Origin of the sequence: Acinetobacter psychrotolerans (assembly GCF_048552595.1) — a bacterium.
In the GTDB taxonomy this organism is placed as follows: domain Bacteria; phylum Pseudomonadota; class Gammaproteobacteria; order Pseudomonadales; family Moraxellaceae; genus Acinetobacter.
Window position 1 is genome coordinate 56,952 of the sequence record NZ_JBIMDK010000009.1, and the last position, 57,671, is coordinate 114,622.

53 protein-coding genes and 1 pseudogene (2 of these 54 cut by a window edge) are annotated in these 57,671 nt (G+C 36.2%); 32 read left to right on the forward strand and 22 right to left on the reverse strand.

What is annotated here, in order from left to right; all coding sequences use genetic code 11:
- From ACG94X_RS09890 to ACG94X_RS09910, 5 genes are all read left to right on the forward strand, one after another.
- A protein-coding gene (locus ACG94X_RS09890; protein WP_419383560.1) for an AraC family transcriptional regulator crosses the window boundary here: on the forward strand, positions 1 to 384 show its 3' portion. It extends 627 nt beyond the left edge of the window; 384 of the gene's 1,011 nt are visible here — the last part of the coding sequence; its start codon lies off the left edge, out of view; the stop codon is at positions 382 to 384.
- A 213-nt stretch (positions 385 to 597) separates the two neighbouring features.
- Positions 598 to 1,746, forward strand: coding sequence for a cell division protein ZapE (gene zapE / locus ACG94X_RS09895; RefSeq protein WP_419383561.1), 1,149 nt, complete (start codon positions 598 to 600; stop codon positions 1,744 to 1,746).
- Between the two features lie 428 nt (positions 1,747 to 2,174).
- A complete protein-coding gene (locus ACG94X_RS09900; protein WP_419383562.1) occupies positions 2,175 to 4,337 on the forward strand; it encodes a malate synthase G in 2,163 nt (720 codons plus the stop codon).
- 302 nt (positions 4,338 to 4,639) lie between these two features.
- Entirely contained in the window at positions 4,640 to 5,260 is a 621-nt protein-coding gene (locus ACG94X_RS09905) for a 2OG-Fe(II) oxygenase (RefSeq protein ID WP_419383563.1), read from the forward strand.
- Between the two features lie 97 nt (positions 5,261 to 5,357).
- The gene (locus tag ACG94X_RS09910; protein ID WP_419383564.1) at positions 5,358 to 6,023 is read left to right on the forward strand and encodes an SOS response-associated peptidase family protein; all 666 of its coding nucleotides are present in this window, start codon (positions 5,358 to 5,360) and stop codon (positions 6,021 to 6,023) included.
- Between the two features lie 23 nt (positions 6,024 to 6,046).
- Here the strand turns inward: ACG94X_RS09910 and ACG94X_RS09915 are convergent, their stop codons facing one another.
- Both ACG94X_RS09915 and ACG94X_RS09920 read right to left on the reverse strand, forming a co-directional pair.
- Positions 6,047 to 6,511, reverse strand: coding sequence for a MarR family winged helix-turn-helix transcriptional regulator (locus tag ACG94X_RS09915; protein ID WP_419383565.1), 465 nt, complete (start codon positions 6,509 to 6,511; stop codon positions 6,047 to 6,049).
- A gap of 241 nt (positions 6,512 to 6,752) precedes the next feature.
- On the reverse strand, positions 6,753 to 6,950 hold the full coding sequence (locus ACG94X_RS09920) for a hypothetical protein (protein ID WP_419383566.1): 198 nt from the start codon (positions 6,948 to 6,950) through the stop codon (positions 6,753 to 6,755).
- Between the two features lie 633 nt (positions 6,951 to 7,583).
- Here ACG94X_RS09920 and ACG94X_RS09925 point away from each other — a divergent pair.
- Positions 7,584 to 9,116 (forward strand): TerC family protein, encoded by a 1,533-nt coding sequence (locus tag ACG94X_RS09925; RefSeq protein ID WP_419383567.1) that lies wholly within the window; start codon positions 7,584 to 7,586, stop codon positions 9,114 to 9,116.
- A gap of 108 nt (positions 9,117 to 9,224) precedes the next feature.
- Here ACG94X_RS09925 and ACG94X_RS09930 read toward each other — a convergent pair whose 3' ends face one another.
- Entirely contained in the window at positions 9,225 to 10,082 is an 858-nt protein-coding gene (locus tag ACG94X_RS09930; RefSeq protein WP_419383568.1) for an alpha/beta hydrolase family protein, read from the reverse strand.
- 124 nt (positions 10,083 to 10,206) lie between these two features.
- Here ACG94X_RS09930 and ACG94X_RS09935 point away from each other — a divergent pair, with 124 nt between their 5' ends.
- Positions 10,207 to 10,665 carry a hypothetical protein gene (locus ACG94X_RS09935; protein ID WP_419383569.1) on the forward strand — a complete coding sequence of 153 codons (459 nt, stop codon included), beginning with the start codon at positions 10,207 to 10,209 and terminating at the stop codon, positions 10,663 to 10,665.
- A gap of 119 nt (positions 10,666 to 10,784) precedes the next feature.
- On the opposite strand, the gene ACG94X_RS09940 is transcribed toward ACG94X_RS09935, so the two are convergent.
- The 3 genes from ACG94X_RS09940 to queG form a co-directional block, all read right to left on the reverse strand.
- The gene (locus ACG94X_RS09940) at positions 10,785 to 11,021 is read right to left on the reverse strand and encodes a hypothetical protein (protein ID WP_419383570.1); all 237 of its coding nucleotides are present in this window, start codon (positions 11,019 to 11,021) and stop codon (positions 10,785 to 10,787) included.
- A 555-nt stretch (positions 11,022 to 11,576) separates the two neighbouring features.
- Complete coding sequence (gene bioB / locus ACG94X_RS09945) at positions 11,577 to 12,566, reverse strand: biotin synthase BioB (RefSeq protein WP_419383571.1); 990 nt, start codon at positions 12,564 to 12,566, stop codon at positions 11,577 to 11,579.
- Positions 12,567 to 12,869: 303 nt separating this feature from the next.
- Entirely contained in the window at positions 12,870 to 13,964 is a 1,095-nt protein-coding gene (queG, locus tag ACG94X_RS09950) for a tRNA epoxyqueuosine(34) reductase QueG (RefSeq protein WP_419383572.1), read from the reverse strand.
- Between the two features lie 46 nt (positions 13,965 to 14,010).
- On the opposite strand from queG, the gene ACG94X_RS09955 reads away from it, so the two are divergent.
- Genes ACG94X_RS09955 through ACG94X_RS09970 form a run of 4 tightly spaced genes read left to right on the forward strand, consistent with a single transcriptional unit; the run spans position 14,011 to position 17,051 of the window.
- Positions 14,011 to 15,486 carry an NAD(P)H-hydrate dehydratase gene (locus ACG94X_RS09955; RefSeq protein WP_419383573.1) on the forward strand — a complete coding sequence of 492 codons (1,476 nt, stop codon included), beginning with the start codon at positions 14,011 to 14,013 and terminating at the stop codon, positions 15,484 to 15,486.
- A 9-nt stretch (positions 15,487 to 15,495) separates the two neighbouring features.
- Positions 15,496 to 15,774, forward strand: a complete 279-nt coding sequence (locus tag ACG94X_RS09960; RefSeq protein ID WP_419383574.1) for an acylphosphatase — start codon at positions 15,496 to 15,498, stop codon at positions 15,772 to 15,774.
- Between the two features lie 49 nt (positions 15,775 to 15,823).
- Positions 15,824 to 16,711, forward strand: coding sequence for a hypothetical protein (locus ACG94X_RS09965; RefSeq protein ID WP_419383575.1), 888 nt, complete (start codon positions 15,824 to 15,826; stop codon positions 16,709 to 16,711).
- A 1-nt stretch (position 16,712) separates the two neighbouring features.
- Complete coding sequence (locus ACG94X_RS09970) at positions 16,713 to 17,051, forward strand: hypothetical protein (protein ID WP_419383576.1); 339 nt, start codon at positions 16,713 to 16,715, stop codon at positions 17,049 to 17,051.
- A gap of 12 nt (positions 17,052 to 17,063) precedes the next feature.
- On the opposite strand, the gene ruvC is transcribed toward ACG94X_RS09970, so the two are convergent.
- Positions 17,064 to 17,609 carry a crossover junction endodeoxyribonuclease RuvC gene (gene ruvC / locus ACG94X_RS09975; RefSeq protein WP_419383577.1) on the reverse strand — a complete coding sequence of 182 codons (546 nt, stop codon included), beginning with the start codon at positions 17,607 to 17,609 and terminating at the stop codon, positions 17,064 to 17,066.
- A gap of 122 nt (positions 17,610 to 17,731) precedes the next feature.
- Between ruvC and ACG94X_RS09980 the strand changes: the two genes are divergently transcribed.
- Together ACG94X_RS09980 and ACG94X_RS09985 are read left to right on the forward strand one after the other, a co-directional pair.
- Positions 17,732 to 18,304, forward strand: coding sequence for an FxsA family protein (locus ACG94X_RS09980; RefSeq protein WP_419383578.1), 573 nt, complete (start codon positions 17,732 to 17,734; stop codon positions 18,302 to 18,304).
- 126 nt (positions 18,305 to 18,430) lie between these two features.
- Positions 18,431 to 19,059 (forward strand): annotated as a pseudogene (locus ACG94X_RS09985) (LysE family transporter).
- A 14-nt stretch (positions 19,060 to 19,073) separates the two neighbouring features.
- Here the strand turns inward: ACG94X_RS09985 and ACG94X_RS09990 are convergent.
- Entirely contained in the window at positions 19,074 to 19,268 is a 195-nt protein-coding gene (locus tag ACG94X_RS09990) for a hypothetical protein (protein WP_419383579.1), read from the reverse strand.
- Positions 19,269 to 19,578: 310 nt separating this feature from the next.
- Here ACG94X_RS09990 and ACG94X_RS09995 point away from each other — a divergent pair, with 310 nt between their 5' ends.
- Entirely contained in the window at positions 19,579 to 19,824 is a 246-nt protein-coding gene (locus tag ACG94X_RS09995; protein ID WP_419383580.1) for a hypothetical protein, read from the forward strand.
- A gap of 221 nt (positions 19,825 to 20,045) precedes the next feature.
- Here ACG94X_RS09995 and metK read toward each other — a convergent pair whose 3' ends face one another.
- Positions 20,046 to 21,212, reverse strand: a complete 1,167-nt coding sequence (metK, locus tag ACG94X_RS10000; protein ID WP_419383581.1) for a methionine adenosyltransferase — start codon at positions 21,210 to 21,212, stop codon at positions 20,046 to 20,048.
- Between the two features lie 580 nt (positions 21,213 to 21,792).
- Here metK and tkt point away from each other — a divergent pair.
- Positions 21,793 to 23,781, forward strand: a complete 1,989-nt coding sequence (gene tkt, locus ACG94X_RS10005) for a transketolase (protein WP_419383582.1) — start codon at positions 21,793 to 21,795, stop codon at positions 23,779 to 23,781.
- A 200-nt stretch (positions 23,782 to 23,981) separates the two neighbouring features.
- On the forward strand, positions 23,982 to 24,197 hold the full coding sequence (locus tag ACG94X_RS10010) for a hypothetical protein (RefSeq protein ID WP_419383583.1): 216 nt from the start codon (positions 23,982 to 23,984) through the stop codon (positions 24,195 to 24,197).
- A gap of 237 nt (positions 24,198 to 24,434) precedes the next feature.
- Here ACG94X_RS10010 and ACG94X_RS10015 read toward each other — a convergent pair whose 3' ends face one another.
- A complete protein-coding gene (locus tag ACG94X_RS10015; protein WP_419383584.1) occupies positions 24,435 to 24,845 on the reverse strand; it encodes an OsmC family protein in 411 nt (136 codons plus the stop codon).
- Between the two features lie 313 nt (positions 24,846 to 25,158).
- On the opposite strand from ACG94X_RS10015, the gene ACG94X_RS10020 reads away from it, so the two are divergent.
- Positions 25,159 to 25,743 carry a YceI family protein gene (locus ACG94X_RS10020; RefSeq protein WP_419383585.1) on the forward strand — a complete coding sequence of 195 codons (585 nt, stop codon included), beginning with the start codon at positions 25,159 to 25,161 and terminating at the stop codon, positions 25,741 to 25,743.
- Between the two features lie 161 nt (positions 25,744 to 25,904).
- Here the strand turns inward: ACG94X_RS10020 and ACG94X_RS10025 are convergent, their stop codons facing one another.
- Together ACG94X_RS10025 and ACG94X_RS10030 are read right to left on the reverse strand one after the other, a co-directional pair.
- The gene (locus ACG94X_RS10025; RefSeq protein WP_419383586.1) at positions 25,905 to 26,627 is read right to left on the reverse strand and encodes a glutamine amidotransferase; all 723 of its coding nucleotides are present in this window, start codon (positions 26,625 to 26,627) and stop codon (positions 25,905 to 25,907) included.
- A gap of 66 nt (positions 26,628 to 26,693) precedes the next feature.
- Positions 26,694 to 27,260, reverse strand: a complete 567-nt coding sequence (locus tag ACG94X_RS10030) for a TetR/AcrR family transcriptional regulator (protein ID WP_419383587.1) — start codon at positions 27,258 to 27,260, stop codon at positions 26,694 to 26,696.
- Positions 27,261 to 27,425: 165 nt separating this feature from the next.
- Between ACG94X_RS10030 and ACG94X_RS10035 the strand changes: the two genes are divergently transcribed.
- Entirely contained in the window at positions 27,426 to 28,169 is a 744-nt protein-coding gene (locus tag ACG94X_RS10035; protein WP_419383588.1) for an SDR family oxidoreductase, read from the forward strand.
- A 100-nt stretch (positions 28,170 to 28,269) separates the two neighbouring features.
- Positions 28,270 to 28,857: a 2-hydroxychromene-2-carboxylate isomerase gene (locus ACG94X_RS10040; RefSeq protein WP_419383589.1), complete on the forward strand. Its 588-nt coding sequence runs from the start codon at positions 28,270 to 28,272 to the stop codon at positions 28,855 to 28,857.
- Positions 28,858 to 28,996: 139 nt separating this feature from the next.
- Here the strand turns inward: ACG94X_RS10040 and ACG94X_RS10045 are convergent, their stop codons facing one another.
- Together ACG94X_RS10045 and exaC are read right to left on the reverse strand one after the other, a co-directional pair.
- Complete coding sequence (locus ACG94X_RS10045) at positions 28,997 to 29,914, reverse strand: AEC family transporter (protein ID WP_419383590.1); 918 nt, start codon at positions 29,912 to 29,914, stop codon at positions 28,997 to 28,999.
- 174 nt (positions 29,915 to 30,088) lie between these two features.
- Positions 30,089 to 31,600 (reverse strand): acetaldehyde dehydrogenase ExaC, encoded by a 1,512-nt coding sequence (gene exaC, locus ACG94X_RS10050; protein WP_419383591.1) that lies wholly within the window; start codon positions 31,598 to 31,600, stop codon positions 30,089 to 30,091.
- Positions 31,601 to 32,009: 409 nt separating this feature from the next.
- Between exaC and ACG94X_RS10055 the strand changes: the two genes are divergently transcribed.
- Positions 32,010 to 33,191, forward strand: coding sequence for a transcriptional regulator (locus tag ACG94X_RS10055; RefSeq protein ID WP_419383592.1), 1,182 nt, complete (start codon positions 32,010 to 32,012; stop codon positions 33,189 to 33,191).
- Positions 33,192 to 33,249: 58 nt separating this feature from the next.
- Here ACG94X_RS10055 and ACG94X_RS10060 read toward each other — a convergent pair whose 3' ends face one another.
- From ACG94X_RS10060 to mdh, 4 genes are all read right to left on the reverse strand, one after another.
- Positions 33,250 to 34,212 (reverse strand): alpha/beta hydrolase, encoded by a 963-nt coding sequence (locus tag ACG94X_RS10060; RefSeq protein ID WP_419383593.1) that lies wholly within the window; start codon positions 34,210 to 34,212, stop codon positions 33,250 to 33,252.
- Between the two features lie 262 nt (positions 34,213 to 34,474).
- On the reverse strand, positions 34,475 to 35,308 hold the full coding sequence (locus ACG94X_RS10065) for an SDR family NAD(P)-dependent oxidoreductase (protein WP_419383594.1): 834 nt from the start codon (positions 35,306 to 35,308) through the stop codon (positions 34,475 to 34,477).
- A gap of 94 nt (positions 35,309 to 35,402) precedes the next feature.
- Positions 35,403 to 36,245, reverse strand: coding sequence for an SDR family oxidoreductase (locus tag ACG94X_RS10070; protein WP_419383621.1), 843 nt, complete (start codon positions 36,243 to 36,245; stop codon positions 35,403 to 35,405).
- Between the two features lie 189 nt (positions 36,246 to 36,434).
- Complete coding sequence (gene mdh, locus ACG94X_RS10075; RefSeq protein ID WP_419383595.1) at positions 36,435 to 37,607, reverse strand: iron-dependent methanol dehydrogenase; 1,173 nt, start codon at positions 37,605 to 37,607, stop codon at positions 36,435 to 36,437.
- Between the two features lie 678 nt (positions 37,608 to 38,285).
- On the opposite strand from mdh, the gene ACG94X_RS10080 reads away from it, so the two are divergent.
- The 3 genes from ACG94X_RS10080 to ACG94X_RS10090 all read left to right on the forward strand — a co-directional run bounded on the left by ACG94X_RS10080 (position 38,286) and on the right by ACG94X_RS10090 (position 42,539).
- Positions 38,286 to 39,437: an OmpW/AlkL family protein gene (locus ACG94X_RS10080; RefSeq protein WP_419383596.1), complete on the forward strand. Its 1,152-nt coding sequence runs from the start codon at positions 38,286 to 38,288 to the stop codon at positions 39,435 to 39,437.
- 425 nt (positions 39,438 to 39,862) lie between these two features.
- Positions 39,863 to 40,981, forward strand: coding sequence for an OmpW/AlkL family protein (locus tag ACG94X_RS10085; RefSeq protein ID WP_419383597.1), 1,119 nt, complete (start codon positions 39,863 to 39,865; stop codon positions 40,979 to 40,981).
- Between the two features lie 424 nt (positions 40,982 to 41,405).
- Positions 41,406 to 42,539 carry an OmpW/AlkL family protein gene (locus tag ACG94X_RS10090; RefSeq protein ID WP_419383598.1) on the forward strand — a complete coding sequence of 378 codons (1,134 nt, stop codon included), beginning with the start codon at positions 41,406 to 41,408 and terminating at the stop codon, positions 42,537 to 42,539.
- An 82-nt stretch (positions 42,540 to 42,621) separates the two neighbouring features.
- On the opposite strand, the gene ACG94X_RS10095 is transcribed toward ACG94X_RS10090, so the two are convergent.
- Entirely contained in the window at positions 42,622 to 44,130 is a 1,509-nt protein-coding gene (locus tag ACG94X_RS10095) for an acetyl-CoA C-acetyltransferase (protein WP_419383599.1), read from the reverse strand.
- A 238-nt stretch (positions 44,131 to 44,368) separates the two neighbouring features.
- On the opposite strand from ACG94X_RS10095, the gene ACG94X_RS10100 reads away from it, so the two are divergent.
- The 3 genes from ACG94X_RS10100 to ACG94X_RS10110 all read left to right on the forward strand — a co-directional run bounded on the left by ACG94X_RS10100 (position 44,369) and on the right by ACG94X_RS10110 (position 48,107).
- Entirely contained in the window at positions 44,369 to 45,760 is a 1,392-nt protein-coding gene (locus tag ACG94X_RS10100) for a 3-oxoacyl-ACP reductase (protein WP_419383600.1), read from the forward strand.
- A 140-nt stretch (positions 45,761 to 45,900) separates the two neighbouring features.
- Complete coding sequence (locus tag ACG94X_RS10105) at positions 45,901 to 46,755, forward strand: MaoC family dehydratase (protein WP_419383601.1); 855 nt, start codon at positions 45,901 to 45,903, stop codon at positions 46,753 to 46,755.
- Between the two features lie 89 nt (positions 46,756 to 46,844).
- The gene (locus ACG94X_RS10110) at positions 46,845 to 48,107 is read left to right on the forward strand and encodes a serine hydrolase domain-containing protein (RefSeq protein ID WP_419383602.1); all 1,263 of its coding nucleotides are present in this window, start codon (positions 46,845 to 46,847) and stop codon (positions 48,105 to 48,107) included.
- A 111-nt stretch (positions 48,108 to 48,218) separates the two neighbouring features.
- On the opposite strand, the gene ACG94X_RS10115 is transcribed toward ACG94X_RS10110, so the two are convergent.
- Entirely contained in the window at positions 48,219 to 48,806 is a 588-nt protein-coding gene (locus tag ACG94X_RS10115) for a TetR family transcriptional regulator (protein ID WP_419383603.1), read from the reverse strand.
- Between the two features lie 129 nt (positions 48,807 to 48,935).
- Between ACG94X_RS10115 and ACG94X_RS10120 the strand changes: the two genes are divergently transcribed.
- The 6 genes from ACG94X_RS10120 (at position 48,936) to ACG94X_RS10145 (ending at position 56,963) form a co-directional block, all read left to right on the forward strand.
- The gene (locus ACG94X_RS10120) at positions 48,936 to 50,423 is read left to right on the forward strand and encodes a SmvA family efflux MFS transporter (protein WP_419383604.1); all 1,488 of its coding nucleotides are present in this window, start codon (positions 48,936 to 48,938) and stop codon (positions 50,421 to 50,423) included.
- Between the two features lie 427 nt (positions 50,424 to 50,850).
- Entirely contained in the window at positions 50,851 to 51,147 is a 297-nt protein-coding gene (locus ACG94X_RS10125; protein WP_419383605.1) for a hypothetical protein, read from the forward strand.
- 106 nt (positions 51,148 to 51,253) lie between these two features.
- On the forward strand, positions 51,254 to 52,018 hold the full coding sequence (locus tag ACG94X_RS10130; RefSeq protein ID WP_419383606.1) for an alpha/beta hydrolase: 765 nt from the start codon (positions 51,254 to 51,256) through the stop codon (positions 52,016 to 52,018).
- A 143-nt stretch (positions 52,019 to 52,161) separates the two neighbouring features.
- On the forward strand, positions 52,162 to 54,429 hold the full coding sequence (dnaX, locus tag ACG94X_RS10135; protein WP_419383607.1) for a DNA polymerase III subunit gamma/tau: 2,268 nt from the start codon (positions 52,162 to 52,164) through the stop codon (positions 54,427 to 54,429).
- A 137-nt stretch (positions 54,430 to 54,566) separates the two neighbouring features.
- Positions 54,567 to 54,713, forward strand: a complete 147-nt coding sequence (locus ACG94X_RS10140; RefSeq protein WP_419383608.1) for a hypothetical protein — start codon at positions 54,567 to 54,569, stop codon at positions 54,711 to 54,713.
- A 21-nt stretch (positions 54,714 to 54,734) separates the two neighbouring features.
- Positions 54,735 to 56,963, forward strand: coding sequence for a phosphocholine-specific phospholipase C (locus tag ACG94X_RS10145; RefSeq protein ID WP_419383609.1), 2,229 nt, complete (start codon positions 54,735 to 54,737; stop codon positions 56,961 to 56,963).
- A 103-nt stretch (positions 56,964 to 57,066) separates the two neighbouring features.
- Here ACG94X_RS10145 and ACG94X_RS10150 read toward each other — a convergent pair whose 3' ends face one another.
- Both ACG94X_RS10150 and ACG94X_RS10155 read right to left on the reverse strand, forming a co-directional pair.
- Complete coding sequence (locus ACG94X_RS10150; RefSeq protein ID WP_419383610.1) at positions 57,067 to 57,501, reverse strand: acyl-CoA thioesterase; 435 nt, start codon at positions 57,499 to 57,501, stop codon at positions 57,067 to 57,069.
- Positions 57,502 to 57,661: 160 nt separating this feature from the next.
- Positions 57,662 to 57,671, reverse strand: partial view of an OmpW/AlkL family protein gene (locus tag ACG94X_RS10155; protein ID WP_419383611.1) — the 3' end only. It continues 821 nt past the right edge of the window; 10 of the gene's 831 nt are visible here — the last part of the coding sequence; its start codon lies off the right edge, out of view; it ends in the stop codon at positions 57,662 to 57,664.

The following is a 57,671-nucleotide window of genomic DNA, read 5'->3' on the forward strand; positions in this document are numbered from 1 at the left end:
GACCCAATTACAAATCGTGTGTATGAAGCCAAATGTATTGCGGAAATTGAGCGTCTGAATGTTGAGGAAGTTAAAACACCGCCATTAATACAGCGTGTGAATGATTATCTTGAATTGCAACAGGGAATTATTCCGTCTATGGCTGAAGTTGCACAGGCTTTGAATGTGCCTGAGCGAACTTTACGTCACCAACTGCAACAACTTGATACCAGTTATAAACAAATTCGTGAACAGTTGATTAAACACAAAGCATTGCGACTTATTGAATATAAAGAATACTCGATAGAAGTGATTGCTGAGTTACTGGGCTATTCTGAACCTGCGGCATTTAATCATGCTTTTAAGCGTTGGTTTGGGCAAAGTCCAAGACAATATGGTAAGTAAAACAGTGGTATTAACATGATTATTCAGCTCATTTTGCCGAATAGCAACATCATAGAATGCATTCACATACAAAAAAGTATGTGAAATGAATGAGTAGCGAATAATGTGTAGTGAATTGATCTATAGATAATCATGAAGATTAGCCCAAAGTTTTATTTATCAAAAATGAATATTCGATATACTCCTATTAGCCATTAAAAGTAACTGAATGATATGTTAGATCAGAATTCAATTTCAAACACCGCCTTTAGTCCTGTATCACCTGCTGAACGTTATGCGAAAGCTGTGTCTTCTGGGCAGTTTTTACCAGATGATGCCCAAGCAGAGGCAGTACATGAGTTAGATCGCGTTTGGCATGAACTGACTAATCGCTATAAAGCTTCAAAAAAGGCATTCCGTCGTTTTCGTCGTCAAACTGCACCACGTGGCGTATATATGTGGGGTGGTGTAGGGCGTGGTAAGACATGGTTAATGGATCAGTTCTATGATTCGATTCCATTCCGTCGTAAAACACGTATGCATTTCCATCATTTTATGCAATTTGTGCATAAAGAATTGAATAAATTATCTGGACAGCGTAATCCATTGGATTTGGTTGCAGATCAAATTTATAAAGATGCCGTAGTGATTTGTTTTGATGAATTTTTTGTATCTAATGTGACAGATGCAATGATTCTGAGTGATTTATTTCAGAAATTATTTACACGTGGCGTCACTTTAATTGCAACATCCAATATTGCTCCAGATGGTCTATATAAAAATGGTATCCATCGTGATCGTTTTATCCCAACTATTGAAATGGTGAAGACCTATTGTGTGGTATTGAATGTCGATGCAGGTGTGGACTATCGCTTACGTGTGCTAAAACAAGCGCAACTCTTTAAATCACCATTAACTGATGATCATAAAGTGTGGATGGCAAAGCGTTTTACTGCTTTGACGACATCGCAAAAAATTTCGGAAGAGCCGATTATGATCAATAATCGTGTGGTTGAGACGATTGGTCATACAGAAGATGTATTGTGGTGTGAATTCCGAGAATTGTGTATGAAACCACGCAGTCCTTCTGATTTTATTGAAATTGCCAATATTTATAATACTGTTTTAGTGAGTAATGTTCCGCATTTGACCGATTTGCTTTCGGAAGGAACACGTCGCTTTATTTATTTGGTCGATGAGTTTTATGATCGTGGAGTGAAGCTGCTTTTAACTTCGCAGGATTCTATTATAGAGATCTATGAAGGAGAAAAACTTGTTTTTGAGATTGAGCGTACACGCTCACGCTTGCTTGAAATGCAGTCTGATGAATATATTCAAGCTGAACATCGTCAGATTAAAGACAAAGAGTTAAAAGTTGAGTAAGGCTTCAATTTAAAATAGTGAGAAATATATTTAAAAAATTAAGGCACTTTTGAAGTGCCTTTTTTATAATTGGAAAGAAGTGATTTGACAATAATTTTAAACACAATAATTACTTTGCTTTATCGACATTCTGTCAGATTCATGGCTTAATCTTTGCACACGGAAGAAAGTGTATTAGAAAAAATGAATAAATTAGCAAGCGTTCTGAACTTTGGTCTAATTTCGACATTTAAAAAATTTAATACACTATAAATATTACCCAAGTTGATGATATTGTCGTATTTTTGATCATTATTTGTTAGGTTGATGCTCGCATTTATTTCAATGGAAATGATCACTATTTAGCAATGTGATAGTACTATTCAGCATGGTTTAAATCGGTATACTAGAATCTCTTGTTATAAAAAGTAGCAATATCAGGAAAGACAATGACTGCACGTATTCAAAAAGGCAAGTTAGCGATTGCTAAAGAACTTTACGATTTCATCGAAAAAGAAGCTTTACCAGGCACTGGTTTAGATAACGAAACATATTGGAAGAACTTTGAGCAAGTCGTTGTCGATCTTAGCCCTAAGAATAAAGCGCTTTTAGCAAAGCGTGATGATATTCAGGCTAAAATTGATGAATGGCACCGCAATAATAAATTTGAACTCGAAGCTTATAAAGCTTTCCTTAAAGAAATTGGCTACTTATTACCAGAAGTAGAAGATTTTCAAATCAGCACACAAAATGTAGATGAAGAAATTGCATTGTTGGCTGGTTCGCAATTGGTTGTACCAGTGCGTAATGCACGTTACTGCTTAAATGCGGCAAATGCGCGTTGGGGTTCTTTATACGATGCACTTTACGGTTTTGACGTGATCCCAGAAGATGGTGGCGCAGAAAAAGGTAAGGGTTATAACCCAGTTCGTGGCGATAAAGTTATTGCATTTGCTAAAAATTTCTTAAATGAAACATTCCCATTGGTAAATGGTTCACATGCAGATGCAACAAAATATGCTGTAGAAAGCAAAAAACTTGTTGTGACATTAAAAGATGGTTCTACATCTACTTTGGCACACGAAGCTCAATTCGTTGGCTTTAATGGTGAAGAAGCTGCACCTGTTGAAATTGTATTGTTGAACAATGGTTTGCATGTTGTTATCGAAATTGATGCAACAAGCCCAATTGGTAAAACGGATGCGGCTGGCGTAAAAGACCTTGTACTTGAAGCTGCTGTGACCACGATTCAAGATTTAGAAGACTCAATCGCAGCAGTAGATGCTGAAGAGAAAGTTGAAGGCTACCGTAACTGGTTAGGTTTAATGCGTGGTACGTTATCAGAGTCTATCGAGAAAAATGGTAAAACCGTTACTCGTACACTTAACAAAGACCGTACGCACAAAAACTTGATTGGTGGTGAAACTAAACTTCACGGTCGTTCACTCATGTTACTTCGTAACGTGGGTCATTTAATGACAAATCCTGCGATCCTTGTAGATGGTGCTGAAATCTACGAAGGCATCATGGATGCATTAATTACACCATTGTTAACTTTTGCAGACATTAAAGGCGAAAACGAAAACAAGAACTCTCGTAAAGGTTCTATGTATATCGTTAAACCAAAAATGCACGGCCCAGAAGAAGTTGCTTTTGCAGTTGAATTATTTGGTCGTTCTGAACAAGCGCTTGGCTTACCAGAAAAAACCTTAAAAATCGGTATTATGGATGAAGAGCGTCGTACATCTGTAAACTTGAAAAACTGTATTTATGAAGCGAAAGATCGTACAATTTTCATTAATACAGGTTTCATGGACCGTACAGGTGATGAAATTCATACATTTATGGAAGCGGGTCCATTCGTTCGTAAAGGCGAAGTAAAAGCTCAAATTTGGTTCCCTGCTTACGAAAACCGTAATGTTATGGTCGGTCTGAAAGCTGGTTTACGTGGTAAAGCGCAAATTGGTAAAGGCATGTGGCCGAAACCAGATATGCTTTTAGATATGTATAATACAAAGATTGAGCATCCAGAAGCGGGCGCAAGCTGTGCATGGGTTCCATCACCATCTGGTGCGGTTATTCACGCAATTCATTATCATCAATGTAACGTTTCAAACCGTCAACAAGAACTATTGAAAACTGAAGCATTACCTTTAGATGATTTGTTAACGCCACCTTTAGCAGCAGATACAAACTGGACTGCGGAAGAAAAAACCAAAGAACTTGAAAATAATCTTCAAGGTATCTTGGGTTATGTGGTTCGTTGGGTAGATTTAGGTGTAGGTTGTTCTAAAGTACCAGACATCAATAATGTCGGTTTAATGGAAGATCGTGCAACTTTACGTATTTCATCACAACACGTTGCAAACTGGTTGCGTCACGCTATTGTGACGAAAGAGCAAGTTGAAGAAGTTATGCAACGCATGGCGAAAATTGTGGATGAGCAAAATGCCAATGATCCAGAATATACGGCGATGTCACCTGCATTCAACGGTTATGCTTACCAAGCAGCGTATGACTTAGTATTTAAAGGTGGTGAGCAACCATCGGGTTATACAGAGCCACTATTGCATGCAGCACGTTTAAAATTAAAAGGTTATACAGGTGATTAATTTCATTGTATAAATTGAAAGCCAGTTATTTCGATAACTGGCTTTTTTGTTTCTGCTTTAGGTTTTTATTAGACATAATCGGTATCGTAAATTATATATTGGCTTAAATGATTAATAAAATAATTGAACATAGATAAGAATATTCATTTTGATTAATATTTTTGCATTGATCACGAGCAGCTTCAATTCATCTACGTTTAGGTTATCATTCTTTTTGCTTTATTAAAATATGTTGTTAATATTCATATCGAGTGTTTTTTGCTACAATTAGGGTAATCGCATTACTATTTAGTTGAATTAAAATGACATCAATTTTGAAATTAGATGCACTGAAAAATGCCGAAGTGAGCCATACACCTTATCCATATTTTATAGTTGAAAATGCACTGGCAGACAGCGAAGTACAGGGTGTGATTCAGGATTTTCCTAAAATTGAACAGGGTGGAAGTTATAATATTGAAGATGTAGAAATTAAGCCTAATTTTGATCGCTTTTTAAAATCATTAGATACGCCTGAGTTTCGTCAAATCTTAACGGATAAGTTTGATGTAAATGTTATGGAACATCCGATGATGGTGACATTACGTGGTTATTCACGCCAAAAAGATGGACGTATTCATAGTGATTCGAAAAGTAAATTATTAACAATCTTGATTTATTTGAATGAATCTTGGGATGCCCCGAATGGTCGTTTGCGTATTTTGAATAATGATAATGATATCAATAACTATGTTACAGAAATTAATGCAGGGCCGGGTTCATTGGTTGCATTTAAAGTGACGGATAATGGTTGGCATGGCTATATTCCTTATGAAGGACAACGGCAATCGATTCAAATTAACTTTTTAACCAGCGAAAAAGCCAACGCAAAACATAAATTTTTTCATGGTTTGAGTGCAAAAATGAAAAAGATTTTTGGATAAAAAAAAGTCAAAAAATGAAGGTGGATTTTCTTCAAGATTATCTAACCTTCATTTCCAGTATGAATTCAGCCAACCATCAATATATTTTGTTATTCTTATGTGTGCCAATTTTAAGCCCATTACGCATTTACAAATTTTAGTATTAGATTTACCACCCATTCCGTTTGTGTATGAAGCGGAGGTTTTCCCGAGTTTTCTAACGCCATTACTGTTTAAATCTACATTGGGCTTAGAGTGGCGTATGGTTAATTTTGGTCTAATTCCCAAGTGGGCAGATGACAAAGACATTGCCAAGCATACTTACAATGCTCGTAATGAAACCATTATGCAAAAGCCAAGTTTTAGTGAGGCTTTTAATAAGTGCCAATTTGGTGTTGTTGCTGTTACAGAGTTTTATGAGTCTAAATATGTCAACGGGCGACCACAGCGTTGGGGTGTCAAGCGGAAGGATGGAAAAGCATTTTACCTCGCAGCTTTATATGAAATAACTCGATTAGCAAGTGGGGAAGTGATTCGTTCTGCAACACTTATAAGTATGGACGCGCATAAACATGAGATGATGCGTGAATTTCACGAGCCACGAACAGATAAACGATCAGTTGTAGTAATACCGCATAGCCGTTTAGAAAAGTGGTTGATGCTAAAACAACCCGATATTTCACCTTTTATCGAAGGTTTTCCTGTGGAGGAGTTTGAGTGCTTTTATTGTCCTAAACAACGAAATAACAAAAACTCACCACAGATTGAAATATTTGATGAATAGGATTACCCATTAATATTAAGTGATTAGTGTGCTAGATTTTTAAAAATTAATTTCAAACTTTCCATCATTTTTTCAATTTGTAGTGGTGTTAAGCCTTCAAAAGATTGTTCTAAGACAATAGCCATTAAGTCATTGATTTTGTGTGTCATTTGTTTACCTGATTCTGTGAGATAAACACGTGTAATTCGTGCATCATTTTCACAAGAAAAAGTTTCTACAAAGCCTTCTTCTTTCAAGCGATAAACAATTTTTGTTGTGGTCGACATTTTAGAGACAATCATTTCTGAAAGCTCAGAAACACTCGCATTGGGTTTTGACTCTAAAGAGACCAATAAGCGTCTTCTAGAGTTATCTACACCATATTTTTTGAGTACGTGGTCTACATTCAGCACATATTGTGAATGAACTTGCGTAATCCAGTAAAAAGGAAAGTTTTCAATATTGAAGTTTTCCGTAGCGGGTAAAAATTTTGAATATTTCTTAGTCATTAGGGAGTACCTGGTTTTTGTAATTATTGCTAAACTTAAAGTCTAATAATATTTTATTTTGATAAGTTGAATCAATACGTGATGTATCACTTAATGCAAAAAAACAAGGAAAATCTACTCAATATAGATTTTCCTTGGAGTAAACTTAGGCAGCTTGATCAAGTGAAGATATTTTATAATTATCCTTATCTTGATGAAACGCAACAATACTTTGAGTAAATCTAATTACTTTTTCTTGTGATTAAGAATTTATACTTTTCATAACCGATAGTTTTGCTATCGGATGTGTATTCTCAAGAATAACATTGTGTGTCAATTCTTGCTGACGATTCTTTTGCGTTACAACAACGCTGACATAATGCTCATTTAGAACTGAATCACTATTAATACAAGTACCTAAAGAGTGCGTATTTACACTCAATGTCGTGACGCTTGCCATTATTGTAGGTCTTGTTTATTTTCACTTATTTTGAAAATTTTTAATCAAAATTAAAAAACTTTATGCCAAAAAAGTATGATTATTAAACAAAAGTGCTGACTATTTATTTTAGTGGAAAATTAGACCACAAAAACTTGGCTTTATTCATAAAAGGTTCTGTCGTTTAGGTCATAAGCTGTGTAAACCAGAATGCTTTATAGATGTATCTTATTATTTATCTCATTGAATATAAAAAGGTAATATTTTTCCAGAGATGTTTCATTGTTGTAATATTTTATTTTTAATAGATCAGTGGATTTTAATTATTCGGCATTTGTTGATTTGATAAAAAATGTTTCTGTTAATATTTTATTGACTAAAAGTGATGTTAATTAATATTTTATTGTTTACTGCACGGTAGTTTTATTATTGATGATCCATTGCAATTTAGCTGAATTACGAATGGGTCATTATTCACAATTAAATACTAAATAAATGTAATTTTTTCATGAAAAGTAATTACAAAACTCTAATATTATGCATAATTATAGTAATTCTTGTTGAAAAGGTATCATTCATGGATCCGTCGCCGTGTAGGTTAAGCTTATTTATTGCTTCTTTATATATTTATAATAATAAGCAGGAGATTTAATAATGGAATTTTTATTAGATCCTGGCATTTGGATTGGTCTTTTAACTTTAATCGTTATAGAAATTGTACTGGGTATAGATAACCTTGTATTTATTGCCATTTTGGCAGATAAACTTCCCCCTGAACAACGCGATAAAGCACGAATCATTGGTTTGTCTTTAGCTTTGCTCATGCGTTTAGGATTGTTGTCTATTATTTCATGGCTGGTTACATTAACTAAGCCGCTTGTAGAAGTTGCTGGATTCTCTTTTTCTGGGCGAGATTTAATTCTCTTATTTGGTGGTCTATTCCTTGTCTATAAGGCAGTCACAGAGCTGCATGAAAAAATGGAAGGCAAGCCCGAAGTCAAAAGCACGGGTGCAGTTGTTTACGCAGGATTCTGGGCTGTTGTTGCACAGATCATTGTATTAGATGCGGTTTTCTCGCTCGACTCTGTGATCACTGCAATTGGAATGGTGGATAATATTTATGTGATGATGGCGGCAGTCACTATTGCTGTAATTGTCATGTTGATTGCTTCTAAACCATTAACCAACTTTGTGAATAAACATCCAACAGTGGTTATTCTGTGTTTAAGTTTCTTGCTGTTAATTGGTGTGAGCTTAATTGCAGAAGGTTTTGGCTTCCATATTCCAAAAGGGTATATCTACTCAGGTATTGGTGTTGCAATCATCATCGAAGCATTTAACCAATATACCAGTCGTAATGCTGAAAAGTATGAGTCCAAGATTCCATTGCGCCATCGCACAGCCGATTCTATTTTGAAATTGATGGGCAGTAAATTAGATGCTGACTTGTTACAAAATCCTGAAGCCTTAGCTGCGCAGAAAGCCTTTGGTGATGAAGAGCGTTATATGGTCGGTGGAGTATTAACCCTCGCTGAACGTACCGTTGCTTCAATTATGACACCGAGAAATCAGATTTCATGGATTAATCTTGATGATGATCCTGAAAGTATTCGTCAACAGATTTTAGCTGTGCCGCATAGCCTATTTCCAGTGTGTCGTGGGCATTTAGATAAGGTGGTTACCGTTGTCCGTGCGAAAGAGTTAATTGATGTTTTAGAAGAGCCTGAACAATTACAAGCTTTATTAAAGCGTAGTCGTCCGATTTTTATTTTTGAAAAAATGAAAGTGATTGATGCGATTAATACTTTGAGAACCTCTAAAGGCTCATTGGTATTAGTGAGTAATGAGTTTGGTAATATTCAAGGTTTAATTTCACCACTTGATGTATTTGAAGCTATTGCAGGTGAATTCCCAGATGCGGATGAACAGCTTGAATTGATTAGAATAGATGATACGACTTGGAAAGCATCTGGAATGTTAGATCTTTACCAGCTTGAATTAGAGCTGGGAACAATTGATTTGGTTCAAGAAGATTCTGGATATTTCAGTGTTGCTGGTTTGATTTTAGATAAAACTCAAGGTGAAGCTAAAGTCGGTACGCAAATTGAACAGGATGGTATTTGGTTTGAAGTCGTTGAAATGGATGAAAATCGAATTAAAACGGTGAAAATCACACGCCCTGAGTAATTTTATTATTGATTTTTCTGAGTAAAAAAATGCCTCAAATTTGAGGCATTTTTTGAATAAAAGGACGCTTTAACAGGATGATGTGTTTAAGCGGCTAAACTCGATAGATTAAGAATATATTTTTTCAGCCATAATAGGCCATAAATTTTGATGAGATTTTTTAAACATCATCATATGACCAATAGCTTTATGATTATGCTGTTGTGGTTCAAGTTCGATCATGTCTGTGTTCGCATTTGGATACAAGCGCAATAAATCTTTCACATTTGCTTCAGTCGCAATTTCATCATCCGAAGACCAGTAGACGGTAATAGGGCAATTCACTTTAGCGTGATAATCCTCAAAAATGGTTTTACCAATCGCATTCATTACATAGCCTGGCTTACTACAAAATTGTGCCCATTGCTTAGCCACATTTTTAGGCAGGTTCTCGCCCATGCCTAGCATTTTGGTTGCTCCATAGCCTTTGATTAAAGTTGAAACTGGGAAAACCAAATTAAACATAACAGGTGCCATGCGTTTTGTACGACCTTTCAGTCCTTTTACATGACCTGTGGATCCTGAAATAGCGATAACTTGAGCAACTTTATCATAATTAGACACAATTCCGAGCAATTGCCCACCTGCACTGTGCCCCAATAAAGTGACTTGCTCTTGTCCTGTCTTTTCCAATAATGTTTGAATCGCAGCAGGAATATCCAGTAATCCCCAATCTTGGATGCTCGCATTTGAATCGCGGAGTGAGCTATATAGCGAATCACCAATGCCACGAAAATCAAAGACCAGTACATCTGAGCCTTGTTCTGTAAGCCATTCGATAAAATTGTGATAAAAGCCTTGAGTAATCCCAGTCGCAGGGCATAGAAGGATGGGCAAATTTTTAGTTGATTGTTTTGACTGATAAAAACGTCCACTTAAGCTATAGCCATCTGTACAAGTTACGGTTACATTCTCAAAAGAGTTCATGGTTATTTAATCATTATTACTATGAGAATTACTTTACACGAGTTCCAAAAAGAAACTTAATGATTATATGACTTAAAAGTCAATTGGAAATCTTTTGCATCATGATTGAGAATAGGTAGTTAAAATGGAATTTATGGCTTTACCCGTTTCGGTGAAATTAGCGTTATCGTTCAGTGGGATGTACCTGTGGGTGGGAATGCTAACAGGTGTTTGGAAATATTACCAAATCAGTCGTTCAGAATCAGCGAGAGCACATTATTATGTGGATATTGCACATCGTAGTAGCTTGCTTTATGCACCTGCGACCTTGATTTTGGCTGTGATGGCTTATTGTTCGGTATGGTCAGAAACAGTTAATTTTTTATTTATTGTGATTAATATCTTTTTCTTCACTTTTTCTATAGCCAGTTATATTTTGCATGGTTGGTTAAAAGATACAAGTAATCAATTCAAAGAACCGCATCAATTGGGGCAATTTCAATTACCTAAAGTACTTATGCGAATGGCGATGGTTTTATTGGTGATTGGTGAGATTATTGCAACGGGTGGTTTATTGTTGGGAATGTTTAAAGCATTATTTTAATCGTATTCAATGTATTGGAAATACGGCTTTATTCTTTTTTCGATGTTTTGATATTTTTATTATTTATTTGAGAATTAGTGTTTGATTCTAGATTAAAGATGGATGCGAGGCATCCACCTTTAATCAGTGATTTTAGTGAGTTTTCTAGATTTGTGATCCACTACATCCCAAATATAAAAAGCAGCTGAAACAACTAAGGCATAAGCAAAAAATTCAGGTTTTAAGTTGCCTTGAATCAAGCCATGAATAAATAAAGTAATAAAAAGAGCAATCGTTGTACTTAAGTACGTGACTAGCTTTTTGTTAGCCCTCAAAGAATTAATGAAGACTTGCTTGTTGAAATGTATTGATAACATCTCCATACCTCCTGTCTGCTCGACAAAAACCTAATTGTTTTGGTCTAGATTGGTTTGTTCAGTTGTACCATATTTAATTATTATTTCAAGCCCAAATACTAGTATTTTGATAAATATATGTGACATATTTATGACAAAACATGAATAGTTCATTTATTTTTGAAATGTGTATGATAATTGATCGATTATAAGGGTTGCTGCATTATAAAAAGATAACTGATTATCATAATGAAATAAGGTATGAGAACTAGAATTTAAAGAGAGTATAGACGAAAGTTATGCCAAGAACGTAAATTTTGCATAAAAGATGGTGATTTAGCAGTATTTTGGCAGTAAAAATAATACTTTTTGGCATTCATATAGAGTAGTGAATACATATATTTGTGTGAACGATGATTGGATAGTTTTGTTTATTTATCCATCTCATGAGGCTGCTGGCTAAATTCATCTTTAAAGTTTCGTAAATAACAGCATTTACATTCAAGGTATCAACAAATCGAAATGTTGATACCTTGATTTTGGACATTGTGAATTGTTTTAAGCGATGAGCTTAAATCAACTCGCCATCGCATCTATTGTTAATTCAGCCACTGATGGTTTTGCTTTCTCTGCTTTTAATCCAAGTTTACTGAATAATTGCTTATCTCTACCTTCACCTGCGTTGGGTGTGGTTAATAGTTTTTCACCACTAAATAATGAGTTTGCACCTGCCATAAATGCTAGAGCTTGATCAGAATCGCTCATTGATTCACGACCAGCAGAAAGGCGAATATAACTTTTTGGCATAATGATTCGCGCAACTGCGATGGTACGAATCCATTCTGTTACATCGAGTTTTTCAACGTCTGCGAGGGGCGTACCTTCAATAGGTACGAGCATGTTGATTGGCACAGATTCAGGATGCATTGGCAATGTTGATAATTCTAATAATAAACCTACACGATCGTGGCTATTTTCACCTAAACCGACAATACCGCCACTACAGACTTTCATACCTGCATTGCGTACATGATCTAGCGTATCTAAACGATCATCGAAAGTGCGAGTGCTGATCACCTTTGGATAGTATTCACGAGAGGTGTCTAAGTTGTGATTGTAATAATCCAAACCTGCAACTTGTAAACGTTCAGCTTGAGATTGATTCAACATACCTAATGTCATACAGGTTTCTAAACCTAATGCTTTAACTTCACGAACCATTTCCAAGACATAAGGCATATCTCGTTCATGTGGGTTACGCCAAGCTGCACCCATACAAAAGCGTGAAGAGCCAGATTCTAAAGCTTCTTTGGCTTCTTGAATGACTTTATCGACAGCAATACGTTTTTCAGCTTCTAATTTTGAATCATAACGTGCAGATTGCGAACAATATTTACAATCTTCAGGGCATTTACCTGTTTTAATGGACAGTAATGTGCTCACTTGAATTGTATTGGCATTGAAATGTTCACGATGCGTTTGCTGTGCTTTAAATACCAAATCTAAAAAAGGTTGTTCATATAAAGCCTGAATTTCGTCACGAGTCCAGTCATTACGTACAGTCATTGGTAAAATCCATGATAATTATAGTCTATGGCTTTATCATACAGAATTTAAGCCAATTCAAAAGTGCAAAAACATCCAAATATGATGGTTAGTAACGATTGAAAATGTCGGAAGTCGTTAAATTTAAAATTGTAGATATAGTTGCGAAGTTGAGCATATTTACAGTTATTTCATCACAATATTGTATTTTATTGAAATGTTAATTTCGTCGTATTGGTCATTAAAAATTTAAAATATTGTAAACTTTGTAATGAACTTGAAATTAGAAAATAGCTTCTTTGATGCGAGTTGAAACGATTAAATTTACTGCTTTTTTTTCAAATGTTCCGCAATTGCCCAGTCGATATGGACTTGCACAATCTCATCATGTAGTGATCTATTCTGTTGTAATGCGATGAATATTTCATTTGAAAAAGGTGCATTCCCTAGCCCAATGGCAATATTACGCATAAAACTTTGATAGCCCGTGCGACGAATTGGACTGCCTTCTGTGCAGGTTAAAAATGTTGCTTCATCCCAATACCATAAATCCAATAAGCTCACCTGATCTAAACCATGTCTTGGATTGAAATCTTCAATCGTTGCTTTCTTGGCAAAACCATTCCATGGGCAAATCAGTTGGCAGTCATCGCAACCGAAAACACGATTACCTATTCCTCGGCGTAATTCTTCTGGAATGATGCCTTTATATTCAATGGTAAGGTAGGCAATGCATTTACGAGCATCGAGCATATAGGGCTCGACAATGGCTTGAGTCGGACAAATGTCGATACATGCTGTACATGAACCACAATGTTTGGTGGTCGGCCCATCAAAAGGTAAATCTAGGGAAGTAAATAATTCACCTAAAACAAAGAATGAACCCGATTTTTTATGAATCAGTAAGGTATGTTTTCCAGTCCATCCCATACCTGCATTTTCAGCCAGTGATTTTTCAAATATAGGTGCTGAATCTGCAAATGGGCGTGATTCAAATTCACCAACTTTTTCTTTAATCAAATTGGACAATGTTTTTAAACGCCCACGCATGACTTTATGGTAGTCACGCCCACGTGCATAGCGTGCAATAATGGCGGCATTTGGTTCATCTGGAATATATCGAGTTTTTGGTGTTTCAACCAAATAGTTCATGCGGACGCAGATAATACTTTTTGTTCCGGGCACTAATAATGTCGGATCTGCACGTTTTTCTAAATTTTCTTCTAAAAATTTCATATCGCCATGATAACCACGTTTCAAATATTCTTTAAATCGTGCTAATTCAGCTTGAGCATCGGGACGTGCAATGACACAATCAGCAAAGCCGAGATGCAACGCTTGTTGTTTGATCCAAGCTTTTAACGCTTGTAGATCAAGTTGTTGCAAAGGAATATGTTGTGTGGTTGAAGGTGCCGACATAGTGATTAGAAGTACTATAAAAATGTAAAAAGAAAAGGATAAAGCGATGCGACAACAAGTTTATCATAGCCACGAGATTCAAGCATGGGAACAACGTTGGTTTGCACAGCAAAATAGTTCATTTGGTTTAATGCAACAGGTCGCATGGTCAATTGCGCAACGCTTAGATTTATTATTTCAGTCATCACATTCACAAATTAAAAAAATCGCCATTTGGTGTGGTTCTGGGAATAATGCAGGAGATGGATATTGTCTAGCTGTTTATTTACAGCAATATGGGTATCAAGTCGAAATTTTTGCAGCAGAAGCGGGACAATCGCAAGATTTAAGATCTGCTATTTTGATTGCTCAACAACATCAACTTATGATTCATCAAAATTTTATGATGACTCAATCATTTGACTGTCATATTGATGCTTTGTTTGGCATTGGTCTAAATCGAAATTTAGATAATAATTGGCAAAATATTATCCAAAGTTTTAATGCTCAAACAGGTTTGAAAATAGCCGTCGATATTCCGAGTGGTTTGAATGCAAATACAGGGCAACCCTTAGCCATTGCTATAAAAGCAGATTATACATTTACAGTTTTAGGACTTAAAGCAGGATTATTTACAGGACAAGCCAAGGAATATTCAGGTCAGATTGAAGTAATTTCTGCAATTCCGATAGATTCTGAATTAAAACCAATTGCACAACTTTCTCCAACTCAAATTAAATTACCACAACGTCAAGCTTTTGGTCACAAAGGTAGTTATGGGCATGTGTTGGTGGTTGGTGGGCATGCAGATATGGGGGGAGCTGTAATGATGGCAGCAGAATCTGCTTTCAGCGCAGGTGCAGGTAAGGTGACAATCGTTTGTGATGTGAAACATCACACTGCAATTTTGACGCGTTCACCCAATATTATGCTTCGAGATATTAATAACTTAATTGATGATGAACTTCAAAATTTAATAGATCATGTCGATGCGGTCAGTTTTGGTATGGGTTTGGGGCGTGATGAGTGGGCGAAACAACAGTTTTCAAAATGGTTTGTCAAAATTCATCAAGCGGTGCATTTACAGGTGGTATTGGATGCCGATGCGCTATGGTTCTTAGCGGAGCAATCTATAAAATTAAATCAACGTACTTACCTAACCCCACATCCCGGTGAAGCCGCTAAGTTATTGAATTGCTCTGTAGCTGAAATTGAAGCGGATCGAATAGCAGCTATTCATAAGCTGCAAAAGAAATATGCAGGACAATGGGTACTAAAAGGAGCAGGAAGCTTGATTCTTGAAGATGATCTTTGGATTTGTACGGCAGGCAATGCAGGTATGGGTACTGGTGGAATGGGGGATGTACTAGCAGGCATGATTGCATCTTTGAAAGCGCAATTTCCTGAGCATATTCATTTACATGAGATTGTAATTTTACATGCTTTAGCAGGTGATTATCTGGCGATACAAGGGCAGCGTGGGCTACAGGCGCATCATATGAATGAAGCTGTATATTATGTGGTTAATCATTGTCATGGTTGAGGCTTTAGCATGAAAGCAGTCAAATTGATAATTCGTGGCAAGGTTCAATGCGTTGGATATCGCCGTTGGTTTGAAAAAGAAGCGCTGAAATTACACTTAAAAGGCTATGTAAAAAACTTAGATGATGGTGATGTTGAAGCAGTCATTATTGGAAATGAACAAGCTGTTCTAAGTATTATTTGGCACGCTTATGTAGGTCCTTTAAGTGCAAATGTTAGTCTGATTCAGCAACATGATATGAATGTTCAAGTTCTCGGTGAATTTTCAGACTTTAAAATGCTGAGATGATATGATTTAAACTCAGATATTCGTTAGATTTATAAAAATAAGTGCAATTATGATGTATAAACTTTTATTGTGTAGTTTACTTGTTGTAGGTGTGGTTACTGTAACGACAGCTCAGCCAATCATAGAACTTATGGAAAATAAAAAAAATAATGAAATAAAGAGTGTAGTGCTCAAAGATTTAAATTTTAAAACAGTGATGAAGACTTTTTATCAGAAAGATCTTCAGTATGTAAAAATCTCTGAACTTGATCAAAAAAATCTACAGTACGTTGGAATTAAAAATCTAGGTAATATTCATGAGGGTAAAGAGAGCGGCATATTAATTTTCAGCGCTGCAAAACCTTATCAAAATAAAGCCAATGAATCTCGTTACGTATTGACGGTTAGCCAGTTTGCAATCTCTGAGCATAATTCACAACATATTGAAATGGGGAAGTTTGCTTTCAGTGTAACGATTATTTATATTTTTAAGAAAAATGAGTATGGTCAATATCAACTTGTAAGTCACAATGAAAATAATTGTTTGCTGAATGATGATTTTTTATATGTACCTTATCCAACAGACCAAATTATTAAAAATATCCGTAATATTGGTTCTAAAATCAAAGGTTATGTCGATGAGCAGGAGTACAGCCAAAATGGTTATTCATCTACAAAGCTGAGAATCATTCCATTTGACGAACAGACAGATTTGATAAGTTTAGACGTTGCAGAAATTGGTAATGACAATGAAGCTACAGGGAATGAAGAAACCTACAATACGCATGGTGATTATCATTTTTTAACATCTGAACATGATGGCTTATATGATATTGAAATTCGTTATTCGGGAACGAAACAAATATATGTTGATGATATTGCTAAAATTGTTCCTGTGAATGAAACTTATATTTATCATTATAATGAAAAACAGCAAAAGTATATTCGAGTGAAGTAAAATGATTGATAAGTATCTGATTGTCGGTATTGTTTTTGCAGCGTGTATTTTATTGATTATTTATACTCAATTAGATACAAGTAAAAAACAAGATCCAACGATTTCTTTTAAAGATAAATTGCAAAAAGAATTTCCAGATTATAAGGTTGTTGAAAGAAATCAGAATATTATTATTTGTCGTGAAATCCCGAATCAACGAATTCCAGAAGAGCTGGTATTGATACGCATTGATCCTGAGCAAAAAAAGAATTTGAGAACATCTGGAAAAATGCTGATCGCAACCTATGCTAAACAGCCCAGTGTTCGAGAAGTTCGTCGGGATGCAAAGCCTTATTTATAAATAGCCTTCGCATTAACGTCTGCGACTACTATTACGGCTTCGACCACGTGCCATACCACCTAATGCATTGAGCACTGCAAGCTTACTCATGCTGCCAGAAGCATGCGCATGGCAAATTGCCGCAGCAAGGGCATCAGCCGCATCTTGTTGTGGCTGAATAGAGAGGCTTAATAATTTCATGACCATCATTTGGACTTGTTCTTTATCTGCTGCACCATAGCCTACGACAGCTTGTTTAATTTGCCGCGCCGTGTATTCTGCCACTTGTAAATCCAAATTCACTAATGCTGCAACTGCTGCGCCACGTGCTTGACCAAGTTTTAATGCCGAGTCAGGATTTTGTGCCATAAAGACTTGTTCAACGGCAGCTTCAGTAGGGCCGTGAAACTTAACAATTCGATCTACACCAGCAAAAATCCTTTTTAAACGTTCTGGCATTTCCGTAGTTTCGGTACGAATTGTTCCGGCATCAACAAATTTCAGTTTTTGCCCATCTTTTTCGATGATGCCATAACCTGTTAAGCGTGATCCGGGATCAATACCGATAATTAATGTCATGCCTGCACTTTAAAAAAAAAATAATGCCCATATTGTTACATAAAGGTCATGAAAAAGCTTGCGACTAATGGGGCTGTATTCATACTTAAATTAAATTTTTGCTTTGAGATAGTATTTTTTCGATGAAATTATTTCCTATTATTCTGATTGGTCTCATTCTAGAAATCCTTGTGTGGATTGGTGTTGCTCAATTCATAAGCGGATGGTATGTATTTTTTTGGTTTATCGTCTCCTTTGTGATCGGGCTTAACCTACTTCGCTCAAGTACAGCGACCATTATGCCGCAGTTGCAACAAATGCAAATGACGGGAATGATGGGGGATGATCCGACAATGACCAAGAAAATGGCGACTGCATTTGCAGGGATTCTATTGATGATTCCTGGTTTAATTACTGATGTTTTAGCATTATTGGTTATCCTTCCACCTGTTCAAAATGCGATTAAAAAAGCAGGTATGAAATACATGGTGAAAAAGCAACAAGCCATGATGAACAATATGATGGGCGATATGGGGAACATGGGTGGTGGTGCTCAAGGTCAAAATCCATTTGCAGATTTAATGCGCCAAATGCAAGATATGCAGAACCAACAATCTGGTGGTCATTCACGAGGCTCAAATATTATCGATGGTGTGGCACATGAAGTTGAACCAGCGCATAAACACATTGAATTGAAAGACGTGAATCAAAAATAATCGTTTTAAATGTAGAAGAACCGAATCAATTGATTCGGTTTTTTTGTACCTGAATTTACTGTGATAGTGAAATCAACTCATCAGTCGGTATAATACATAGTACTGAAAATGTGTAAGTTTTAAATTATGTCGATGTTATTGACCATTTGCGCACTGCATTTTATCGCACAATTAAGCCCAGGCCCAGACGTGCTGCTTGTTGCAAAAATTTCAGCATCTATACCATTGTTCTAATAAAACGCTAAAACCCAATAGTGTTAATGCAACCTAAATCACACCCCCAGCAAAAATGCCTAAAATAATTTTTAAAGTATTGATACGCGTTGTAGGATACAACAAGTTTTAATGTTAATTGGTGTTTTTTTTCTTGCCAAAATGGGATATGCAATGCTGAAAGGTGGTATTACGACTTTAAAACAAACTACTCCATTAGATGGAATAATCACACAAGTATCTAAAAACTACTTCCTTTTAGGCTTATATGCAAACTTGGCCAATCCTAAAATAGTGATTTATTTCAGTAGTGTATTTTCATTGGCATTAAGTTCAACAGCAGGAATGAACTTGAAGCCACAGTTAGCGGTCATCATTTTCATTCAAACGTTGTTAGTTTTCAGTTTATTGATGATGATTATGTCTATTCCTAAGGTTAATAAAATTTACTAAAAATCAAGTAGTTATATTAATATTCTTTCTGGGGCTTTTTCTTATTATTTGCCTTATTTCTCTGGATTGATGTCTTTAAAATGCTTTAGTTGTAGGTGAAATTTTAATCATTAATGCCGGTCTTATCTATTTCTTTTGTAGGGATATTCTTGTCTAATTCAGTTGTATTCACATCCAATGACGTAGGTGTTGCATAGCGATGCGGGTCTAAGGTTTTTACACTGTTCTCAGAGGTGACGTATTTACGACTACGATTAGCACGTTCTCTTAAACCACCTTTTTTAATAAGTTGAACCAAGGAGAACTCCAGTTATTTAAGTGTATTGTTAAATTATAACGTGATTTAGCATGGTTAAAGATAAATTTAGTATTTATATTCTGTATTGAGCTCTCTGATTTAATTTTATATATCAATGATTTGTTTTGTCATGCTTGATTTTCTCATTACAAGTTTTTGATTTTTAAGTGAAATATATTAATAAAATAAGCTTGTTAAAAAATATGATTTATGTACACTGAATAAAAGGATTTGAAAATGAAATTCCTGTTAACGTATAACGGTAATGTAATAAATAAAAACAATAATATGCATGAAAAGGAGATTAGTTATGATTTATCAGTATCGCTGTGCATGTTGTAGTGAAGCCGTGACATCCACTGAAAAAGTATGTCCTAAATGTGGCTCTCAACATATTAAAAGTCCTTATGGTTTATGGGTATTCTGTATTTTTGCCTGTTTATTTACAGTCATTTCATTCAAGGTAGGAAATATTTACATTCAAAATCATAATATTGAAACGCCATCGCAAGTTTCATTATTAGATGTGTTGCAACAAAGCTCTAAAACTGATTAAGCTGCTCTTCTAAGTTTAAGTTTCTAACAATAATGACGAAAAGCATTAAAATTATAAATGATAAATAAGTTTGATAGATGAACTTGTTTTAAGGATTTGGATATTTGGATGATAAAAAGGAGGGTGTTTTTTGAGTCAACACATTTACTTTAACTTATTAAAATTCAATAAAAAGCTCGCTAAATAGCGAGCTTTTTTAACTGTAATATCAGTTTTGGGAATTACAAACCAGCAGAAGCTTTAAGTGCTTCAACTTTATCTGTTTTTTCCCATGTGAATGCAGTATCTGAACCTTCACGACCGAAATGTCCATAAGCAGCAGTTTGCTTATACATTGGTTGGATCAAATCCAACATACGGGTAATACCATATGGGCGTAAGTCAAAGTGTTCACGAACCAATTGAATAATCAATTCATCAGATACTTTACCAGTATTAAATGTATTGATTGAAATAGATGTTGGTTCAGCAACGCCAATCGCATAAGACACTTGGATTTCACACTTTTCAGCAAGACCAGCAGCCACGATATTTTTCGCAACATAACGACCTGCATAAGCAGCTGAGCGATCTACTTTAGATGGATCTTTACCAGAGAATGCACCACCACCATGACGTGCCATTCCGCCGTAAGTATCAACAATGATTTTACGACCAGTTAAACCACAGTCACCTACAGGACCGCCGATCACAAACTTTCCAGTTGGATTGATGTGAAACTTAGTCCCTGCATGGAACATTTCAGCAGGAATAATTTTCTTCACGATTTCTTCAATGATAGCTTCTTTCAAATCTGCTTGAGAAATATCAGCATCGTGTTGAGTAGAAAGTACCACAGCATCTAAGCGTACAGGTTTGCCATTTTCATATGCAAAAGTCACTTGGCTTTTTGCATCTGGACGTAACCACGGTAGGCTACCATTACGACGCAATTCAGCTTGCTTTTCCATTAAGCGGTGAGCATATGAAATAGGCGCAGGCATTAAAACATCAGTTTCAAGACTTGCATAACCAAACATTAAACCTTGGTCACCAGCACCTTGATCTTCTGGTTTTTGGCGGTCTACACCTTGTGCGATTTCTGGAGATTGTTTGCCAATCATATTAATCACAGCACAAGTAGATCCATCAAAACCTAAGTCGGTATGATGATAACCAATTCCGTTGACTGTCTGACGAACAACAGTTTCGAAGTCAATATTTGCCGTTGTTGTGATTTCACCTGCAAGTATTACAGCACCAGTTTTTACTAATGTTTCACAAGCAACCCGTGCAAATGGGTCTTCTTTTAAGATTGCATCCAGAATAGCATCACTGATTTGGTCCGCCATTTTGTCAGGATGACCTTCGCTTACAGATTCCGAAGTAAAAACAGCATACTCGCGCATGAAAGTCCTATTACACTAATTTTTAAAGACGCATTATGTTACATCGACTTGACTCTAAGAACTAGCACATCTTATCCAAAATGCACTAAATAGCTTTAAATTAGTGATTTTAAAACTGATATGTATATAAATTAAATTGATAAATAGGTTTTGAAAGCACTTTAAAAGTATTTTTTAAGTAAATATTACTTTTTTCTGTAAATAATCCTCAAAAATAAAATGACTTTTTTACAGGTTTTGAGGGTATAGCATGTAAATAATTTGTGAAATATTCATTATGGGAAAGAAAACACGAATTGTATTTAAGATGAGGTATAGGAATATTTAAAAATTGCAGATTTAGCATGCTATTCAAGTGAAAGTACAATGATGACTTTTTTCGTTTTATCGGCATTAAATATTTTATTCATATAAGTTTGTTATTTTTACGGCTAAATTGATTATTTTTTGTTCTATTGCGTATTGTTTGGCTATTTATGCCTGAACAGGCTTTACGCCCTGCGCTTTTTTTAAGACAATACACGATAGTTTTGAATTTTATTCATCTTCTTATTTTCCACACATTATTGGACTTTGATCTATGACAACCCCGCTGAATGAACGCCGTATCGCCAATGCAATTCGTGTATTGGCTATGGATGCTGTGCAAAAAGCAAATTCTGGACATCCAGGTGCACCAATGGGGATGGCGGATATTGCAGATGTAGTATGGCGTGAGTTTTTAAATCACAATCCGACGAATCCGCAATGGGCAAACCGTGACCGCTTTGTATTGTCTAATGGTCATGGCTCAATGCTTCAATATGCTTTATTACATTTGACTGGTTATGAACTTTCTATTGAAGATTTAAAGTCTTTCCGTCAATTGCATTCTAAAACACCTGGTCATCCTGAATTGGGTTATGCACCTGGTATTGAAACTACCACAGGTCCATTGGGTCAAGGTATTGCCAATGCTGTTGGTTTTGCACTTGCTGAAAAAACGTTAGCTGCACAATTCAACAAAGATGATATCAGTGTTGTAGATCACAATACTTATTGCTTCCTTGGCGATGGTTGTTTGATGGAAGGTATTTCACACGAAGTGTGTTCACTTGCAGGTACTTTAGGTTTAGGCAAACTGATTGCTTATTATGATGACAATGGTATTTCTATTGATGGTGAAGTAGAAGGCTGGTTCTCTGATGATACAGAACAGCGTTTCTTAGCTTACGGTTGGCAAGTGATTAAAGTTGATGGTCATGATGCTGATGCAATTCGTGCTGCGACTGTGGCAGCTAAAGCTGAAACTGCAAAACCTACTTTAATTATGTGTAAGACTGTTATTGGTTTAGGTTCACCAAATAAACAGGGTAAAGAAGATTGCCATGGCGCGCCCTTGGGTAATGATGAAATTGCATTAACTCGTGAAGCTTTAGGCTGGAAAGAAGAAGCATTTGTTATTCCTGCCGATATTTATGCAGCATGGGATGCAAAAGACAAAGGTGCTCAATCTGAAGCGGCTTGGAATGATGTATTTGCAGCGTATGCAGTAAAATATCCAACAGAAGCTGCGGAACTTAAACGCCGTGTAAATGGTGATTTACCTGCAGATTTTACAGCTCAGGCAGATGCTTTCATTGCTGAAACCAATGCAAAAGCTGAAACTATTGCAACACGTAAAGCAAGTCAAAATACCTTACAAGCATTTGGTCCATTGCTTCCTGAACTTTTGGGTGGTTCTGCAGATCTAGCAGGCTCTAACCTAACGCTTTGGAAAGGTGCGGAAGGCGTTCAAGACAATCCTGCAGGTAATTATGTACATTATGGTGTACGTGAGTTTGGTATGACTGCAATGGCTAATGGCGTTGCATTACACGGTGGTTTCGTTCCTTACGTTGCTACATTCCTTATGTTTATGGAATATGCACGTAATGCAGTGCGTATGTCTGCACTGATGAAACAACGTGTGATCCATGTTTATACTCACGATTCAATTGGTTTAGGTGAAGATGGCCCTACGCATCAACCTGTAGAACAAATTGCATCTTTACGTGGTACACCAAACTTAAATACTTGGCGTCCATGTGACACAGTTGAAGCTGCAATTTCTTGGAAATCTGCTTTAACACGTGCAGATGGTCCTACTGCTTTAATTTTCTCTCGTCAAAACCTACCATTCCAAACACGTACTCAAGCTCAGATTGAGAATACTGCGAAAGGCGGTTATGTACTTGCAGAAGAAAAAGGTGAATTAAAAGCAATCATCATTGCAACAGGTTCAGAAGTTTCATTGGCAATGGAAGCACATGCACAGCTTGATGGCGTACGTGTTGTGTCTATGCCATGTGCGGAAGAATTTGTGAAACAAGATGCTGCTTATCGTGAAGTGGTACTTCCATCCAATATCCGCGCACGTGTTGCTGTTGAAGCGGCACATGTAGATTATTGGTGGAAGTTTGTTGGTTTAGACGGCAAAGTGATTGGTATGAGTACTTATGGAGAGTCTGCTCCTGCGAAAGATTTATATCAATTCTTTGGTATTACCACTGAGGCTGTTGTTGCAGCTGTAAAAGAATTAACAGCGTAATTTTGGCTTTGTTAATTTTTTAAACAGTGGGTTTGAAGAACGCTCCGCTTGGAGCGTTTTTTATTGGAAATAATTCCAAATGTGCATGCTGAAATTTTACTAAATATGACTGGTAGTTTATATCGGAAGGTATATAGTGGCAGCATCCATTTGGTATGCATTTAGCTATGGTTTTTTTTTAGACCATAAGTGAGGAAAATATGAGCCTTTATGAGCAGATCAGTGATGAAATCACTTTGATGGATGCCGGTGAGCAAAAATGGATTGGTCAGGACTTACCACTTGAGTCTATGATGGCTGTGGTTTTGATGTTGAAAGATCTAGATGAAGAAAAAGTCATTAAGGTCCGTCGTCAAAATCGTGAAAAGCATACAGGTTTAAAGCAAATTGACCGCGTATTGGTCGAGAAGTTGTAAGATTGTAGAAGCCCCGAAAGGGGCTTTAGTTTTATTGGGTTAAAATAAATAATTAAAAAAAATATGAGGCGCAGATGTTAAATTTACATCCAGATTTATTTTTGCAATTTATAGATTCACAACAAATAATATGGCTTGATCTACATTAGATCAACGGTGTAAAAAATTAGAAATTCTTTAAATATATTTCTTGAGTAAAGTGAATATTAATCAAAAAATAATCTAAATTTAAAGCTGTTACTCAATGCTTAACGCCGTCTGAATTTGAATATTCGATGTTAATAATTTATGCACAGGGCAACTCTCAGCAACTTTAAGTAATCGTTTATGTTGATCTTCGGTAAAGTCACCTTTTAAGATAATGTTTCTGACAACATTATTTTGCCCCATTTCTGGGTCACCATTTGGGTTCAATGTTAAGTCGACATGAACATGTTCAATTTTAATATCTTTATGATCTGCATACATTTGTAAAGTGACAGTTGTACATGCGCCTAAGGCAGACAGTAAAATTTGCATTGGGTTCGGTGCAGAATCTTGTCCACCTTTTTCAATAGGTTCATCGACATACCAAGTATGACTTTGTGGATCTGTGAGTGTTACACGGTAGGGTGTTGTGGTACTTTGGGCAGTTACAGAATGTGGCATAATCGCGTTTCATTGAATTTGAAGTTCATCTATAGATACAAAACTTTCTATGCAAGTTCCACTATTATTTTTTGTTGATGCTTTGTAGTTTTACGTGATATTGATTGCTAACTGCAAAACTATTTTAATTCGAATGTAATAAATTATATTTAAAAATCAATACAATATAATTATATTGTCCATGTTTTCTTATAAGACTAAAACATAACTCGATGTAATCGTTGCATATTTGCAACATATCGTATTGTTCATAACAGTGAATTAAAATCTAAACGGTATACACTTAAAAACATTCAAGAGTGAGATTAAAAATATGAACTTTAAAGCATTAACATTAGGTTTGGCTGTTGCATCAGTTGCAACTTTTTCTATTGCAAAACCAGTAGATTACCAAATCGATCCTACACATACAGCGACTGTATTTAATTGGAGTCACTTTGGTTTTTCTACACCATCAGCAAATTTTAGCAATATCCAAGGAACAATTTCAGTTGATAATGCGAAGCCTGCGAACTCATCTGTAAACGTGAATATTCCTTTATCTAGTTTAAATACCAATGTAAAAGCTTTAGATGAACATTTACAAAAACCTGATTTTTTTGATGCTGAAAAATATCCAAACATCACTTTTAAAAGTACTAAGGTTCAAGCAGTAGGCAAAAACAAGTATAAAATTACAGGTAATCTTACTGTAAAAGATGTGACTAAACCTATTGTTTTAGATGCAGTTTTAAATAAGCAAGGTATACACCCAATGACTAAAGCTGAGTCAATCGGTTTTAACGCCACCACTTCATTTGATCGCTCAGCTTTCGGTGTGGGCGGTTACGTGCCAAATGTTGGCGATAAGATTACTGTAAACATTACAACAGAAGCTTCTGTTCCAGCTGCAAAATAACATCGTATTTGTAATACAAAGAAAAGCACTCAATTTGAGTGCTTTTTTCTTGCGAATTTATGTCACTCAAATTGAGTATCTTATTTGATCACTCTTAGAGTGATCTTTACATATTGTTAATGCGAGTGTTATTCATGTGATTATGGTTCTCACTATTTCACTTAAGCAGGATTACTAATTATTTCAATATATTGGCGAATCACTTGTTCAGCACTTAACTCAAGTTGTTCTGCAAATTTTAGATTGTCCTGACGCAACTGAGGAATGTTAATATGGGCTTTACGTAATTCACAAGTATGCCCAATGAGCCATTTTTCTAGACTATCTGCGGCAACTTCTATGTGGAATTGCAATGCGAGAATGTTTTGACCGACTTGGAAAGCTTGATTGGTATATACATGAGAGCTTGCTAAAAGTGTCGCATTTTCAGGAAGGTCAAACGTATCGCCGTGCCAATGTAAAACTGCTGTTTCAGCCAAAGGCGTTAAAATATTATTCGTTGCATAGCGAATGTCTAAATTACTCCAACCGATTTCTTTTGCATGCCCTGCATAGACTTTTGCACCTAAAGCATGTGCAATCAGTTGAGCACCCAAACAAATACCTAAAGTAGGTAGATTTTTAGCAAGTCTTTGTTTTAAAAATTTAATTTCATCGATTAAAAAAGGGTAGTCATCTGTTTCATAAACACCGATTGGCCCGCCTAGAATAATCGTTAAACCTTCATATTCTAAAGCTTGCTTTAAATCATCAATCCCTGCTTCGAAATAACGTACTCGAAAACCAAGTTGATAAAATAATTCTTCAAGTGAACCTAAATCTTCAAAAGCTAAATGCTGAATGGCATAGATGGTCTTTGGTAAAGCGGTAGCAGGAAGAGTCATGGACTGTAATAATTTAAATACGATACTGTTAATTTATACTAGTTTCTATTCAGTTGAATATAGATTTTATAGTGCATTTTGCAACATAGATTTAATACTTTGTTTACACGATTCTAAAATGATCAATTTAAGCGCATCATCCGCCATACTTCGTGCCATGAGAATAGCGCCAACCAGTTGACACATGATTGCCCATGCTGTTTCTTCACTGCCAAGATGTTGTACGAAAAGTTGATGTCCACGTAATAATTCAGCTTGATAAACCTGTTTCAGATCATCATCTGAACGGGCAATTTCACTGGCTAAAGCAGGTAGAATACAGCCAGATTCTGAATGATCAACATGATATATAGAAAGATAACGGTTTAATTCAAAATCAATCCATGCCTCTGGGGTTGTATGAGGATTATTTTGCCACAAAGAAATACTATTGTGTAATTCAGCTTCAATTAATGCCTTAAATAGATCATTTTTAGATGAAAAATGTGAATAAAAAGCACCACTGGTCAGACCTGAGGCTTGCATGAAACCATCGACACCTGTGACATTAAAGCCTTGTTTTTTTGCGAGTTGCCCACTGATCTGTAGGAGCGATTTACGCTTTTCTTCTTTATAACCTATTCTATAACGCATAATTTTTCAGCTTAAGTATGTTGAAAAGGATTGAAATCATCCGTCAAATAGAACATCAATAGATCTAAAAATAAAAGTTGACGTTGTATAAAAATCATAACATAGTGATCGTTATAATAACGATCGTTATTTTATGGAATTCATCAATGCCGTGTGAGTAGAAATATGAGTACATTAGAACAGCCACATAAAAAAGTTGCTTTGGTGATTGGTGCAGGAGATGCCACAGGCGGTGCGATTGCAAAACGTTTTGCACAAGGCGGTTATATCACCTGTATGACTCGTCGTAATGCGGAAAAATTGCAACCGCTGATTGAGGAAATTGAACAGAATGGCGGAAAAGCTTTTGGCTTTGCATCAGATGCAAGGAAAGAAGAAGAAGTGATTCAATTGATTGAAAAAATCGAATCGACCATTGGTGAAATTGATGTATTAATCTTTAATATCGGTGCAAATGTGCCATGCAGTATTTTGGACGAAACCGCACGGAAATATTTTAAAATCTGGGAAATGGCGTGTTTTGCAGCATTTTTGACTGGACGTGAAGTAGCGAAACGAATGGTTCCTCGTCAGCGTGGTACGATCATTTTTACAGGTGCAACAGCAGGGTTACGAGGTTCTGCGTATTTTGCAGCGTTTGCAGGGGCGAAACATGCATTACGTGCGCTTGCACAAAGTATGGCTCGTGAACTTGGACCACAGAATATTCATGTGGCTCATGTGGTAGTAGATGGCGCAATTGATACCGATTTTATCAAGACTACATTTCCACATTTATATGAAAAGAAAGATCAGGATGGTATTTTAAACCCTGAGCATATTGCAGAAAATTATTGGCATATTGCGCAACAACCACGTGATGCATGGACACATGAACTAGATTTGCGCCCTTGGATGGAAAAATGGTGAGTGACTCACTATTCGTTATAAATGCGTAAAGTCACAATGGCTGAATAACAGCAATAGCTATAACTATTTGAAAATTAAAAATGTTAAGGAAAAACACCAAATGAAACAGGTTGAATTTTATTTTGATTTAGGCAGCCCATACAGTTATTTAGGATTTTGGCAAATTCAGAAAATTGCAGAACAGCATGCAGCAGAAATCATTTGGAAGCCCATTTTATTGGGAGGGGTATTTAAAGCAACAGGCAATAATAGTCCAATGGCTGTACCTGCTAAAGCTCATTACTCTATGATTGATTTAGGGCGATGGTCAAAATTGTGGGATATTCCTGTACAAATGAATCCATATTTCCCCATTAATACGTTGAATTTAATGCGTTTGATTACTGCGGTACAGATGTATCAGCCTGAGCACTTTTTACCAGTACTGACTGCTATGTTTAATGCCATGTTTAGAAACCCACGTAATTTAAATGACTCCAATGAATTGATTCAGTTGGGTCATGAACTGGGTTTTAGTACTGAACAATTACAAGCATGGTTGTCGGATGATCAAGTCAAAAACCAATTAAAAATTCGGACAGAAGAAGCAATTGAGCGTGGCGTATTTGGTGCGCCAACGTGGTTTGTGAATGATGAAATGTATTGGGGAATCGACCATTTGCATTTTGTTGAAAATGCTTTGATATAAAATATTGGCGATTCAGTCATTAGAAACGGAGTAGTACAGGATCATTTTAGGTTCGCTCCGTATTGGAACAAGTTGCTGTACCTGATTTTGAATTACCTCAATATTTTATGAAAAAATTATAATGAGTAGCCTTGCCGTATTAATGATAATAACTTTGTAATATTGTTAATATCATCGCCAAAGTAAAAACCGAAAAAATTGTTTGTAAACTAATGACAGCAGCCATGAGCTGATAATCACCATTTAAAAGTTTGGTTAAAATAAAAGCCGAAGATGCTGTTGGAATAGAGAAGAAGATCATAACGGCAACTACAGCAGCGTAATCTAATTTAAAAAATTGAATACAGATAAATGTAGCGCATGGAATAATAGCGAGTCGCAATAAGCTAATGATCAATGCTTTTTTGAAATATACTTTAATAGTATTAAGTTGAATTGCTGTGCCAATACATAGCAAACCGAGCATTAGGCTACTACTTGAAAAAGCTTGTAATAGGTTTTGAAAACCCGACCAAATCGGTATATGTAAAATATTAAATGTAATGCCAAGTATACAAGAACTAATAAGAGGGTTTTTTATGAGCGATAATAAAATATTTTTAATATTTAATTGATTTTTAGGGGTTAATGAAAGAATAGAAACCACATTCACAAATGGAATAGCAATTGCCAAAATATTGACTAAAACGCTTTTGATCTCAGGGTCATTCAGTGTTGTTGCAATAGAAAGTCCGATATAAGTATTAAAACGAATCAAGCTCTGGATATATACACCTGTCTTTGAAACAGGTGATTTTTTTATGACTGTAAAAGCGTACACACTGGCAATAATGAGAGACATCATTAAAAAAATAAATGTAACAATGACCTCAATATGTGCCATATGTATATTGGTATTGGCTAGAGAGCTGAATAGAAGTGATGGGAATAGTACGTAATAATTAAGTTTTTCTGCACCATTCCAAAACTTTTCATCTAAAGTACGTGATTGAAATAGATAAAAACCTAAGCCAATTAATGCAATCGATGGAAATAAAATATTAATCATTTGCAACATATTGAAACTCTATTGTTAAATTTGATGTAGCTTAGATCATCCTGAGACATCATAATTTGTTTTGATGCGATGTATAAATATTTTGTGAAGAATAGAACTAATAATGCATGTTAAAACATAAAAAAAGCGAACCGAAGTTCGCTTTAATCATTATTGATTGAGATGATGCTTTCCTTAGAAGAAGCCCATTGCTTTAGTTGAATAGCTCACCAATAAGTTTTTAGTTTGTTGATAATGATCGAGCATCATTTTGTGGTTTTCACGACCAATACCAGACTTTTTATAACCGCCAAATGCAGCATGTGCAGGGTAGATGTGATAACAGTTTGTCCAGACACGACCTGCTTCAATCGCACGACCTGCGCGATATGCAGTATGTGTAGAACGTGACCACACACCTGCACCTAAGCCATAAATCGTATCATTGGCAATCTTAATGGCTTCATCGTAGTCTTTAAAGGTAGCAACAGAAAGTACAGGGCCAAAAATTTCTTCTTGGAAGATTTTCATGCTGTTATTGCCTTTGAAAATGGTTGGTTCGATATAGAAACCATCACCGACTTCACGACGGTCACCGCCACCGGTTAACACTTGTGCACCTTCAGCACGACCTGTGGCGATACAACCTAAAATTTTGTCTTGCTGCTCTTGTGATGCTTGTGCGCCAATCATTGTATCTGTATCTAGAGGATGTCCCGTTTTAATACGTTTTACACGCTCAACCGCCATTTCTAAGAATTTATCGGCAATACTTTCTTGGACTAATGCACGAGATGGGCACGTACAAATTTCACCTTGGTTTAAAGCAAACATTGCAAAACCTTCAAGTGCTTTGTCTAAGAACTCATCATCTTTATCCATAATATCTTCAAAGAAGATGTTTGGAGATTTACCACCCAATTCAAGCGTCACTGGGATAATGTTTTGAGTTGCATATTGCATAATTTGCTGACCAACAGCAGTCGAACCTGTAAATGCAATTTTGGCGATACGTGGATTGGTTGCAAGTGGGCGACCGACTTCAACACCATAACCATTCACAATATTTAAAACGCCTGCTGGCAATAAATCCTGAATCAGTTCAACCAATACTAGAATACTGGCAGGTGTTTGCTCGGCAGGTTTTAACACGATACAGTTGCCCGCAGCCAGCGCAGGTGCAAGTTTCCATGTAGCCATAAGAATAGGGAAGTTCCATGGAATGATCTGACCAACAACACCTAAAGGTTCATGAAAATGATAAGCAATGGTATCTTCATCAATTTCAGAAATCCCACCTTCCTGTGCACGGATACAACCTGCAAAATAACGGAAATGGTCAATTGCCAATGGAATGTCAGCAGCTAAAGTTTCACGTACAGGTTTACCATTGTCCCAAGTTTCAGCAACAGCAAGTAATTCTAAGTTTGCTTCTAAACGATCTGCAATTTTAAGCAACATATTTGAACGTGTCGTTGCAGATGATTTATTCCATGACGCTTTTGCTTTATGTGCTGCATCCAAAGCCAGTTCAATATCTTCAGCGGAAGAGCGTGGAATTTTGGTAAATACTTTGCCATCTACGGGTGAAATATTGTCAAAATATTCTCCTTTTACAGGAGCAATCCATTTGCCATCGATGAAATTCTCATATTGAGATTTAAATTGAACTTTTGAGCCTTCTTGATTTGGGTCTACATAACGCATGAGAATATTCCTTTATTTATGTGCTTGATCTTTAACATGATCAGTTTATATAGGTGCATGTATGACACAGTCGTTATTTACATGATGATCTGAGCTTATTCAGTCAAAGGTTGGAGAAAGGTTGGAGGAAAATAATTTATAATTTGCGCTATGATTTAATTTTTGACAATGTTTTCTTGTATCAGGATTGTGTTGCAAAAATAATCCGTTTATTAGATGCCTTATTCACTATCATTTTATTGTTGAGCATGGAAGAGGAATAAAAAACTTATGTAAGAGGTCTATTAGTCTTAGAACTGTTGACCAATGTAATGTCGAATATGTTAGTTTTAACTCTAACTTATAAGCAAATCACAAAAAAAATGCATGGACGTACCACCCTAAAGTGAATGGCTAAGGAATGTAGCAAATGTTGAGTCAAAATGAGTTAACACAGAAACGTAACCTGATTGAGCAATTGCGCCAAAGTAGTAGTTTGTCTTTAAAGCATGCAGACCAACTTGGGCAAAGTATTGTCAGTTCATGGCAACGATCGACTTATGCAGAAATTCCAAAAGATCGTGAAGCTGCGCCTTTAATGCATGTCAAACAAGAGCGAAAAACAGTATTAGAAAAAGCAATTGAACATTGCCAAGATGAATTAACTCATATTGCCCAACAATCTTCGATGGTTGCCGCCGTGGGGGATATTGGAAGTACCATTATTTGGTCTGCGGCAAGTGGCCAAATGCGAAATGCTGCTGAACGTGTACATTTTATAGAAGGTGGACAGTGGCGTGAAGAATTGGTTGGGACCAATGCTTTGGCGCTCTCACTCAAAACGCAACAATCGAGTTGTGTATTTTCCAATGAACACTACATGTCTTCGATCCATGATTGGGTTTGCTATGCATCACCGATTATCGACCCATATTCTAAACAAGTTTTAGGCGTGATTGATCTGTCTACAACGTGGAATAATCACAATAGTTTAGGGTTATTAGCAGCAGAGCGCTGTGCCTCTATTATTCAATCTGCACTTTTAGAATTACAACAACAACATTTATTTATCCGTGCATTCTCTGTTCCACAAGTGCTATTTAATGGCAAGATTGTCATATTAACACCACGACAAATAGAAATTTTGACCATACTTGCTTTGTGTCCACAAGGTATGAATTTGGAAAATCTGCACCAAGCCCTTTACGGAGAGCGCAAGGTAAGTATGGGTACGCTCAAAGCTGAAATGTCACAATTACGTGATATCTTAGCTGGAATGTTAGGTTCACGTCCTTACCGATTATTGGCGCATGTCGAAGCTGATTTTTTACAAGCAGAAAATGCTTTAGATTCAGGCTATACAGAATCGGCTTTAAAACTGTGTAAAGGGGTTTTTCTTGCGAAAACTGAAAGCCCATTTTTATCTGCATGGCGTGATTGTTTAGAATCTCGTCTTAGTAATGCAATTTTTAAAGCCAATGAAACGGATGCTTTACTCAAACATCTTGCACATTTCCCTGAAGCAATTGATGCAGTAGAGCGTCTAATAGAATTAACACCACATGGACATCCTGCACATCAAATACTCATGAAGTATAAAGATGAGCAGTGATGTGCATGAAAGGCTATTTAAATTCACATGATCAATGATGGTTAGTAATTAAAGCTGATTAAAGTGATTTTTGTTGTAACCACGTAAATAGTTTTGTATACACTTCAGCGCGAACAGGTGGTGCTGAAAGCACTAAATCATGTAAACCATTTTTAATGGTCATTATCGTGACATCGCCTTCTAGTTTTTTCGCATATTTTTCAATACCTTTGACACTTAAAATCACATCACTGGTTTGTGCATCTTTATTAAATTTCCGTGGATTTTTAGTCTGATGTGAATGCATAACGAGTGTTGGAACAGAAATCTGTGTGCCTGAATGTATTTCCTTCTGTGTTTCATAAATTGCATGTACGAAACTCAGATAAACTTTCGGATAATTTGGTTTTTTCCATTCTAGGCTAAAATCCCATTCACCCTTTAAACTCTTGTGTAAACTGGTGACATACCATTTATTTAGTTCACTTGGAAATCTTAGATTTGGAAAATGCCCACCTAAAGCACTTAAACGTGGCAAGGCAAATTTTTCTTTCCATGCAGGCATATTAAAATTATAAAAAGGGCTGTTACACCATAATGCTTTGATCAGCGGATGGTTAGGATGATGAGCAACATAAAGTGTGGTGGTTAGACCGCCTGTGGAATGCCCTGATAACACCACATGATCATGTCCTTCATTGCCAATAATTTTTAAAGCTTCTGTAATTTCTGCATCGTATTCATTTAAGTTCAACACATAATAATATTTTTGATGAGGTAGATGTGAGCGCCCGTATTTTCTTAAATCTAAAGCATAAAAATCATAGCCATGTGCATTGAATTGTTCTGCCATTTCAGTTTGGAAAAAATAATCAATAAAACCATGAATATATAAAACAGCTTTTTTTGTCGCTTGAGCAGCTTTTTTTCGTACTAAAGTGGCTATGACTTTACCTTCATAATCATCGGGAAAATTTAGGGTAAGTTGTTCATAACCTGTACCAAGGACATCGGGTTGATATTCTGATTTTTGAATGGTCATTTTTATACTCTTTTTAAGTGAATAATTTATCCTTGATGATAAAATGATTCTTGTCAAATAATGAATTAATTAGGCACAATAAAATCGATTTAAATTCTGATTCACAAGAATTATTAGATTGTCTTACTGGTTAATAAAACTGGAATATTTGAAATAAAATATCGTGGTCATCCATTTTGAGAACCAACTGCCCATCAGTTGATGGGCGATTTTATTGATGGAATTTTTAAAAACTATACAAAAAAGTAATTGACCAATACCTTTATAAATATGTCTTAACCAAATCATAAGATACATCATAAAGCTGTTGTGCCAATTTTAAATCCTTCGATTTTTTTGACGAGAAAGCAGGTGTTTGTACACTAGCATATTGTCCATTTTTCTTCGCCCAACCCTCATCTAAAGCCATACGTTTAATCAAATTTGCAGGTTTTGATGGAGGAATAAGTGCCAAAGAAACAAATATGTATTGGAATTTGGGTAATTGTCGATAAAGCTCAGAATCAACCGCACCAGGGTGCAGGGCATTACTGGTAACATTACTGCCTTCGAGCTGAGTAGCGAGTAAATTGCTGAATAATAGGTTTTGTAATTTACTGCTGCCATAACTTGGGAACATAATGTAATGTTTATTATTTTCTGCAAGAAACTTATGCGGTTGAATATGACCGGCCCAATGTGCAATTGAGGATAGATGGATAATTCGACCTTGTACTGATTTTTTAAGCAGTGGTAGCAATTTTAATGTCCATAAAAAATGCCCTAAAAAGTTGACTCCAAAATGCTTTTCATAACCATCTTCTGTGTAGTCTAGATGCTTTGAAATCAAACCCGCATTATTAATTAAGACATCAATATGATCATATTTTTTCAGTACTTCATTTGCTGCATGGCTCACTTTTTCTAAACTATTTAAGTCCAGTTGAATCAGATCTACCTGACCTGTGCCTAAGTTTTCTAGTTGGGTTTTGGCTTGTTCGGCTTTGCCTAGATTTCGACAAGCTAGGATCACATGATGTCCTGCTTTAACAAGTTCTTCAGCTGTTTTTAGACCAATTCCAGCATTTGCACCCGTAATTAAAATTATTTTGGGCATTATTATTCTCTTTATTTAAATATCATATTAATGATTGGTTTAGCGCTTAAATTCGACAATACACCGTATTTTAAGCGCCGTAATTTGGAGTAGCTTAAAGATAATTTTTGACCAAATCTAAAGATTGATCATACAACTGCTGTGCAAGTTTTTGGTTTTTGGCTTTCCCTGATTTGAATGCAGGGGTTTGCAAACTGACATAATCACCATTACGTTTTGCCCAGGAAGGATCAAAGGCAATTTTCTTAATCAATTCGGCAGGTTTTGATGGAGGAATCAGTCCAAGCTTAATAATTGCATATTGCCATTTAGGTAATTCACGATAAATTTCAGAGTCGACACCACCGGGATGTAAGGCATTACTGGTGACATTTGAACCTTGCAATTGTGTAGCTAAAGCATTGCTAAATAACAAATTAGCTAGTTTACTATTACCATAACTGATGACACCATTATATTTTTGAATGTGATCTGCTTTAAAGCTTTCAGGTTTGATACTGCCTAAAATATGCATCATCGAAGCTAGGTTAATGACACGACCTTGATCAGCTTTTTTCACTAAAGGCAATAATTTCATTGTCCAAAGAAAAGGGCCAAGATAATTCACACCAAATTGCTTTTCAAAACCATCGGCAGTGGCTTCAAGGTCTGGTGTCATCATGCCTGCATTATTGACCAGAACATCAATTTTTTCATATTTGGCAATGATTTCATCAGCAGCACTGTTAATTTGTTCAAGGCTATTCAAATCGAGTGCAATTACGTCAACTTGACCTGTTCCGAAAGATTGTAAATGCTGTTGAGCTGTTCGGGCTTTATCAGGATTACGACAAGCAATAATCACATGATGACCATCTTTAATAAAGGTTTCTGCTGTTGCTAGCCCGATGCCTGTATTTGCACCAGTAATTACGATTGTTTTTGCTGTTGTCATTATTGAAGTCATCCATTCATATTGCATGTATTTTAGACATCATAATGACAGATTATTGTATTTTCAATATTTTTGACAATAAGAATTGTCATTTTAAGGTTGCTTTATATAAAAGTAATGCCATATAAAAGCAACAAAGGAATATCACCAAAGTAATATTCCTTATTATTATAACAATGTGCAGAAGATGAATTACATTGCAGCTGCAAATATTGCAATGACTTGAGCATCTGTTGCTTTACGTGGGTTGGTCAGCATACAGGCATCTTTTTGAGCATTTGAAGTCATCACAGCGTGATCTTCAGCTTTTACACCTAATTCAGTTAAACCCGCAGGAATACCAATTGAAGCTGATAATTCACGAATCGCAGCGATTGCAGAATATGCAGCTTCAGTCACTGTTAATCCTTCTGTATTTACCCCTAAAAGTTGTGCAATTTTGGCATAGCGATCTGGGCAAGCAATGAGGTTAAATTCACAGACATGCGGTAATAGAATCGCATTACATACGCCGTGTGGAAGATTGTAGAAACCCCCCAGTTGATGTGCCATTGCATGTACATAACCTAAAGATGCATTATTAAATGCCATACCTGCTAAATACTGTGCATATGCCATTGCATCACGCGCTTCTAGGTTTTCACCATTGGCAACAGCAGGGCTTAACCATTCGCTAATCATGCTAATGGCTTTTTCTGCACATGCATCAGTAATTGGATTTGCAGCAGTCGAAACATACGCTTCTACAGCATGTGTTAAAGCATCCATTCCTGTTGCAGCAGTTAAGGCCGCAGGTTTGGCAACCATGAGTTTAGGATCATCAATTGCTACAAGTGGGGTGCAACGCCAGTCTACAATTGCCATTTTTACATGGGTTTCTGTATTGGTGATAATACAGAAACGAGTCATTTCCGAAGCAGTACCTGCTGTTGTATTAATCGCAACAAGCGGTGTCATTGGCACTTTACTTTGGTCAATGCCTTCATAATCACGGATATGACCACCACCCGCAGTGACAAGACCAATGCCTTTTGCACAGTCATGTGAAGAACCGCCACCTAAAGAAACAATAAAGTCACATGCGTTGTCGTTATATGCTTTCACGCCATTATGTACATTAATGTCTGTTGGGTTTGGTTCTGCGCCAGGGAATACATGGCTGTCTACACCTGCTTCTTTCAGATATTCAACAATAATATCTGCAACACCAAATTTGAATAAGCCTGCATCTGTGACGATAAGTGCTTTTTTTGCACCTAAATTTTGTGCTTTAACACCGACTTCTTTGGCACAGCCTGGACCAAAAAGTGATACGCAAGGGATATAAAAACCGTTTGTTTGATCTGCAATATTTTTAAAAGCCATGGTGCGATTCCTTCTACCATTATTATTTATCATTCCAACAGGTGATGATCACCTTGAGATTGAGTATCTTGGTTGAAGCCTTGTTTTTAAACCTACTAAATACCTACCAAATTAAAATTTAAAATTAATGTATTAAATACAATAGCTTGAATATATTTATTTTTAACCGAGTGTTGTTTTGAAGTAGAGCTTATAAATAAATTTGTAGGAAAATATAAAAAAGTAAAAAAATCTCTCAATTTAATAAAAGTAATGAAAAAACGGAACAAATTGTTTTGACAAGCTGTAAATATGATGAAAAAGAGAATATTCATCATCTAAAAAGTTAATTTTTAAAAGTTATGGATATTTTTTGTAATGAAAATCACTATTTTGCAGAGTATTAAATTGTCAAAAATAAGAAATTATGTGAATTGTTTATAATTTACAAAAATAGATAATGTTATTTAAAAAGACTTTATAGATATATATAAACTGTTAAATTTGACTATATAGTAAATATATTGTGCTGTTTTTTATGGAAAAAATACTTTTTAAAAATATAAATTTTATTATTATCAATATATTTAAGTAATATATTGATAAGTTTTTCATCGGAATTTACAGTATTAATCATGTTTAATTCTTTATTCTCTAAAATGTTACCAAGGTAAGGTAATATAATTTCTAGGATGAAAAATGAAAAAAAGATTTATATTAAAAAATATTGTTATTGCAAGTTCATTATTAGCTGTCGCCAATATGAGTTTTGCAGCGGAACATAAACGTTTTTCTGTATCAGCAGGCTGGATGCACGTAATGCCACAAGGGAAGGCAAATCCTTTTAATATTAATACTGCGGTAGATCCTAAAAAACAGTATGGTATTGGCGATATTTCTCAAAGTTCATTTCTTGGTTCAATCACTGATACTGCTACGATGGATGATGGTCAGGGAATTGGCAATAATATGCTTGCTAAACCATTTTTAACTCAAATTTTTGAAAAAGATGCTACAGGTGGCAATTTTGCCCAGTTGCTGGAATTGCTAGTTGATAATGATAATCCAGACTCAGCTGTTTCTGGTGCAATGACAGGCACTACACAGATCAATGGTATTGATCAATGGACAGCGCAAGGCACAGGCCTGGAAGCAGATGATGTAGATACTTTGGGCTTAATGTTTAATTATTATCTTAATGATCATGTATCTTTACAGTTAATGGGTGGGATACCGCCGAAAGTTGATATTAAAGGTAAAGGCGAAATTGTTGCAAATATGACAGGCTTGGCTACACCGGGCGGTTTTCTGTCACCTTTATTTCCGAATGGTTTAGAAATTGGAAAAGATATCCCTATTACGAATTTAGGTAATAAATCCAAAGCCGCAAGTGTACGTGCGTGGACACCAGCATTTGAAGCGCAATATCAATTTGGTAAAGCGGGTGTTAATAAGTTCAGACCATATGTTGGTGCTGGCATCATGTATGCGCATTTTACAGACATTAAATTGGATTCCCAGGTGAATAAAGATTTAGTGGCTGCAGGTCATATGGTTCAAAATATTTTAGATAATCAGTCAGGGGCAGCGCTGGATGGTAAACAATCCTCTGCAAGTCCTTATGTTAAAGTAAAAACAGATGATGCATTTGCACCAATTGTCAGCCTGGGTGCAACATATGACATTACTGAAAAATGGTATGGAGTAGCATCAGTGTCTTATTCGAAAATGAATAATAAGACAACGATAGATGTAGTCGATTCTAAGACGGGAAATCGTTTAATTCGTGGAACATCAAAAATTGATATCGATCCACTGATTACATATGTTGGTGTTGGTTATCGTTTCTAAAATCAACACTATTTTCCCTAAAAATAGTTAAGATTTTAAATGGCTAACTTAAGTTAGCCATTTTTTATATTTCCAATTTTTAAATATAGTTAATGAATGTTTATTTCTATGTACCTTTAGTTAATAATTTTTGTTGACAAAATTCCTATAAATGAGCACCATTTAACTATATTATTTATATGTTAATCAAACTGTTATAGTATATTTATATAACAAGCATTCAAATATCTTAACCATGTTAAATTTAAATATATGATTTTAAAATAGTAATCTAAAATATCTATTTTATATAATTTATCTTTTTAATTTAAATAAAATAACTCAATGCACTTAATCTGATTCTTATCTACAAGTGATTTATTTTCTTGTAATTTAATAGATGCTTTACTTACTTTGGTGAAGTTCTCTTTTTAAAGGATGAAAAGATGAATCAAAAAAAAATTGGTAGAAAGCTTGCACTTGCGACGTCACTCATATTGATCGCTAATTTAAGTTATGCAGATCAATTTAAAAGGTTTTCTGTTTCTGCGGGTTGGTTACATGTGATGCCACAAGGAAAAGCAAATCCATTTAATATTAATACGATTGCTAAAAATGGTACAAATGCGACAGTAGGCAGTATTTCTACAACGAGTTTTTTAAACTCTGTTGATCCTAATGCTATGGGGGCAGACGTAGGCGGAGTTCCATTTAATCAGAAAGAGGTTTTAACTGAATTTCTCAATGATGCATTTATGCAAACGCTTTTGACTGATGGTAAAGGTAATATTTTACCTGAGGTTGCGGGGACAGCAAATATTCATGGTTTGGAACATTGGCAGGCAAATGGTACGGGGCTTGAAGCTGATGATACGGATACATTAGGTTTAATGTTTAGTTATTACCTCAACGATAATGTTTCTTTACAATTAATTGGTGGGATTCCTCCAAAAGTTGATATTAAAGGTAAAGGTGAAATCTTAGCACCACTTACTGGATTAGCCACATCACCAAGTGATTTGGTGGGAATCTTATTTCCAGACGGTATTGATTTAAAGCAAGCGATTCCAATCACAAATTTAGGTAATAAGTCTAAAGCGGCATCAGTTCGTGCATGGACACCAGCACTTGAAGCACAATATCAATTTGGCAAATCGGGTGTGAATAAATTACGTCCATATATTGGAGCGGGCATCATGTATTCTCGCTTTACGGGTATTAAACTTAATCCGCAAATCAATAATGATCTGATTGCAGCAGGGCACATGATCCAAAATGTTTTAGATGGAAAAGCAGGAGCTGCGTTGGATGGAGCACCTTCTAGTGCAAACCCTTACGTAAGAGTTAAAACAACTGATGCAATTGCACCAATTGTAAGTCTAGGTGCAACATACGATATTACAGATAAATGGTTTGGCGTGGCTTCTATTTCTTATGCAAAGCTCAACAACCAAGCTAAAATTGATGTGATTGATGCGAATACAGGAAAGCGATTAATTAATTCGAGTACAAAAGTAGATATCGATCCACTCATCACTTATGTCGGTGTGGGTTATCGTTTCTAAAATCAACGCTATTTTCCCTAAGAATAGTTTAGATTTTAAATGGCTAATGTCAGTTAGCCATTTTTTATACTTATTTTTTAGTAAATTTAATCAATAACTACTTATAATCTACTTTAGGTTAATAGTTTTTGTTGACAAAATTTTATTTAATGAGCGGTATTTCACTATATTATTTATATGTTAATCAGTTGGTTATAGTATATTTATATAACAAAAATTCTAATATTTTAACTTTATTAAATTTAGATGTATGATTTTAAAATAATAAATATCGTTATCTATTATGTTAATTTTAATTTTTTAATTTAAATAAAAATAACTCAATGCATTTAATCTGATTTATATCAACAAGTGATTCATTTTTTTGTAATTTAGTAGGTACTTCACTTACTTATGTGAAGTTCTCTTTTAACAGGATGAAAAGATGAATCAAATAAAAATTGGTAGGAAAGTTGCACTTGCGACCTCACTCATATTGATCGCTAATTTAAGTTATGCAGATGAATTTAAGAAATTTTCTGTTTCTGCGGGGTGGTTACATATGACTTCTCTTGGTAAAGCACAACCAATGAGAATTAAAACGGCAGTCGCTGAAAAAACTTTATCTAAAGTAGGGATGATTTCAGGGGTAACGATTGTTAATAATGTTGATCAATCTCGTATTGATGATATGGATCCTAACTTGCTCAGTTTGCTTAATACTAAAAGTAACCCAGATGATCCAAATAGTAACCGCTATTTACTGGATGATTTACTTGAACTAGGTAATAGCCCAGAAGCACCTGTTGATTTTCTTGATCAAGTTACAGGTACAGCAGAAATAAATGGGCTTTCTCAATGGAACTCTAATGCAGGCATTGAAGTTGAAGATGTAGATACATTGGGATTGATGTTTACTTATAATATTAATGAAAATATTGCGCTTCAATTGGTTGGTGGTGTGCCACCAAAGGTCGATTTAAAAGGTAAAGGGCAAGTGTACGCACCATTTTCTGCATTAGCTCATCCTTTGCAAGGTGTGACCGAGGAGGGATTTGATCTTTACATGAAAAGTAACTTACTCATTACCGATTTAGATAAGTTTGATAGAGCAGCAACAGCACGTGCATGGACGCCAGGTTTACAAGCCCAATATTATTTTGGTAAACCTGGAGTAAACAAGTTTAGACCTTTCCTTGGGGGAGGTTTTATGTATGCTCATTTTACAGATATTAAGCTAAATGATGGTGTTAAAGCAGATTTAGTTGCAGCTGGTCATATGATTCAGAATATTTATGATAATAAAGCGGGTGCTTCTTTAGAGGGTAAGGTATCTAGTGGAGACATTAAAGTTAAAACTGATGCGGATGATGGTTTTGCACCACTGGTCACAGCTGGTTTTACCTATGATTTTAAACAAAATTGGTTTGCGACAGCTTCTATTTCATATGCAAAGTTGGATAATACAGCAACAATTACCGTGATGAATAAAAACAATGGAGCTGAGTTAATTCGCGCAAAAACTAAAATTGAAATTGATCCATTAATCAGCTATGTCGGTGTGGGTTATCGTTTCTAGTTTTTAAGTTATATTACTTTAAATATATAGAAAAACCCCGAAATTTTACTTTCGGGGTTTTTTTAGAAAAATATAATGAAGCTTATTTTTCTACAATCGCAGTTACACCTTGACCACCAGCGGCACAGATCGAAATTAGTACACGACCTGAACCTTTTTGGTTAATTAGTTTTGCAGCCGTCGCTAAAATACGACCACCTGTTGCAGCAAATGGGTGACCAGCTGCTAAAGAAGAGCCTTTCACATTTAATTTACTACGGTCAATTGAACCTAAAGGTGCATCTACGCCTAAACGTTCTTTACAAAATTTAGGATCTTCCCAAGCTTTAAGTGTAGAAAGAACTTGTGCTGCAAATGCTTCATGAATTTCATAATAATCAAAATCTTGAAGTTTGATGCCAGCACGGTCTAACATACGTGGAACTGCATACGCAGGCGCCATTAATAAACCTTCTTTTTTACCTACAAAATCAACAGCAGCCGTTTCGCTAAATGATAAGTAAGCTAAAATTTCATGGCCGTTTGCTTTAGCCCATTCTTCAGAAGCTAAAAGTACAGCAGAAGCACCATCTGTTAATGGGGTAGAGTTACCTGCAGTCATTGTTGCAGTTTCACCTTTACCAAATGCAGGCTTAAGTTTTGCCAATTTTTCTACAGAAGAATCTGGACGTAAGTTATTGTCTTTAGTTAAACCCATGAAAGGTGTGATCAGGTCATCAAAGAAACCTTCATCATATGCTTTCGCCATTTTTTGGTGTGAAGTCGCCGCTAATTCATCTTGTGCTTCGCGTGGAATACCCCATTCAAGCGTTGTAATTGCTTGGTGGTCACCCATAGATAAACCTGTACGTGGCTCACCATTTTTAGGCGCATCAAGTAAATCTTTAACATCAAGTTTTGTTAAAGCTTTTAAACGATCTTTACCTGTTTTTGCAATATTCAGTTCAAGCATAACTTTACGTAAGCCGTCACCAAAAGCGATTGGCGCATCAGATGTTGTATCAACACCACCTGCAACACCCACTTCGATTTGTCCTAATGCAATTTTATTTGCAACAAGAAAAGCTGCTTGTAGACCAGTAGCACATGCTTGTTGAAGGTCATAAGCTGGAGTTTCTGGTGCAAGTTGCGTATTTAAAACGCATTCACGTGTCATGTTGAAATCACGGCTATGTTTAAGCACTGCGCCTGCAACAACTTCACCAAGGCGTTGACCTTGAAGATTAAAACGTTCAACAAGACCATTTAATGTCGCTGTAAACATATCAATATTAGATGCAGTAAAGTAAGGGCCGTTTGAACGTGCAAAAGGAATACGGTTACCACCAATAATAGCGACGCGACGAATTGTATTTTGACTCATGTTTTTGTCCTGTTGACCAGAAGTTTGTGTTTTTGAAATAGATGCTTTTTCCGCATTTTTTCTACCTGAAGTAGATGTTGCAGATGGACTTGGCTTTTTTGCGCCATTTGTGGCACTAGAAACAGCTGTATTTACTTTGCTCGTACGTGTACGAGTTTTTGATGTATTTGACACAGATTCTATGACAGAATTTTCTACTGTTGAATTTTCTTGAGTTGTTTTGCTCATAAGGCTTTTCCAAGTATTTGGATAATCTTCATAATGCTACATTACCATATTCAATAAAGTGCTGAATTGACTATAATGACATTTGCATATTGTTTCAGGTCAAGTCATCATTATTGCAACTCAAGTATTATTTAGTTGAAACTAATGGGTCGCTTGTATGATAAGTATCTGAGATTGTTCCAAAGTTAAAAGATAGCTTAAGATCCATACAAAATTAATTTGTTAAGAGATAATAATCATGTCTGACCAGTATCAAGCTTTTTCAAAATCACCAATTGGTAAATTTGTCATTAAAAATTTAGGTTTACCAACACCTATTCAATTGGATCGCTTCGAATCTGCAACACCTGTGGTGAAGGGTGCGGTTCTTCTTGGTGCTGCTGCAAATAGTATTTTTTCAGGTGAAATTGCACAAGTTCTAAGTAATATTCATGCCAATACTTACGCAGGCAATAATACAGAATTACAGCAAGCTGCAGCAAAAGTTGGACTAAATGCAAGTGCATTTAACGAAGGTGATAAAGAGTCTAAGTTTAAAGCGGTTATTTTTGATGCTTCTGGCATTCAAAATTCAGAACAGTTACATGAATTACACAAATTTTTTAATCCAATTGCACGTCAAATTGCCAAGTCTGGTCGTGTGATTGTAATTGGTTTAACGCCTGAAACTGCACCTACGATTAAACAAGCAATTGCACAACGTGCGCTTGAAGGTTTTGTAAAATCTGTAGGTAAAGAGTTTAAAAATGGCATTGCAGCAGATTTAATTCTCGTCGATGCAGATGCTGCTCAAAACTTAGAATCTTCTTTACGTTTTGCTATATCGCCACGCTCTGCTTATGTATCAGGTCAAGTAATTCGTGTTTCTAAAGCCGCTGTAATTGATATTGATTGGGCAAAACCACTTGCAGGAAAAACTGCATTGGTAACAGGTGCAAGCCGTGGTATTGGTGAAGCGATTGCTCATGTGTTATCTCGTGATGGTGCACATGTGATTTGTTTAGATGTACCACAACAGCAAGCTGATCTTGATCGTGTTGCAACTGAAATTGGTGGTTCAACTTTAGCCATCGATATTACAGCGGCAGATGCAGGCGCGCAAATTAAAGCGGCTGCTGCGGCTCAAGGTGGTTTAGACATCATCGTACATAATGCTGGTATTACACGTGACAAAACATTGGCGAATATGAAGCCAGAAATGTGGGATCTTGTAATCAACATTAACTTGTCGGCAGCTGAACGTATTAATGATTATTTATTGTCAAATAATGGTTTAAATGTCAATGGTCGTATTGTATGCGTATCTTCAATTTCAGGTATTGCAGGTAACTTAGGTCAAACCAACTATGGCGCTTCTAAAGCGGGCGTGATTGGTTTAGTTAAATTTACAGCACCAGTATTAAAAGATGGTATTACAATTAATGCTGTTGCACCTGGTTTTATTGAAACTCAAATGACTGCTGCAATTCCATTTGCAATCCGTGAAGCGGGCCGTCGTATGAACTCGATGAGTCAAGGTGGACAACCTGTAGATGTTGCGGAAACGATTGCATTATTTGCATCTACAGCATCGACGGGTTTAAATGGTAATGTTGTACGTGTTTGTGGTCAAAGCTTGATTGGCGCGTAAAAACTAAAAATATCTCTTTCTGTTTAGGAAGAGGTTAGAGAGGTTTAATTTCTGATTTAAATTTTCAGAAAACCTCTCAGACTTTATTTTCAAAATAGAGTCTTTACCCGTTTAGAATTTTAAATAATGAAAGGTCTAGTATGAATACTCGCCATTTTAATCAACTTCCAAAGCCTTATTTAGCTTATACAAAAGTCATTCAAGGTCTAATTTTCAAAAAACCGAAAGGTGAAAAGGTTCTACCGCAAGTTGAATATGTGGTGGATTCATTCAAAATTGATCCAAATCATTTAAAGGCCTACAACGAAGTTTGTGGTTTTAAAAATAATGGCTATATTCCTGCAATTTATTTAGCAGTTTTATCGCAAAGCCTACAAATGCACATGATGACGACAGAAGCATTTCCATTTGCAATTTTAGGTTTGGTACATATTCGCAACCAAATTAAGCAAGCACGTAAAATTGGTGTGAATGAGCAACTGACTTTGTCTTGTCAATTTGGTGAATTAAAAGCGCATGAAAAAGGTGTGCAGTTCGATTTTATTACCACTGCAAAAGTAGGCAATGATGTGGTTATGGAAGGCATTACTACATATTTAGCGCGTCAAAAGACAGATGGTGTTATTGCGCAGAAAACAAAAAATAGCAATGAACCAAATTATCAAGTTCAAACCGTTTGGAACGTGGCTGAAAATATAGGTCGTCGTTATGCGAAGGCTTCTGGTGATTTTAACTTGATCCATATTCACGCTGTGACTGCGAAAGCTTTTGGTTTTAAGCAAGCCATTGCACATGGTATGTGGAGTAAGGCACGTGTTTTAGCGAGCATGAGTTTGCCCGATGCTTATGATGTCGATGTCTATTTTAAATTACCGATGTTTTTACCATCTACCGTTGAATTTTTGACTGCGGAAAGCAAAGGCACAACTGATTTCTTGATACGCAATCAAAAATCACAAAAACCGCATGTTTCAGGTATAGTCAAAGCACTATAAATTAAAATAAGATAGTAAGCCTAAGTCGAGATGATTTAGGCTTTTTTTTTAATAAAAAGCGATCACATCGAGAATAATAGGATAGGAAAATGAGCAGCTTAACGGACATTATTTTTGCAAATACTAAAAATTATCAAGGTTTTGTGGATGAGCGTTTCCAAGATTTAGCAAGCCAATTTAGTCGTTTACAAGATGGACGTATTGAAAGTGGTGGTGCTGCACTTGCTGTTTATTTTCAAGGTCAAAAAGTCGTTGATATCTATACAGGTAAAAAATCACCAACTGAACTGTGGAATGAAAAGACACTTTCGGTATGTTATTCAACAGGTAAAGGCATTTTAGCGACGTTGGCACATATTCTTGTCAGTGAAGGTTTCTTAGATTACGACACGCCTATTATTCAATATTGGGCTGAATTTGGTCAAAATGGTAAAGAGAGCATGACTTTACGTCATATTTTAAGTCACCAAAGCGGTTTATATGACATTCGGAATCTGCTTGCAAGTGCTGTAGAAATGGCAGACTGGCAACATATGCTTCAGGTCATGGAACAAGCCACGCCACGTTTTACTGTGGGCAAAGATATTGCTTATCAGGCACTTACATTTGGTTGGTTGGTGGGTGGTGTACTGGAAAAAGCGACAAATCAGTCATTAAGCAGTTTAATGCAGAAATATTTAGTCGGACCTTTACAGTTAGATGGTGCATACTTTGGTGTTCCTAATACTGAATTGGATCGTGTGGCACGTTTGATTCAAAAAGTATCATCCATTCCCAAAACAGAGGCTAAACCGAGTAAAGCTAAAGCGAAGAATAATAAAACGTCATTTGCAGATAAATTAGTCGAATTGTCTGGGCAAAATCCGCAAGACTTTCTAGATGCGATGGTACCGAAAGGTATGCGAGATTTTAGTTTTTTTAGTGACCAAGGTTTGCAAGCGGTTATTCCTGCCGCCAATGGTGTATTTACAGCAAATAGTTTGGCAAAAATTTATGCGATGCTGGCAAATCAAGGGGTTTGGGATGGAAAAGTCTTTATTCAACCAGAAGTATTTGCAAAATTAAGTCAAATTCAAAGTATTAAGCGTGATCGAGTCATGCCGATTCAGATGAAATGGCGTTTAGGTTATCACCGTGTCATTACCATGGGGAAACGGGCAAAAAAAGGTTTTGGGCATATTGGCTATAATGGTTCAGGTGCTTGGTGTGACCCACAGCGTGAACTGAGTTTTGCTTATACGCATAATTTTGCAACTGGTTCAATTACAGGGGATTATCGTCTTTGGGGATTGTCGCAAGAGACTTTGCGTTGTGCCGATGCAGAATTGAAAGGTAGCAAAGGTTGGTTCTAAATATAGACTTTGATAATCAATATTTTGAAATTGATCTATTGGCAATATTTAAAAGACTAAGTTTTAAAATTTAATTTTAAAATAATGGCTTATGCACTTGTCGATGCAGTCTCACTGGAGCAATTCTAGTTTAAGGATTGTTTCGACATGGTGTTTAAAAGAATGCTTATCTAAACCTCGTAGACCGAGTTGATAAATACCTTCTAAACCACAAACAAAAGCGATTAATCGCCATGAAATGTCCTGACTGGAGTTTGAGATAGAAATTTTAAACTCTTGCTGGGTAATACCATGCTCAATCGCACTCACTAAAGCCAGATGCCATTGTTCCATCGTCGTATTATAAGCTTTTTTAATTTCTTGATCTTGAACAATTAAAATTTCAGCTTCATTCCAAAGCCGTAAATAGGGCTGAGTTTGTTCAATATTTTCAAACCCAAGTAAAAGCGATATACGCTCAAGATTACTATTGGTTTTGATTTGATCTTCAACTTCATTGAGTTGGTTCATCAACTCGATAAAAACTTCTGCTTTTAAATGCGAACTAGATTCAAAATGATGATGTACTTGTCCTGTGGAAACTTGTGCTTCAGTTGCAATGCGACGCACAGTTAATCCATTCAAACCATCTTGTAATGCGACTCGTTTGGCTGCATCCAAAATCATGCCACGGCGTTGTTCTCGGTTTAAATAGTTCATCATTTTTTCAGCAAGTAGATTCTGTTGGCGGTATTTACAAAATAAATAATAAACAAAGTTGGACGGTTGTTCAAGTGTGGTTATAATGAACCTAACTTGAACAAATGTCCAACTTTAATTAGGTGTGTTATGTACCGCAATTGGGTGATTTTGGCAATCATCGTCTTAATTTATTTACCCGTTTCAATCGATGCGACGGTGCTCCATGTTGCCATCCCAACATTGAGCGCAGCTTTATCTTTATCAAGTACTGAAATGCTCTGGGTCATTGATATTTATTCACTGATTATGGCAGGACTGATTCTACCCATGGGGGCATTGGGAGATCGCATCGGCTTTAAACGCCTTATGCTGATTGGTGCAGGCATTTTTGGTGTCGCTTCGCTGATGGCGGCTTTTGCAAATACCGCGTTTATGTTAATTGCAGCACGGGCATTTTTAGGTGTCGGTGCGGCTATGATTTTACCTGCAACATTGGCAGGTGTTCGAAATACATTTTTAGATGAAAAGCAACGTAATTATGCACTCGGTGTTTGGGGAACTGTCGGAGGAGGAGGTGCAGCTTTTGGTCCTCTTTTGGGTGGTTTCATTCTCGAACATTTTACATGGGGAACTGTATTCCTCATCAATGTGCCTATTATCATTTTAGTCTTGGTGTTGATACCGTGGTTAGTGCCGAAACAAGAAGTGCAAACCAAGCAGCCTTTAAATTTGATGCAAGCATTGATATTGGTGACCGCAATTTTGATGTTGATCTACTCCGTTAAAACGTCAATTCATGCTTTTAATGTATGGATGATTTTAATTTTTATTGTGGGATTGGGGTTGTTGGTTGGCTTCATTCGCCATCAATTAAAGACAACTCAACCCATGATTGATTTTAGTTTATTTAAGAACCCAGTGATTTCAACCAGTATTGTTATGGCAATGGTGGCAATGATTGCATTGGTCGGTTTTGAATTATTACTGTCTCAAGAATTACAGTTTGTCTATGGATATAGTCCGCTAGAAGCAGGTTTGTTCATTTTACCATTCATGATTGCAATATGTATTGGCGGGCCTTTTACCAGTATTTTGATGAATCACTATGGTTTACGACCAGTTGCAACGATTGGTATGTTGATGTGCGCCGTGAGTTTCTTGGGCTTAGCGATGACTAATTTTGACACACATTCTATTCAAGCGTGGGTTTGGATGGTGTTGATGGGGATTAGCGTTGAAATTGCCTTGTTATCTTCCACAGCAGCGATTATGTCTTCAGTTTCACCTCAAAAGGCAACGGCGGCAGGGGCAATAGAAGGTATGGCTTATGAATTGGGTGCAGGTTTAGGCATCGCGATTTTCGGGCTGTTACTCGCTATTTTCTATACGCAGTCAATTGTATTGCCAGTAGATTTACCGCAAAATTTAGTGGCGCAAGTCAGTTCGTCCATTGGTGAAGCAATACGAATTGTTCAGCCTTTAGAACCTGCTTTGAAGCAAGAAGTGAAGCAAGCAGCTTTTGAAGCCTTTATTCATGCGCATAGTAAAGTGTTGGGTATTTCTGGTGTTATGTTTTTAATATTATCTATATTTGTTTGGCGGACTTTACCTGACAAAAAGCAGCTTGCTGGATAAGGTCTGAAATATTAGTAAAAGTGAACACTATTTGATATTAGGTATTGTCTTAAAACAGTAAGTTATTCATTATACAATTTAGGACATCATTCGTTTGTTATACCTGTAATGTCTATTCGCAATTGCGGGAAAACATTTGAGAGACCTACCTAGTAAATTTTAAAGTTCACAAAATCAGTTAATAAAGCAGAAGTTATATTCTGCTTTATTTTTTTAACCAAACTATTCAGATAATCGTAAAATAGTCTTTGCTACTTAATTGATTAAAAATTTATTAAAGTTAAATAAAACATTAAGTTTTACTCAATATTAAACTTTCCAGTCAAAGAATTGAACATTCTTGCCATTATTAACTTTGTATATCTCAGTAAAATTTAGTCATCATAAAATGACAAAATCTTGTTATAAAAATAAATAATGGAAGAAAATGCTCAATGACTATTGGTGGAATGACTTACCAAAAAATTATTATGAATCATCCTATAAAGCGACGTTGGATGATCAATATCGTTTGAAAATCGGTCTATCGGCGACATTAGATTATGTTTGCCTTACAGGTTTAGCCATGTCAATTTCATTGGCAATGAATAAGAATCTTATATCTGAATCTCATGTAAAAAAGGAATTAGAACTTTTAGAGTTTTATAAAGTTTTTGCAGAATTAGAAAATCCTACTGATGTTTTTGTAGAGCCACCAAAGGATATCGAGATCAAAAAAGTCTAAATTATCTGCATACACTCATCTTTCGAAAGGTGTTGCAAAAGTAGATTTACTTAATTTTGATAGTCCTTATATCACACTAAATCCAGAGTTAAATGCTGAATATTCAATGTTATCCAAAAATAATCGTGTGGTTGCTCAACATTGGCAACATACCGATGGTGTAAGACAGACCCTGATTTTTATTCATGGTGTTGTCCTCGATTCGTACCTATTAAACAGTAAGTTGTTTGAATTAAATTGGCTTTACCAGCAAGGTTATGATGTTTTGCTTTATACCTTACCATTTCATGGTTATCGCAAAGAGCCAAACGATCTAATCAATGGATTAGGTTTCTTTTCTCGTGGGTTTGCGCATAGCAATGAAGCGATGGTGCAATCGGTTTTTGATCTTAGAATTTTGATGAATTATTTAGAACAAAATGGTGTGACCCAAATGGGCGTGATGGGGTTCAGTCTTGGTGGATACATCAGTGCCTTGGTTGCCAACGTAGATGGTCGTTTATTTTTTGTTATTCAGTTTGCACCTGTTGTTTTTCCTATAGATATGGTGATGGGATGGCCGCCGTTGTCTACATTTATGCAAAATATTATGAAAAAACATGATTGGAATATTCAAGTATATAAGAAAAGCAACAGCTTTGCACCATGCAATCAATTGGAAACCTCTGATGAGCCGCATCGCTTGATGGTCGTGGGTGGTGCAGGTGATAGTTTTACAGCACCTCGTTTTGTAAAACTATTACATGAACATTGGCAGGGTAGTGAAATGTATTGGTATCATGGAAATCATTTATTATTTTTTAATCATGGGCAGGTGTTACATTGGATTAAAAATTTTATGGATCGTTGTTGTGAAATCAATCCATATTAACAATCGCATTTTAAAATTTGCTCATTCACCTATCGTTTGCTTTGGAATTAACCAGATTTCTAGATAACAGCATTATCTTGAATGAACTTCATTCACTAATCATCAAAAAAACAGTATGCTTAGACCTGTCACTAGGAGCATTCATGTATCAGGTACTTGCACGTAAATATCGCCCACGTAATTTTAATGAATTGGTCGGACAGAACCACGTTTCTCGTGCGCTGACCAGTGCTTTAGACCGTGGACGTTTGCATCATGCTTACCTATTTACAGGAACGCGTGGTGTTGGGAAAACCACCATTGCACGTATTCTTGCTAAATGTCTGAACTGTGAAACAGGGATTACCTCTACGCCGTGTGAAGTTTGTGCAACGTGTAAAGCGGTGAATGAAGGTCGTTTTATTGACTTGATTGAAATTGATGCGGCATCTCGTACCAAAGTTGAAGATACACGTGAGCTACTGGACAATGTACCTTATGCACCGACACAGGGACGTTTCAAAGTATACCTGATCGATGAAGTACATATGCTTTCAACGCATTCTTTTAATGCATTGTTAAAAACATTAGAAGAACCACCTGAGCATGTGAAGTTTTTATTTGCGACCACAGATCCACAAAAATTACCCATTACGGTGATTTCTCGTTGTTTGCAATTCACACTTAGACCTCTTGCTGTAGATGAAATTACTCATCATCTTGGTGATATTTTAAATAAAGAACATATCGACACTGAACAAGATGCAATTTGGCAAATCGCTGAATCTGCACAAGGGTCTGTACGTGATGCATTGTCTTTAACTGACCAAGCGATTGCCTATGGTCAGGGGGCAATTCGTCATCAAGATGTGAAAGAAATGTTAGGTCTTATAGACCGTACTATTATTTATGATTTGATTTTAGCCATTCACCAAAATCAACCTGCACGTGTAAGCCAATTATTATTACAATTTAGGCAACAAGCTTTAGATGTTTCTTTGGTTTTAGATCAATTTATTTCAACTTTACATGAGTTGGCATTATTACAATATCTACCCGATTTAAGTTTGAAATACAGTGCGGAAATTAATCGCAAAATTATGCAGTTATCGCAATTGGTTGCTGCACAAGATTTACAACTTTATTATCAAATTGCCTGTAAAGGTCGTGCAGAATTGCAACTTGCTGTAACGCAAGAGCAAGGTTTTGAAATGACCGTGTTACGTCTGTTGGCATTTAGACCAATTCCAGTCAATGAAGTGATTGTGTCGCAGCAAGTTGTATCACAAGTGTTCGAAGATCATTCAGTTCAAAGTACAAAATCTGTCGAGAGCCATCAACAAAAAAATACTCAAACAGAAAACACTCAAATATCACAACCGCAAAATGTTGTTGCAGCAAAATTTACTCCACTGATTCAAGATAATGTGGTGGATTCACAGCAATCCAATGTGACTCATCAACTAGCGATTGATCAAAATACACATTCAAGTTTTGATCCAGATTTGGATGATGTTGAAGATGAATTATCACAACATCATGCTGATGATAATGAGCCAAATAGTGATGATTTTTTGGATGAGGATGAGTCTCTAGCTGAACATTCTCAAATTCAAAATTCACCAATAAATCATTCACAGACTTCTGAAAATACTCAGCACAAGCCAGTGGTTGAAATTGATACTGCAACTGAAAACGTTGTCATCGACAATACTGAACCTAGCTTGACTTTATTTGGTGCTAAATTCACTCAGCCAGTGACGCAAACAGCTCAAAATCAGGGTGTAAGCCAAGATGTATTTTTCTTAGCACCTGAAAGTGAACAGCAAAATCAAGATCAAAGTAGTGAATCAACATTCGCTGCAAATAAGCCTGATCAAACAAAGCATGTAGAACAAAGCTCGATCCAAAATGATCCTCTACTTAATGTTCAAGTGGATCATCAAGTAGATTATGCTTCAGTTTCAGAAATTAAGCATGCAACTGAATCATCTGTAGATATACAAATTATACAAACGCCACAGGAAATTCTCAGTTTAAAGCCACAAGTTTTAGAAGGTGAGTGGACGGTTGATAAGTGGGAGTTTTGGTTTAGAAATAGTTCGCTTTCACCCGCAGTTCAAGAGCTTGCACAGCATGGCTTAATGATCGGTGCTATTAACGGACAATCTAATTTTCAGATTTCACCTAAGTATGAAAAAATATTGAATCAAGCGCAGCATGATTTAGAAGCGGCTTTAAAACAGCAATGGTCGCTGACGAATTTCATAGTGCAGTATGGTGAAGTTGAAACGACAACACCTTTTATGATGCAAAACATTCGTAAAGAGCAGGCTTTCAAACGTGCTTCTGACATGCTTCATCAGGAAGTGGTTGTGAAAAGCTTGGTTGATGCTTTTGATGGACAGTTAGAAAATATTCAATTGAAGTAAGTCGGTTCTTGATCGGCTTTAAATTTAAAATAGACCTTTCATGGTCTATTTTTTGGTCTTTGTTTTGCAATAAAAATGACATAGTGATGTCATCTGTCCTGACTAATGTATTGGCATCTTTAATTCGGATGTGACGTATGATCAAAAAAACCAAAGGATGGCTTTCCTGTATTTATTTTTTCCCCATTTTATTGGCTTTAACGGCTTGTAATAATTCTAACGATAATCAAGGTTCGACAAAACCTGATGCTTCGAAAAAACCAGTGATGCGTTGTGCGCCATAAAGAATAAATAGGGAAAATATTATGATTAATCGTCGTCAATTTTTAGGAAATACCATCAAATCTGGTTTTGGTGTTGCAGCACTTACCACATTCCCAAGTAGTATTCAGAAAGCATTAGCGATTCCAGCAAATAATAAAACAGGAACGATTCAAGACGTAGAGCACGTCGTTATTCTTATGCAAGAAAATCGCTCATTTGACCATTATTTTGGCACATTAAAAGGCGTGCGTGGTTTTGCAGACCGTATTACGATTCCTTTGCAAAACGATCGTACTGTTTGGCAACAGCAACGCAGTAATGGTGCATTATTAACACCATTTCATTTAAATGGTTCGAGTAATAATGCTCAGCGGGCGCCTGGAACTAATCATACGTGGGTGGACAGTCAAAAAGCTTGGGATAATGGGCGATTGTCAAATTGGCCTACCTATAAAACCGATTATGCAATGGGATATTTTAAAGAGCAGGAAATCCCGTATCAGTTTGCCTTAGCCAATGCTTTTACAATTTGTGATGCTTACCATTGTTCTATGCACACTGGTACGGATGCCAATCGCTCATTCCATTTAACAGGAACCAATGGTGCAGTTCCAACCAGTACAGCTTTTGTTAATAATGAATGGGATTGGATTGATGGTGACCCTAAAACGGTCGATGTAGGTTACACATGGAAAACTTATGCAGAACGATTAGAAGAAGCAGGTGTGAACTGGATTTGTTATCAAAATATGCCTGATGAATGGGGCGATAACATGCTGGGTGCATTTCGTAGCTTTAGAAAGGCTAATATTGATTCAGGTTATCCTGTTTCGAGTGGTGGAGCGCCGAATAGTCCTTATAATAAAGCTGCGCAAGCTTTGCCATATAAAGCATACGATGTAACTACCGATAATTCGAAAAATCCGCTCTATAAAGGTATTGCCAATACATTGCCTGGCAATAAACCTGAAGAGTTTTTAGATGCCTTTAAAAAGGATATTCAAACAGGGAAATTACCGCAAGTGTCTTGGATTAATGCACCATCAATATATTGTGAGCATCCAGGGCCATCGAGTCCTGTTCAAGGTTCATGGTTTATTCAAGAAATATTGGAAGCTTTAACTGCTGTTCCAGAAGTATGGAGCAAGACCGTATTCTTAATTAACTTTGATGAAAATGATGGTTATTTTGACCATGTCCCATCACCCTCTGCACCGACTTTGCAAGCTGATAATAGCTATGCAGGGAAATCAACATTAAGTACAGCAGATATGCAATATGAATACTATTCACATGATGCACCCGTGGGAAGTGCCAGTCAGCCGAAAAAAGATAATGGCGTATATGGGCCGGGACCACGTGTGCCTTTATTTGTGATTTCGCCGTGGAGTCGTGGTGGTATCGTGAATTCTCAAGTATTTGATCATACGTCTGTACTGATGTTCTTGGAAAAGCGTTTTGGGGTGAAAGAACCCAATATTAGTCCATATCGCCGTGCAATTTGTGGTGATTTAACCTCAACTTTTAATTTTAAAACACCAAATGAAGATATTTTACCTAATTTAAATGGTAAGCAAACACGTGACCAAGCAGATCAGCTCCGTGCTGCACAGCAAAAGTTACCCAATGTTCCAATTCCGACAAGCCTACAATTACCTATCCAAGCCAGTGGAATTCGCCGTTCAAAAGCACTACCTTACGAGTTGCATACCAGTGCACGTTGCCAAAATGATGGGACGGTGAAATTACTATTTTCAAACACAGGCATGCAAGGCGCAGTTTTCCATGTTTATGATAAATTGAATCTGAGTCGTGTTCCACGTCGTTATATTGTTGAAGCAGGCAAGACACTTGATGATGTTTGGAATGTAAAAACAGACAATCAAGGGCTTTATGATCTTTGGGTGATGGGAGCAAACGGATTTCATAGACATTTCAAAGGTGATTTAAATCGTAATATAGACTTGCAAATCAATCCTGAAATACGTGTCTGTTATGATATTGCCAATGGTCATGTATATGCAGATTTAATCAATACGGGAGCAAAAGACGTGGATTTTATATTAACGCCAATTGTTTATCGTACAGACACACCGTTAAAAATCACGGTTAAAGCAGGACAAACTCAAGTTCAGCATTGGGACTTGAAAGATGCTTGGCAATGGTATGATTTTGCTGTGACCTGTACGCAAGACAGTAAATTTTATCGCCGCTTTGCAGGTCGGGTTGAAACAGGCGAAGACTCTGTGAGTGATCCTGCAATGGTTTAATCAACGATTGACGAGGCTAATTTACTGTAGTTGAACTGTTTATTGATCGTTGTGGTTTGAGAATAAACAGTTCAGCGTTAAAAAATCGATTTTAGCTAAATCATTATCCCATTAAAAAGGGCTGTAAGGCATCTCGCATTTCATCTGGAATTGAGGTGCTTTTTTTAGTTTGACGATCAACAAAAACATGTACAAAAGAACCTTGTGCAGAAGCTTGCTCTTTACCTTGTTTAAAAATGGCTAAGTCGTAAGTGAGTGATGAATGCCCAATTTTGGAAATTGCCACACCTACTTCAATAATTTCAGGATAAGTCAGTTCTGCTAAAAAATTACATGAAGAGTTCACCACTAAGCCAATAATAGGTGAATGATGAATATCAAAAGCAGTTTTTTGGATGAGTAAGGCATTGGCAGCAGTATCAAAATAACTATAATAAGTCACATTATTCACATGGCCATAGATGTCATTGTCAGCCCAACGGGTTTGAATCGGAAATAAAAAATGATATTGAGAACGTAATTTGATTTCTGGTTTCATTATTGAATTAATTTTAGAAAATTTAAGATGTTTTATCGAAAAAAAGTAAATTCAGCAAGTGAATATCAATAAAAAAGCGCATTAAACTAAAATTTAATGCACTTTTCTGAGTTTAAGTAATTGAAATTAAAGCGTAACCTCAATCAAAGAAATCAAATGATTAGAAACGG

Coding starts and splice junctions, on each gene's coding strand:
- ACG94X_RS10030 (WP_419383587.1), bottom strand. CDS start 27,260: ATGCGTTATAGAATAGGTTATAAAGAAGAAAAGCGTAAATCGCTCCTA.
- ACG94X_RS10145 (WP_419383609.1), top strand. CDS start 54,735: ATGATTAATCGTCGTCAATTTTTAGGAAATACCATCAAATCTGGTTTT.
- ACG94X_RS10100 (WP_419383600.1), top strand. CDS start 44,369: ATGTCTGACCAGTATCAAGCTTTTTCAAAATCACCAATTGGTAAATTT.
- ACG94X_RS09995 (WP_419383580.1), top strand. CDS start 19,579: ATGATTTATCAGTATCGCTGTGCATGTTGTAGTGAAGCCGTGACATCC.
- ACG94X_RS10085 (WP_419383597.1), top strand. CDS start 39,863: ATGAATCAAAAAAAAATTGGTAGAAAGCTTGCACTTGCGACGTCACTC.
- ACG94X_RS09960 (WP_419383574.1), top strand. CDS start 15,496: ATGAAAGCAGTCAAATTGATAATTCGTGGCAAGGTTCAATGCGTTGGA.
- ACG94X_RS10065 (WP_419383594.1), bottom strand. CDS start 35,308: ATGCCCAAAATAATTTTAATTACGGGTGCAAATGCTGGAATTGGTCTA.
- ruvC (WP_419383577.1), bottom strand. CDS start 17,609: ATGACATTAATTATCGGTATTGATCCCGGATCACGCTTAACAGGTTAT.
- ACG94X_RS09965 (WP_419383575.1), top strand. CDS start 15,824: ATGATGTATAAACTTTTATTGTGTAGTTTACTTGTTGTAGGTGTGGTT.
- ACG94X_RS09900 (WP_419383562.1), top strand. CDS start 2,175: ATGACTGCACGTATTCAAAAAGGCAAGTTAGCGATTGCTAAAGAACTT.
- ACG94X_RS10115 (WP_419383603.1), bottom strand. CDS start 48,806: ATGAACTATTTAAACCGAGAACAACGCCGTGGCATGATTTTGGATGCA.
- ACG94X_RS10010 (WP_419383583.1), top strand. CDS start 23,982: ATGAGCCTTTATGAGCAGATCAGTGATGAAATCACTTTGATGGATGCC.
- ACG94X_RS10025 (WP_419383586.1), bottom strand. CDS start 26,627: ATGACTCTTCCTGCTACCGCTTTACCAAAGACCATCTATGCCATTCAG.
- ACG94X_RS09955 (WP_419383573.1), top strand. CDS start 14,011: ATGCGACAACAAGTTTATCATAGCCACGAGATTCAAGCATGGGAACAA.
- ACG94X_RS10125 (WP_419383605.1), top strand. CDS start 50,851: ATGCTCAATGACTATTGGTGGAATGACTTACCAAAAAATTATTATGAA.
- ACG94X_RS09915 (WP_419383565.1), bottom strand. CDS start 6,511: ATGACTAAGAAATATTCAAAATTTTTACCCGCTACGGAAAACTTCAAT.
- metK (WP_419383581.1), bottom strand. CDS start 21,212: ATGCGCGAGTATGCTGTTTTTACTTCGGAATCTGTAAGCGAAGGTCAT.
- tkt (WP_419383582.1), top strand. CDS start 21,793: ATGACAACCCCGCTGAATGAACGCCGTATCGCCAATGCAATTCGTGTA.
- exaC (WP_419383591.1), bottom strand. CDS start 31,600: ATGCGTTATGTAGACCCAAATCAAGAAGGCTCAAAAGTTCAATTTAAA.
- queG (WP_419383572.1), bottom strand. CDS start 13,964: ATGTCGGCACCTTCAACCACACAACATATTCCTTTGCAACAACTTGAT.
- ACG94X_RS10055 (WP_419383592.1), top strand. CDS start 32,010: ATGTTGAGTCAAAATGAGTTAACACAGAAACGTAACCTGATTGAGCAA.
- ACG94X_RS10120 (WP_419383604.1), top strand. CDS start 48,936: ATGTACCGCAATTGGGTGATTTTGGCAATCATCGTCTTAATTTATTTA.
- ACG94X_RS09925 (WP_419383567.1), top strand. CDS start 7,584: ATGGAATTTTTATTAGATCCTGGCATTTGGATTGGTCTTTTAACTTTA.
- ACG94X_RS10020 (WP_419383585.1), top strand. CDS start 25,159: ATGAACTTTAAAGCATTAACATTAGGTTTGGCTGTTGCATCAGTTGCA.
- zapE (WP_419383561.1), top strand. CDS start 598: ATGTTAGATCAGAATTCAATTTCAAACACCGCCTTTAGTCCTGTATCA.
- ACG94X_RS09905 (WP_419383563.1), top strand. CDS start 4,640: ATGACATCAATTTTGAAATTAGATGCACTGAAAAATGCCGAAGTGAGC.
- ACG94X_RS10090 (WP_419383598.1), top strand. CDS start 41,406: ATGAATCAAATAAAAATTGGTAGGAAAGTTGCACTTGCGACCTCACTC.
- ACG94X_RS10060 (WP_419383593.1), bottom strand. CDS start 34,212: ATGACCATTCAAAAATCAGAATATCAACCCGATGTCCTTGGTACAGGT.
- ACG94X_RS10110 (WP_419383602.1), top strand. CDS start 46,845: ATGAGCAGCTTAACGGACATTATTTTTGCAAATACTAAAAATTATCAA.
- ACG94X_RS10095 (WP_419383599.1), bottom strand. CDS start 44,130: ATGAGCAAAACAACTCAAGAAAATTCAACAGTAGAAAATTCTGTCATA.
- ACG94X_RS09910 (WP_419383564.1), top strand. CDS start 5,358: ATGTGTGCCAATTTTAAGCCCATTACGCATTTACAAATTTTAGTATTA.
- ACG94X_RS09980 (WP_419383578.1), top strand. CDS start 17,732: ATGAAATTATTTCCTATTATTCTGATTGGTCTCATTCTAGAAATCCTT.
- ACG94X_RS09940 (WP_419383570.1), bottom strand. CDS start 11,021: ATGTTATCAATACATTTCAACAAGCAAGTCTTCATTAATTCTTTGAGG.
- ACG94X_RS09970 (WP_419383576.1), top strand. CDS start 16,713: ATGATTGATAAGTATCTGATTGTCGGTATTGTTTTTGCAGCGTGTATT.
- ACG94X_RS10105 (WP_419383601.1), top strand. CDS start 45,901: ATGAATACTCGCCATTTTAATCAACTTCCAAAGCCTTATTTAGCTTAT.
- ACG94X_RS10035 (WP_419383588.1), top strand. CDS start 27,426: ATGAGTACATTAGAACAGCCACATAAAAAAGTTGCTTTGGTGATTGGT.
- ACG94X_RS09930 (WP_419383568.1), bottom strand. CDS start 10,082: ATGAACTCTTTTGAGAATGTAACCGTAACTTGTACAGATGGCTATAGC.
- ACG94X_RS10040 (WP_419383589.1), top strand. CDS start 28,270: ATGAAACAGGTTGAATTTTATTTTGATTTAGGCAGCCCATACAGTTAT.
- ACG94X_RS10150 (WP_419383610.1), bottom strand. CDS start 57,501: ATGAAACCAGAAATCAAATTACGTTCTCAATATCATTTTTTATTTCCG.
- ACG94X_RS10130 (WP_419383606.1), top strand. CDS start 51,254: ATGTTATCCAAAAATAATCGTGTGGTTGCTCAACATTGGCAACATACC.
- ACG94X_RS09935 (WP_419383569.1), top strand. CDS start 10,207: ATGGAATTTATGGCTTTACCCGTTTCGGTGAAATTAGCGTTATCGTTC.
- ACG94X_RS10140 (WP_419383608.1), top strand. CDS start 54,567: ATGATCAAAAAAACCAAAGGATGGCTTTCCTGTATTTATTTTTTCCCC.
- ACG94X_RS09920 (WP_419383566.1), bottom strand. CDS start 6,950: ATGGCAAGCGTCACGACATTGAGTGTAAATACGCACTCTTTAGGTACT.
- ACG94X_RS10045 (WP_419383590.1), bottom strand. CDS start 29,914: ATGTTGCAAATGATTAATATTTTATTTCCATCGATTGCATTAATTGGC.
- bioB (WP_419383571.1), bottom strand. CDS start 12,566: ATGACTGTACGTAATGACTGGACTCGTGACGAAATTCAGGCTTTATAT.
- mdh (WP_419383595.1), bottom strand. CDS start 37,607: ATGGCTTTTAAAAATATTGCAGATCAAACAAACGGTTTTTATATCCCT.
- dnaX (WP_419383607.1), top strand. CDS start 52,162: ATGTATCAGGTACTTGCACGTAAATATCGCCCACGTAATTTTAATGAA.
- ACG94X_RS10015 (WP_419383584.1), bottom strand. CDS start 24,845: ATGCCACATTCTGTAACTGCCCAAAGTACCACAACACCCTACCGTGTA.
- ACG94X_RS10080 (WP_419383596.1), top strand. CDS start 38,286: ATGAAAAAAAGATTTATATTAAAAAATATTGTTATTGCAAGTTCATTA.